The sequence below is a fragment of the Marinobacter sp. genome (genome assembly GCF_048259445.1).
Taxonomy (GTDB): domain Bacteria; phylum Pseudomonadota; class Gammaproteobacteria; order Pseudomonadales; family Oleiphilaceae; genus Marinobacter.
In genome coordinates this window covers 7400-64368 of the sequence record NZ_JBLXHQ010000018.1, presented here as the reverse complement: position 1 = coordinate 64368, position 56969 = coordinate 7400, and the positions used below count along the sequence as shown (strand labels likewise).

The 56969-nt window shown below is 55.1% G+C and carries 57 protein-coding genes (1 of these 57 cut by a window edge); 20 read left to right on the top strand and 37 right to left on the bottom strand.

From position 1 onward, the window contains the following. Together ampD and ACN0RL_RS13585 are read right to left on the bottom strand one after the other, a co-directional pair. Window positions 1-47 carry the 5' end (the start) of a 1,6-anhydro-N-acetylmuramyl-L-alanine amidase AmpD gene (gene ampD, locus ACN0RL_RS13590; RefSeq protein ID WP_417517653.1) on the bottom strand. Its footprint begins 580 nt before the window's first position, so the window shows 47 of its 627 coding nt (coding positions 1-47); its start codon is at window positions 45-47; the stop codon falls past the left edge of the window. Between the two features lie 72 nt (window positions 48-119). Next, window positions 120-2435 (bottom strand): DUF1631 domain-containing protein, encoded by a 2316-nt coding sequence (locus ACN0RL_RS13585; RefSeq protein WP_417517651.1) that lies wholly within the window; start codon window positions 2433-2435, stop codon window positions 120-122. A gap of 235 nt (window positions 2436-2670) precedes the next feature. On the opposite strand from ACN0RL_RS13585, the gene nadC reads away from it, so the two are divergent. Then, window positions 2671-3510: a carboxylating nicotinate-nucleotide diphosphorylase gene (gene nadC / locus ACN0RL_RS13580; RefSeq protein ID WP_417517649.1), complete on the top strand. Its 840-nt coding sequence runs from the start codon at window positions 2671-2673 to the stop codon at window positions 3508-3510. A gap of 1 nt (window position 3511) precedes the next feature. Here the strand turns inward: nadC and ACN0RL_RS13575 are convergent, their stop codons facing one another. The 5 genes from ACN0RL_RS13575 to ACN0RL_RS13555 form a co-directional block, all read right to left on the bottom strand. Further along, window positions 3512-3847: a YqcC family protein gene (locus ACN0RL_RS13575; RefSeq protein ID WP_417517647.1), complete on the bottom strand. Its 336-nt coding sequence runs from the start codon at window positions 3845-3847 to the stop codon at window positions 3512-3514. Between the two features lie 10 nt (window positions 3848-3857). Continuing rightward, window positions 3858-4655 carry a ParA family protein gene (locus ACN0RL_RS13570; RefSeq protein ID WP_417517645.1) on the bottom strand — a complete coding sequence of 266 codons (798 nt, stop codon included), beginning with the start codon at window positions 4653-4655 and terminating at the stop codon, window positions 3858-3860. A gap of 83 nt (window positions 4656-4738) precedes the next feature. Continuing rightward, complete coding sequence (gene hda, locus ACN0RL_RS13565) at window positions 4739-5437, bottom strand: DnaA regulatory inactivator Hda (RefSeq protein ID WP_417517643.1); 699 nt, start codon at window positions 5435-5437, stop codon at window positions 4739-4741. Continuing rightward, window positions 5434-5994: a CDP-alcohol phosphatidyltransferase family protein gene (locus tag ACN0RL_RS13560; protein WP_417517641.1), complete on the bottom strand. Its 561-nt coding sequence runs from the start codon at window positions 5992-5994 to the stop codon at window positions 5434-5436. Before ACN0RL_RS13560 ends, hda begins: the two co-directional genes overlap by 4 nt. 21 nt (window positions 5995-6015) lie before the next feature. Further along, on the bottom strand, window positions 6016-7338 hold the full coding sequence (locus ACN0RL_RS13555; protein ID WP_417517639.1) for a DUF2066 domain-containing protein: 1323 nt from the start codon (window positions 7336-7338) through the stop codon (window positions 6016-6018). Between the two features lie 211 nt (window positions 7339-7549). On the opposite strand from ACN0RL_RS13555, the gene purM reads away from it, so the two are divergent. The 3 genes from purM to ACN0RL_RS13540 all read left to right on the top strand — a co-directional run bounded on the left by purM (window position 7550) and on the right by ACN0RL_RS13540 (window position 10108). Continuing rightward, window positions 7550-8614, top strand: coding sequence for a phosphoribosylformylglycinamidine cyclo-ligase (purM, locus tag ACN0RL_RS13550; RefSeq protein WP_417517708.1), 1065 nt, complete (start codon window positions 7550-7552; stop codon window positions 8612-8614). Next, window positions 8611-9273: a phosphoribosylglycinamide formyltransferase gene (purN, locus tag ACN0RL_RS13545; RefSeq protein WP_417517637.1), complete on the top strand. Its 663-nt coding sequence runs from the start codon at window positions 8611-8613 to the stop codon at window positions 9271-9273. Before purM ends, purN begins: the two co-directional genes overlap by 4 nt. A 127-nt stretch (window positions 9274-9400) precedes the next feature. Then, entirely contained in the window at window positions 9401-10108 is a 708-nt protein-coding gene (locus ACN0RL_RS13540; RefSeq protein ID WP_417517635.1) for a DUF3108 domain-containing protein, read from the top strand. On the opposite strand, the gene ACN0RL_RS13535 is transcribed toward ACN0RL_RS13540, so the two are convergent. The 4 genes from ACN0RL_RS13535 to apbC form a co-directional block, all read right to left on the bottom strand. Then, window positions 10105-11385 (bottom strand): valine--pyruvate transaminase, encoded by a 1281-nt coding sequence (locus ACN0RL_RS13535; protein WP_417517633.1) that lies wholly within the window; start codon window positions 11383-11385, stop codon window positions 10105-10107. The genes ACN0RL_RS13540 and ACN0RL_RS13535 overlap by 4 nt on opposite strands. Window positions 11386-11414: 29 nt before the next feature. Beyond that, on the bottom strand, window positions 11415-12014 hold the full coding sequence (locus ACN0RL_RS13530; protein ID WP_417517632.1) for a YjaG family protein: 600 nt from the start codon (window positions 12012-12014) through the stop codon (window positions 11415-11417). Continuing rightward, window positions 12011-12577: a dCTP deaminase gene (gene dcd / locus ACN0RL_RS13525; protein WP_417517630.1), complete on the bottom strand. Its 567-nt coding sequence runs from the start codon at window positions 12575-12577 to the stop codon at window positions 12011-12013. The genes ACN0RL_RS13530 and dcd overlap by 4 nt, the downstream gene beginning before the upstream one ends. Before the next feature lie 288 nt (window positions 12578-12865). Continuing rightward, window positions 12866-13966 (bottom strand): iron-sulfur cluster carrier protein ApbC, encoded by a 1101-nt coding sequence (gene apbC, locus ACN0RL_RS13520; RefSeq protein ID WP_417517628.1) that lies wholly within the window; start codon window positions 13964-13966, stop codon window positions 12866-12868. Window positions 13967-14105: 139 nt separating this feature from the next. Between apbC and metG the strand changes: the two genes are divergently transcribed. The 8 genes from metG to nth all read left to right on the top strand — a co-directional run bounded on the left by metG (window position 14106) and on the right by nth (window position 22382). Further along, entirely contained in the window at window positions 14106-16148 is a 2043-nt protein-coding gene (gene metG / locus ACN0RL_RS13515; RefSeq protein ID WP_417517626.1) for a methionine--tRNA ligase, read from the top strand. Window positions 16149-16212: 64 nt separating this feature from the next. Further along, the gene (gene rsxA / locus ACN0RL_RS13510) at window positions 16213-16794 is read left to right on the top strand and encodes an electron transport complex subunit RsxA (RefSeq protein ID WP_417517706.1); all 582 of its coding nucleotides are present in this window, start codon (window positions 16213-16215) and stop codon (window positions 16792-16794) included. A 15-nt stretch (window positions 16795-16809) separates the two neighbouring features. Beyond that, the gene (gene rsxB / locus ACN0RL_RS13505; RefSeq protein WP_417517624.1) at window positions 16810-17382 is read left to right on the top strand and encodes an electron transport complex subunit RsxB; all 573 of its coding nucleotides are present in this window, start codon (window positions 16810-16812) and stop codon (window positions 17380-17382) included. An 8-nt stretch (window positions 17383-17390) separates the two neighbouring features. Then, window positions 17391-19220 carry an electron transport complex subunit RsxC gene (rsxC, locus tag ACN0RL_RS13500; RefSeq protein ID WP_417517704.1) on the top strand — a complete coding sequence of 610 codons (1830 nt, stop codon included), beginning with the start codon at window positions 17391-17393 and terminating at the stop codon, window positions 19218-19220. A gap of 21 nt (window positions 19221-19241) precedes the next feature. After that, window positions 19242-20294: an electron transport complex subunit RsxD gene (gene rsxD, locus ACN0RL_RS13495; protein WP_417517622.1), complete on the top strand. Its 1053-nt coding sequence runs from the start codon at window positions 19242-19244 to the stop codon at window positions 20292-20294. 3 nt (window positions 20295-20297) lie between these two features. Further along, the gene (gene rsxG, locus ACN0RL_RS13490) at window positions 20298-20999 is read left to right on the top strand and encodes an electron transport complex subunit RsxG (protein ID WP_417517620.1); all 702 of its coding nucleotides are present in this window, start codon (window positions 20298-20300) and stop codon (window positions 20997-20999) included. A 2-nt stretch (window positions 21000-21001) separates the two neighbouring features. Beyond that, window positions 21002-21715 carry an electron transport complex subunit E gene (locus ACN0RL_RS13485; protein ID WP_417517618.1) on the top strand — a complete coding sequence of 238 codons (714 nt, stop codon included), beginning with the start codon at window positions 21002-21004 and terminating at the stop codon, window positions 21713-21715. 28 nt (window positions 21716-21743) lie between these two features. Then, complete coding sequence (gene nth / locus ACN0RL_RS13480) at window positions 21744-22382, top strand: endonuclease III (protein WP_417517616.1); 639 nt, start codon at window positions 21744-21746, stop codon at window positions 22380-22382. Window positions 22383-22449: 67 nt separating this feature from the next. On the opposite strand, the gene ACN0RL_RS13475 is transcribed toward nth, so the two are convergent. From ACN0RL_RS13475 to ACN0RL_RS13395, 17 genes are all read right to left on the bottom strand, one after another. Continuing rightward, a complete protein-coding gene (locus tag ACN0RL_RS13475; protein WP_417517614.1) occupies window positions 22450-23025 on the bottom strand; it encodes a chalcone isomerase family protein in 576 nt (191 codons plus the stop codon). A 219-nt stretch (window positions 23026-23244) separates the two neighbouring features. Next, a complete protein-coding gene (gene rpoS, locus ACN0RL_RS13470; RefSeq protein WP_417517612.1) occupies window positions 23245-24255 on the bottom strand; it encodes an RNA polymerase sigma factor RpoS in 1011 nt (336 codons plus the stop codon). Window positions 24256-24410: 155 nt separating this feature from the next. Continuing rightward, the gene (locus ACN0RL_RS13465) at window positions 24411-25199 is read right to left on the bottom strand and encodes a peptidoglycan DD-metalloendopeptidase family protein (RefSeq protein WP_417517702.1); all 789 of its coding nucleotides are present in this window, start codon (window positions 25197-25199) and stop codon (window positions 24411-24413) included. Window positions 25200-25544: 345 nt separating this feature from the next. After that, window positions 25545-26465 (bottom strand): DUF368 domain-containing protein, encoded by a 921-nt coding sequence (locus tag ACN0RL_RS13460; RefSeq protein WP_417517700.1) that lies wholly within the window; start codon window positions 26463-26465, stop codon window positions 25545-25547. Between the two features lie 74 nt (window positions 26466-26539). Continuing rightward, the gene (locus tag ACN0RL_RS13455; RefSeq protein WP_417517610.1) at window positions 26540-27148 is read right to left on the bottom strand and encodes a protein-L-isoaspartate(D-aspartate) O-methyltransferase; all 609 of its coding nucleotides are present in this window, start codon (window positions 27146-27148) and stop codon (window positions 26540-26542) included. Window positions 27149-27192: 44 nt separating this feature from the next. Then, window positions 27193-27963, bottom strand: a complete 771-nt coding sequence (gene surE, locus ACN0RL_RS13450; protein ID WP_417517608.1) for a 5'/3'-nucleotidase SurE — start codon at window positions 27961-27963, stop codon at window positions 27193-27195. Window positions 27964-28020: 57 nt separating this feature from the next. Beyond that, window positions 28021-29118 (bottom strand): tRNA pseudouridine(13) synthase TruD, encoded by a 1098-nt coding sequence (truD, locus tag ACN0RL_RS13445; RefSeq protein ID WP_417517606.1) that lies wholly within the window; start codon window positions 29116-29118, stop codon window positions 28021-28023. After that, entirely contained in the window at window positions 29115-29594 is a 480-nt protein-coding gene (gene ispF, locus ACN0RL_RS13440; RefSeq protein WP_417517604.1) for a 2-C-methyl-D-erythritol 2,4-cyclodiphosphate synthase, read from the bottom strand. The genes truD and ispF overlap by 4 nt, the downstream gene beginning before the upstream one ends. 26 nt (window positions 29595-29620) lie before the next feature. Continuing rightward, complete coding sequence (ispD, locus tag ACN0RL_RS13435; protein WP_417517602.1) at window positions 29621-30322, bottom strand: 2-C-methyl-D-erythritol 4-phosphate cytidylyltransferase; 702 nt, start codon at window positions 30320-30322, stop codon at window positions 29621-29623. 150 nt (window positions 30323-30472) lie between these two features. Beyond that, window positions 30473-30745, bottom strand: a complete 273-nt coding sequence (locus ACN0RL_RS13430; RefSeq protein WP_417517600.1) for a septum formation initiator family protein — start codon at window positions 30743-30745, stop codon at window positions 30473-30475. A 205-nt stretch (window positions 30746-30950) separates the two neighbouring features. Beyond that, on the bottom strand, window positions 30951-32246 hold the full coding sequence (gene eno, locus ACN0RL_RS13425) for a phosphopyruvate hydratase (protein ID WP_417517598.1): 1296 nt from the start codon (window positions 32244-32246) through the stop codon (window positions 30951-30953). 198 nt (window positions 32247-32444) lie between these two features. After that, entirely contained in the window at window positions 32445-33290 is an 846-nt protein-coding gene (gene kdsA / locus ACN0RL_RS13420; protein WP_417517596.1) for a 3-deoxy-8-phosphooctulonate synthase, read from the bottom strand. Between the two features lie 2 nt (window positions 33291-33292). Beyond that, window positions 33293-34921, bottom strand: a complete 1629-nt coding sequence (locus ACN0RL_RS13415; RefSeq protein ID WP_417517594.1) for a CTP synthase — start codon at window positions 34919-34921, stop codon at window positions 33293-33295. 87 nt (window positions 34922-35008) lie between these two features. Continuing rightward, entirely contained in the window at window positions 35009-36349 is a 1341-nt protein-coding gene (tilS, locus tag ACN0RL_RS13410) for a tRNA lysidine(34) synthetase TilS (protein WP_417517592.1), read from the bottom strand. Continuing rightward, the gene (gene accA, locus ACN0RL_RS13405; protein WP_144780379.1) at window positions 36333-37286 is read right to left on the bottom strand and encodes an acetyl-CoA carboxylase carboxyl transferase subunit alpha; all 954 of its coding nucleotides are present in this window, start codon (window positions 37284-37286) and stop codon (window positions 36333-36335) included. Before accA ends, tilS begins: the two co-directional genes overlap by 17 nt. 156 nt (window positions 37287-37442) lie before the next feature. After that, window positions 37443-40925 (bottom strand): DNA polymerase III subunit alpha, encoded by a 3483-nt coding sequence (gene dnaE, locus ACN0RL_RS13400; RefSeq protein WP_417517589.1) that lies wholly within the window; start codon window positions 40923-40925, stop codon window positions 37443-37445. A gap of 48 nt (window positions 40926-40973) precedes the next feature. Then, complete coding sequence (locus ACN0RL_RS13395) at window positions 40974-41441, bottom strand: TlpA family protein disulfide reductase (RefSeq protein ID WP_417517587.1); 468 nt, start codon at window positions 41439-41441, stop codon at window positions 40974-40976. Between the two features lie 68 nt (window positions 41442-41509). Between ACN0RL_RS13395 and arsC the strand changes: the two genes are divergently transcribed. Genes arsC through ACN0RL_RS13375 form a run of 4 tightly spaced genes read left to right on the top strand, consistent with a single transcriptional unit; the run spans window position 41510 to window position 44755 of the window. Next, window positions 41510-41863 (top strand): arsenate reductase (glutaredoxin), encoded by a 354-nt coding sequence (gene arsC, locus ACN0RL_RS13390; RefSeq protein ID WP_417517585.1) that lies wholly within the window; start codon window positions 41510-41512, stop codon window positions 41861-41863. Window positions 41864-41894: 31 nt separating this feature from the next. Further along, on the top strand, window positions 41895-42500 hold the full coding sequence (gene wrbA, locus ACN0RL_RS13385) for an NAD(P)H:quinone oxidoreductase (RefSeq protein WP_417517583.1): 606 nt from the start codon (window positions 41895-41897) through the stop codon (window positions 42498-42500). 51 nt (window positions 42501-42551) lie between these two features. Beyond that, the gene (locus tag ACN0RL_RS13380) at window positions 42552-42911 is read left to right on the top strand and encodes a DUF2069 domain-containing protein (RefSeq protein ID WP_417517581.1); all 360 of its coding nucleotides are present in this window, start codon (window positions 42552-42554) and stop codon (window positions 42909-42911) included. A gap of 29 nt (window positions 42912-42940) precedes the next feature. Next, on the top strand, window positions 42941-44755 hold the full coding sequence (locus ACN0RL_RS13375; protein WP_417517579.1) for a GspE/PulE family protein: 1815 nt from the start codon (window positions 42941-42943) through the stop codon (window positions 44753-44755). A 17-nt stretch (window positions 44756-44772) separates the two neighbouring features. Here ACN0RL_RS13375 and ACN0RL_RS13370 read toward each other — a convergent pair whose 3' ends face one another. From ACN0RL_RS13370 to smrA, 9 genes are all read right to left on the bottom strand, one after another. Continuing rightward, window positions 44773-45828: a DUF3080 domain-containing protein gene (locus tag ACN0RL_RS13370; RefSeq protein ID WP_417517577.1), complete on the bottom strand. Its 1056-nt coding sequence runs from the start codon at window positions 45826-45828 to the stop codon at window positions 44773-44775. A gap of 20 nt (window positions 45829-45848) precedes the next feature. Further along, complete coding sequence (gene mtnC / locus ACN0RL_RS13365; protein ID WP_417517575.1) at window positions 45849-46538, bottom strand: acireductone synthase; 690 nt, start codon at window positions 46536-46538, stop codon at window positions 45849-45851. Next, window positions 46535-47095: a 1,2-dihydroxy-3-keto-5-methylthiopentene dioxygenase gene (locus ACN0RL_RS13360; protein ID WP_417517573.1), complete on the bottom strand. Its 561-nt coding sequence runs from the start codon at window positions 47093-47095 to the stop codon at window positions 46535-46537. The genes mtnC and ACN0RL_RS13360 overlap by 4 nt, the downstream gene beginning before the upstream one ends. Next, complete coding sequence (locus ACN0RL_RS13355; protein WP_417517698.1) at window positions 47092-47676, bottom strand: methylthioribulose 1-phosphate dehydratase; 585 nt, start codon at window positions 47674-47676, stop codon at window positions 47092-47094. Before ACN0RL_RS13355 ends, ACN0RL_RS13360 begins: the two co-directional genes overlap by 4 nt. Window positions 47677-47721: 45 nt before the next feature. Then, window positions 47722-48747: an XdhC family protein gene (locus ACN0RL_RS13350; protein WP_417517571.1), complete on the bottom strand. Its 1026-nt coding sequence runs from the start codon at window positions 48745-48747 to the stop codon at window positions 47722-47724. After that, a complete protein-coding gene (locus tag ACN0RL_RS13345; RefSeq protein WP_417517569.1) occupies window positions 48740-50944 on the bottom strand; it encodes a molybdopterin cofactor-binding domain-containing protein in 2205 nt (734 codons plus the stop codon). Before ACN0RL_RS13345 ends, ACN0RL_RS13350 begins: the two co-directional genes overlap by 8 nt. Before the next feature lies 1 nt (window position 50945). Further along, window positions 50946-51485, bottom strand: a complete 540-nt coding sequence (locus tag ACN0RL_RS13340) for a (2Fe-2S)-binding protein (protein ID WP_417517567.1) — start codon at window positions 51483-51485, stop codon at window positions 50946-50948. Window positions 51486-51577: 92 nt separating this feature from the next. After that, window positions 51578-51769: a lipoprotein gene (locus ACN0RL_RS13335; RefSeq protein ID WP_417517565.1), complete on the bottom strand. Its 192-nt coding sequence runs from the start codon at window positions 51767-51769 to the stop codon at window positions 51578-51580. Between the two features lie 61 nt (window positions 51770-51830). Further along, window positions 51831-52412, bottom strand: coding sequence for a DNA endonuclease SmrA (smrA, locus tag ACN0RL_RS13330; protein ID WP_417517563.1), 582 nt, complete (start codon window positions 52410-52412; stop codon window positions 51831-51833). A gap of 183 nt (window positions 52413-52595) precedes the next feature. Between smrA and ACN0RL_RS13325 the strand changes: the two genes are divergently transcribed. From ACN0RL_RS13325 to ACN0RL_RS13310, 4 genes are all read left to right on the top strand, one after another. Further along, the gene (locus ACN0RL_RS13325; protein WP_417517561.1) at window positions 52596-54512 is read left to right on the top strand and encodes a putative nucleotidyltransferase substrate binding domain-containing protein; all 1917 of its coding nucleotides are present in this window, start codon (window positions 52596-52598) and stop codon (window positions 54510-54512) included. A gap of 17 nt (window positions 54513-54529) precedes the next feature. After that, window positions 54530-55237 carry a PolC-type DNA polymerase III gene (locus tag ACN0RL_RS13320; protein ID WP_417517559.1) on the top strand — a complete coding sequence of 236 codons (708 nt, stop codon included), beginning with the start codon at window positions 54530-54532 and terminating at the stop codon, window positions 55235-55237. Between the two features lie 211 nt (window positions 55238-55448). Then, window positions 55449-55712, top strand: coding sequence for a DUF4212 domain-containing protein (locus ACN0RL_RS13315; RefSeq protein ID WP_417517557.1), 264 nt, complete (start codon window positions 55449-55451; stop codon window positions 55710-55712). A 4-nt stretch (window positions 55713-55716) separates the two neighbouring features. After that, the coding region (locus tag ACN0RL_RS13310; RefSeq protein WP_417517555.1) for a sodium:solute symporter family protein at window positions 55717-56969 on the top strand (1253 nt) is incomplete at its 3' end.

Here is a 56969-nt window from a genome sequence, read left to right as displayed (position 1 = left end):
TCGCCAGAAATGGTCGAATCAGAGTGATCTGAGGCTGAATGGGACAAGATGAATCCATAATTATCAGAGCATTACGTTGTGGCTTGATTGAATCACAAAGCAGGCCCTCTTGCCACGGATCAATCCTTGCGGCTGCTGCGCAGGTTATCGATGATCGATTCCAGCGCCCTGTCGAAGATAAGTCCATCATCCAGCATGGTGACGGCGCCTTTCGCCATGGCGGCAGCCAGTTCCTGACGACGATACTCAGCAACCTTCGCACCACTGCGATTAACAAAGATGTACTTGCCCGTGGCTCTTATAAAGGCAGCCAGCTTACACCGGAGCCTGGTTTCGTCACGGGTGAGCTCAACCCAGGCACCAACACTCAGGCGGTCTGCCTTATCCAGCCATTGCGCAGGGACCTCCTCGCTATCTTCCGGGGCAGGCGCCTCATCGACAGGCTTCGAAAGCACAGGCGGCGCTGCCTCTACCTCGTTTGATTCGGCCAACGGAGCCTCTGGCTCAGGGCGTGCCTCGGGCTGAGTCTGCGGTTCGGCGAAAGATTTGTCTTCGACCACCGAGGTGCCAGGTTGCGATGGCGCAGTAGCCAGGCGCTGAAATACGTCAACATGCGCGAGTTCCAGATCCCGAACCGCCGTATCGGTTGCAAACGGATCCCAGGAAATCTCCTGAAGGGCAACACGAAAATCGTCGACAATGGCCGGAATGGCTCTCAGAAGTTCGCTGCGGGTTGAGTCCTCAACGGGCTGTGGGTCAACACTCCAGACAATGTGCCCGGTCAGTTCACGTGCATCCGCCCAGCGTTCGCCGTCCTCACCTTCGCGCAACACCACCCACTGAAGATACTTTGTCCAGGCTTCGCTCAACATCCGGAAAACAGGCTCCGGAATATCTCTTCCAATAGTAAGATCGTTCACCAGTGATGCTGAGATCTGACATGCTCGCTCCTGACGCGCCCTGCCCTCTTCTGCATCTCGCAGGCGCTGCTCTACCAACTCCCTCCGGCGACGATCAAGATCCGTAAAGTGACTGAAATCTTTAAGGAGTTCGTCAAAAAGCGATACGTTATTTGTAAACTCGCTCAGCACGCGATCAACAACCGACTCTATTTTCTCACGCAGCGGATCGCGCTGACCTGCACGCTTCTCGCTCCAGCCAATCGCTGACAAAGCCAATTCATTCAGTAGCTTGCGAACAGGGTGACCACCCCGATTAAAGAAGTTCTTGTCACTCAATGCAACCTTCAGGACCGGTATCTGCAACCGTCCGATCAGCGCCTTCATCACCGGGTGCAGTTGCCGATCTTCCAGAATAAAATCGAAGAGCATCGACACCAGGTTGATAACATCGTTATCAACCTGGCCGACACTGGATTTCTGGCCATTGGCAGCCTGGAGAATTGACTTCAGCTGATGATCAAGAGAGACGACTTCATCAACCTCCCACTGGCCACAGGAAGCCTGCGCCTCACTGAGACGAGCCACCAGCCGGTCAGTATCGAGATAGGCTTCCCCTCCCACTCCCGACTCAGCCGTCGCGTGGGAATTCCCTCTCTGGTGCAGAAGCGCGCTCAATTCGGAAAATGTTGCATGGGAAACACCACCCTGTATCTGGTCATAACCATAGTTCTGGCGGCTGCTCAGCTCGCTCAGCTCTTCCACCGGCCCATGCCGGACAGAGCTTGCGGGTACCGGTGCTGAGGCCGCCGATCTTGCGCCGGAGGCACCCGCCGCCGAGCGTGCCGGTGCCCGTTTGACGTCTGGCAGTATGCCTTCCGAAACCAGAGTGCGATTAGCCTCCTGATAAAAATCACCAAGCGTGTCTGCCAGCAGGCGGTCAAACAGTTTCAGTACAACAAGTTTTGCGCGGATATCGATGTCGAGATCAGCACAGGCCTCCGCGAGACCGCCACAGATAACTTCCGGGCTGAGCGGCATCTGGTTGTCGGCCAACTCTACTTTGGGAACCAGGTGATTAATCCGCAACGACAAAAGCTGAATTGAGCCCTGATAACGATTTCGAAGCTTGTTGATCAGGTTATCGATAGCCACCTGCTGCTCAAGGTCGGAATGCTCGACAAGGCTCAATGAATCCTGGTCAACTTCATCCAGAGCTCCGCCGGATTGCCGTGGCCGGAACTGGCCGATATCGTTGAATGCCTGACTGACATATTGCAGCACTGAGACAGCCATGGCCTTGCGCCGCAATCTGAGCTCGCGCATGGCATCAAAATAGACAGTCTGGTCTTTATTGGAGCCCGCACGGTCTGCGAGTTCAAACAAGGCATCGTCTGCACGCTCGAAAAAGCGCCCAAGAACATCTTTGAGTGACTGGCCTGAGGTATCCCGAAGACGAACAAGGGCCGGCGGCAGATCAAACCGCGAAAACGGCTTCTGACCAGAAAAACTGACAACCTTGTTATCCTGCTTCATTGAAAAACTCCGGACCAGAATGAGTGAAGCGTCTGGCCATAGGTTTGAAACTATTCTGATTACACATCATACGAGTTAGCCGCGTCACCTTGTGTCAGAAATTGTCACCTTTTGTGTAGACCAGACCCAGGTCACAGTTCCCTCAGAATTTGGCGAAATCACTGGCGGGCGATAGAATCATGACCCCCGAATATTTCAGAACCCTTTAGCCCCTGACACAAGCGGATGCAACACCATGAACTTCACTGAACGCCTACGCCAGTCACGAATCGAGAGCGTCGCTCTGAGCTTGCGCGAGGATATCGGCGACGGCGATATCACGGCCCGCCTTATCCCCATGACAAAACAGGCGTCCGGTCATGTAATTACGCGGGAGCAGGCAACCATAGCGGGGCGCGAGTGGGTCGAGGAGGTATTTCGTCAGGTAGACAGATCGGTATCGTTAGAGTGGCTGGTTCAGGATGGACAGTCCGTTTCTCCGAACCAGGTGCTGTTCCGCATGCAAGGAACTGCCAGAAGCCTGCTGACGGCGGAAAGAGCAGCGCTGAACTGGCTTCAGACCCTTTCCGGAGTGGCAACAAACTGCTCCGGTTATGCGGCACGGGTTGCTCACACCGGCGTGCGCCTTCTGGATACCCGCAAAACCCTGCCCGGATTGCGGCTTGCCCAAAAATACGCCGTGACCTGCGGCGGCTGCCATAACCATCGAATAGGCCTGTGGGACGCCTTCCTCATCAAGGAAAACCACATTGCTGCTTGCGGATCCATCGCTGCCGCTATCGCTGAAGCCCACCGGATTGCTCCGGGCAAACCAGTAGAAGTGGAAACCGAAAACATGACAGAACTGGAGCAGGCACTCAGCGCGGGCGCAGACATCATCATGCTTGATGAATTTTCCATGGATGATTTGCACGCAGCAGTCGCAGTAAACGAAGGGCGGGCAAAACTGGAAGCCTCCGGGGGTATCAACGCAGAAACGCTCGTTCCCATTGCGGAAACCGGCGTCGACTATATTTCAATTGGTGCACTGACCAAGGACGTCAGAGCCGTAGACCTCTCCATGCGCCTCGACTGAATCAATCGACGGACAGCAACCGGTCAAACGCTTCGAGCTCCCGGATCAGGCTTTGGCCGGATTCGGGGCGACCACGAAAGTACTCCTCCGCCATGGGCGCAATGCCTGAAACTGTTGGCAAAGGGTGGGCACTTTCGATAATCAGCTTCATGCGTTCCAGAAACACGAACTGAAGCCATTGAGTAAATGTCAGCGTATCGAGGCAAAACGGCTCTGAGCTAACAAACGCATCCGCGGGCGGGCGCTCCGTCTCCCACATCCCGAGCTGGCGCAAAGCCATCTCGATACTCAGAAGACAATCCGCAACCTGCCCTGTTATGTCACCGGAACCTTTCATAAAAACCTTTTTAATCTGCCAGGGGCTCAAGCTCTACAGTTTCACCATGCAATACCTTATAAAGATCTTCAAACTGGCGGGTGAGCGGGTGTTTCGGAGCCATATGGATAAGCGGCTGACGGCACTGATGGGACTCTTTCATTTTCACCGAGCTGGACAGTCGCACTGGCAGTACCGGCAGGCCTTCCTCTATCAGTTCTTTAACCAGCTGTTTGGGCAGGCTGGCCCGGGGCTGAAACTGGTTGGCAACAATACCTTCCACAACCAGCTCATCGTTATGATCTTCCTGCAAATCGCGGATTTCGTTGAGGATGTTGTAAAGCGCCTGGCGGGAGAAATCATCACAGTCAAACGGAATCAGGCAACGCTGGGCCGCAATAAGCGCCGAGCGGGTATAAAAGTTCAGCGCAGGGGCCGTGTCAATGTAGATAGCATCAAATGATTCACCCAGTTTTTTCAGCGCTTCCCGGAGCTTGTAGATTTTGTGCTTTGCTTCGAGCTTGCGCTCAAGAAAGTCCAGTTCCGGGCTCGACGGCATAACGAAGAGATTCTTGAACGGCGTAGCGTGCACAAATTCCTCGGGGCGCCTGTTGAATACCTTGAACGCAACCGTCTGCTCCAGCATATCGGCAACGGTGTCCTTGAGTTCTCCGGCGGGCTTGCCCAGAAGATAATGGGTCGAGTTACCCTGGGGATCCAGGTCAACCACGAGCGTGCGCTTGCCTCGGGCAGCGCTGATCGCGGCCAGATTGCAGGTAATACTGGACTTCCCTACTCCACCTTTCTGGTTGAATACTACCCGTCTCATGTCGTCTCTCCATCTGGCGCCTTATTCAGCGCCTTATCGTTTGAATGCTGTATCTGTGTTTTGTGGCGGCTGGCTTTGTATCCCTACCACTGCATCACCGTTTTCACGAACGGAATGGTGAGGCGGCGCTGGGCCTGTAATGAATTTTCATCCAGAGTATCGAGAATACCCAATAACTCTCCAAGACGCCTTGGTGCACGTCGCATGATAAAGCCTGCGACATCCTCCGTCATTGTTAGCCCGCGTTGCTCAGCACGTGCCATAAGAATTTTCAGCCGATCATCATCACGGTATATTCCAAGCTGAACAGTAAACCCGTGATGTAAGCGGGAAACCAGATCCGGCAATAGAAAAGGCAAGGCCCCGGGAACTTCGGAGAGGCTTACAACCAGCATATGGCCGCCATCGTGCAGCCTGTTATACAGGTGAAACACGGCTTCTTCCCAGTCTGGCTTTCCCGCCACCCGATCAAGATCATCAAGCGCAACAACATCCATGGCATCCAGCCCGGCAAGTGCTTCCGGCCCAAAAGGCTCCAGCTCGGCAATGCTGATACAGACCGCCGTTTTTCCCCCAGCTTCTGCATGGTGGCAAGCTGCCTGAAGCAGGTGGCTTTTACCGGTATCCGAATCACCGCAGACAACCACCACCGGCAGGCCAGCAGGCTGTCTGAATACCGACAAAAGCCGCAGTGATGCATCCCTGTTACGATCACCATGGAAATTATCAAAGCGTGCATCGTCCCGAAGCCTTACACCAAGGACCAATTGGGAAGGATTCATGATTGCCGGGACCTCCATGCCCGCATACTCCAGACCAATACATAGTGAGAACCGCTGATAATAACCGAGACCGCAACCAGCCAGATTCCAACGTCCAGCCAAAACGGCTGTACTGGCAAACCCGCCAGAATAACAATGATGCCAAGAACCACGAGAACCTGAACCATCGTATTCAATTTACCGGGTATGCTGGGTTCCATATCAAAGCGGCCGATACAGTAGTGGTACAGAAGGGCGCCCCCGACAATCAGAAGGTCCCTGCCGAGCACCAGGGCAAAAAGCCATAGAGGAAGCACGGAGGTGTACGTAAGCACGAGATACGCGGTAATCAGTAAAGCCTTGTCCGCCAGCGGATCTGCCACGGCACCAAACCGTGATCGCCAGTTGAAGCGTCGTGCCAGAAAACCATCAAGGCCATCCGTAATCGACGCCACAGCAAAGATCACCAATGCAATACGGTATTCCTGTAAGAACAATGCCCTGGCGAAAGGTGCAATCATCAGAATACGCGCGAACGTCAATACGTTGGGAATCCACCGCCAGTCATATGACCTCACCGAACCGCCTCCGATGATGGCTTACTGCCCGCCATCATTCCCGATAACCGGCACGGGTTGCCACCGGTAATAGAGAAGCTGATAAAGCGATTCAAACGCCTGCTCTGCCTCTTCTTCATCCACCGGAGACGGCTGGTAGGTAAACCCAGGCTGACCGGACGAGTCAGCAACCTTCTCGACTTCCGGCGCGCCCTCTTGCTGGCCTGATGGGGCCTGCGCCTGAGCCGGCTTTGCCGAGGCATCAGATGCTTGCGCAGGGGTTGGCCGAGCATTCTGCGGTTCACCCTCAACAGGTACAAAACGAGAGTCCAGCGCAATGTACTCTTTGAGCTGATCCAGCTCGCCGGAAAATGAAACCCTGAGCGTTAGCTGCTCGCCTTTAACCCGGGACGCACCGACATTTACAACGGGTGTCAGCCCCTCAAGCACCTTGCTGGCGTTTCCATAGTCAGCAACCGACGTTACGCCGCGCAAAACTATATCAACCCGGGGCAAATCTCCAACTTCGCCGGCCGCAACAGCATAACGGTTGGCATACAGCTCCGCCCAACGATTTACCAGAGCCTCTGCCAGGGCTTCCCGGGTATCCGCACTGACCGATTCTTCACTGCCATTGAGGCTTGCTCCCTCAAACACCCAGCCGGCACGCCATTGGCCGCCGGAGCGGCTCACTCGCACCAGAGCAAGTACGTCGTGCTCGACACCCTCTGAAGCGTTACGCACCCGGCCTGTGAACTGGCCCCAGATATCAGAAAGCAACTCGCGGTTTTCGCTGAACTCCGTTGGCGGCAGCGTTACCGGCAAGCCCCGTTCCCGGGCGGCAAGGGCAAATGCCGAAGACCATACACCACTTTCACCCTGATCTGCCTGGCCGCTGGCATTTCCAGTAACAAGCTGGCGAACACCGCGATCTTCTACAGCCACCCACGCAAGAGTCAGTGGGCGATTGGCGCCCCAGACCGGCGCATCAACGGAAGCCAGGGCCCGATTCACGCCCACAGCGCCGAATGTCATGCTGAGCTGGCTGTTGCCGTTCGCGCCACGAAGTAGCTGATAGGAAAGCAGCAAGGATTCCGCGTTTTCGAGCAGCGCCTGCACTCCGTCCAGCGCAAGCACCTCACGGGTGCCCGAAATACGCACAAAGACCCGGGCCAGGCCATCCGCATATCCCTTGGCCAGATCGCTCTGTCCGGAACCGGATACCGGAACTTCCACAGAATAAAGGCCGGATACCGTCACAGCAGCGGCGGGAGCAGGCATCAAGGCCAGCATGAGCGCACAAAATACGGCAAGCCATATGGCTGGCATCGGCTTAACAACCGGAATCTGGTCTGGTACTGGCATGAAACACCCTGCAGTTCGCATTAATGGCGAACAGGATACACCATGCCCCGAAGCCTGAGTAGCCGACCCGGGTTTCAGAAATGCAATCTTGGGCAACTCAGGGCGCACCACCACACGAATCAGCAGCCGCTTACGGCGATTGCACTTGGAGCCCTACACCGCACCTGCTAAAATCCGCCGCCTGACCCACTGGCCAACGGTTAAGAACACCATGAGCGAACAGAAGCCTTCCCTGACCTACCGCGATGCCGGCGTTGATATTGATGCCGGTAATGAACTTGTCAGCCGTATCAAGGAAACCGCCGCGCGCACGCGGCGCCCCGAGGTTCTGGGAGGTCTTGGCGGTTTTGGCGCCATGGTGGCCATTCCGGCCGGTTACAAGGAACCTGTTCTGATATCGGGTACCGATGGCGTCGGCACCAAGCTGCGCCTGGCAATGCAGCTTGGCAAGCATGACAGCATTGGTATCGACCTCGTGGCCATGTGTGTTAACGACCTTATTGTCGGCGGCGCCGAACCTTTGTTTTTTCTCGACTACTACGCCACTGGCAAACTCAATGTGGATATAGCCGCAAACGTCGTTGCAGGTATTGGACAGGGCTGTGAGCTGGCTGGCTGCTCACTGGTAGGTGGTGAAACCGCAGAAATGCCCGGCATGTATGAAGGCGACGATTACGACCTGGCCGGTTTCTGCGTTGGCATCGCCGAGCGCAGCGAAATCATCGATGGTAGCAAGGTGCAAGCAGGCGATGTGCTGCTCGCCATTGAATCGTCGGGCCCGCACTCCAACGGCTACTCGCTGATCCGGAAGATCCTCGAAGTCAGCAAAGCCGATCTCGATCAGCAAGTCGGTGAGACTACTCTGGCAGGCGCTCTGATGGCGCCTACACGGATCTATGTCAAAAACCTGCTGCAACTGATCCGTGAGGTAGATGTACGCGCGCTCTCTCACATTACCGGTGGTGGCTTACCTGAAAACATTCCCAGAGTTCTGCCAACAGGCATGGTTGCAGCCATAGACACTGAAAGCTGGGAACTACCCCCGGTATTTCAGTGGCTGAAGGATGCTGGCGGCGTAGCCAGCGAGGAAATGTATCGCACGTTTAACTGCGGCATTGGCATGATTGTTTGCGTATCGGAAAGCCAGAAAGACCTGGCTCTGGATACTCTGAAAGCCCTCGGCGAAAAAGCCTGGCAGGTGGGCCTGATTGAACGAGCGGACGACTCCGGAAAAGATGCAGTCGTGCGTTACGCACCGGGTCTGCTCTCAGCATGAAAGCAGACCAACCGACTCTTCCCCGAATTCTGGTTCTGGCCTCGGGTAGCGGAACCAATCTTCAGGCTCTGATAGACGCGAGCCGGGAACGTGATTTTCCCGGCCAGATTGTTGCTTTGGGCTGCAACCAACCCAAAGCTTTTGCGCTGGAACGTGCTGCCCAGGCCAACATCGAGACGTTTGTCGTCAACCACAAGAATTTCGGCTCCCGCGAAGAGTTCGATGCCGCGCTATTGGCTCACATCCTTCGCCATAACCCGGATCTGATCGTACTTGCCGGGTTCATGAGAATCCTGACAACCGATTTCGTTCGGGCCTTTCGTGGCAAGCTGGTGAACATCCATCCCTCGTTACTGCCAAAATACACAGGGCTAAACACTCACCAGAGGGCTCTGGATGCCGGCGACCTCACTCATGGGGTTTCCATACACTTTGTTACCGAAGAGCTCGACGGCGGGCCGGTGATAGCTCAGGCCGAGGTTGCAGTGTCACCCGAGGACACAGCAGAATCGCTCGCAGAAAAAGTGCAGGCCAAAGAGCATTTGCTGTATCCGATTGTGGTGCGCTGGTTCTGTGAAGGCAGGATTCAGCTGGGCGGCGAACAGGTGTTATTCGATGGCCAGGCTTTGGCGGCGCCAATGCGCCTCCCGGACAATTAAACTGCCTTACCAGACTGTCACCCCGCAACGCCCGCTGACCCGCTAGACTTTCAGCATCGGTGAAGGATTGGAGGTCAACCAGATGTATTCAGCACGACAGGCAAAATTTGCCCCCGGAAAAAGCCGGATGATGTTACTGCCGCTCTTGGCGATAGTCGCGCTGCTCTTCGGTACGACTGCAAAAGCCGAAACGAACCCGGAGCTGTTTCCATTTGAAGTAAGTTTTGATGCTGAGCTGGACAAAGGCCTGTCCCTCAATGGCACCGCCAAACGCATCCTGACCTCTCAAAGCAATGATGTCTGGCTATATCGCACTGACGTAAATTCTCTCATTGCTGATATTGATGAATCCCTGATCTTCAAATGGGAAGACGGCCAGGTCATTCCGCTCAGATACCGCTATCGCCTATCGGGATTTCTTATTAAAGACAGGGAACAGTCCATCGATTTTGACTGGAAGAGTGGAATCGCCACAGGAGAGTACCGTGAAAAGCCTTTCCGGATCGAGCTGGCGGAGGGCAACCTCGATCCTCTTGGCTTCCAGCTCCAGTTACACCAGGACATCCGGAGCGGCGAACGGGAAATGGAATACCTGGTTCTGGACCGCGGCAGGGTGGATAGCGAGCGTTTCGCCGTCGTGACTGATGACGCCAGCCGCACTGATGGCAGCCAGTCCTCTTACCTCAAAGCCGAAAAGATTCGTGAAAATTCCCAGCGGGAAACGCTGATGTGGTTTGATCCGGACAACAGATACCTACTGGTTCGCCTGCTCCAGGTCGAACCCGATGGCAGCCGCTACGAACTCAAGCTCAAGGACGTGGACCTGGGAGGTTAAACCTCCCGATCCGCTTCCGCCCAGACAGCCTTGACCTCATCTGCAATAATTCGCAGCCCCTGCGCCACGCGCTCGTCGTCCTGGGAATAGGTTACGCGCAGGCATTCGTGGCGATGTCGCCAATCATCGTCCTCCGGCAGCCCCGGGAAGAAATAATGGCCCGACACCACCAGTACGCCCCGGGCTTTTAACCGCTGGTAAAGCTCAAGACTGGTAATGGGCAAATCCGGAAACCATAGCCACAGAAACATCGCGCCTTCTGGTTTGTGCACGTACCAACGGCAACTGTCCTCGCCCATCGCTTCCCGGAACGCCGCCACTGCCCGCTCCATCTTTCTCTTGTAGAATGGGCAGACGACATCCCGGCTCAGGGACAGAATCTCTCCAGAGCGTACCAGCGGCTCAGCTAGCATGGCGCCGAAACTGCCTGTTGCCAGGTTCATGATGGCATTAATGCCAGACAACGCCTTGATCACCGGCTCGGCAGCAATCACGATGCCTGTTCGGGCGGCCGGCAAGCCAAGCTTGGACAGACTCAGGCACAAAATAATCTGTTCGTTCCAGGTGGGCTTGGCATCCACAAACAGAAGACTTGGAAAAGGTGTACCGTAGGCTCCGTCGACGATCAGCGGCACGTCATGCAAGCGTGCCATCTCTTCCAGCCGAGCCATCTCTTCGTCGGTAACCACATTACCGGTCGGGTTGGTTGGCCGGGACACGCAAATGGCACCGGTCTCTCCGGTTACTTCTACCGCATCAAAATCCACTCGATACTTGAATTCGTGGGCATCGGTGAATGAAATATCCGGCTGCACAGCATGAAACAGTCCCGGCTCGATGCCGGCATCTGCATAGCCGATATACTCAGGTGCCAATGGCAACAGTATGTGCTTGCGCTGGCCTTCACCGTAATCGCCGCCGAACATGTTAAACAGCATGAAGAACGCTGCCTGGCTACCATTGGTGAGCGCAATGTTACCGGGCTTCAGGTCCCAGCCGTATTCGCGACTAAGCAGTTCCGCCAGCGAGGCAATGAACTGCTTTTCACCCTGGGGCGGATCGTAAATACCAACCAGCCGGCGAACGTCGCTTTCACTCCGGCTCATATCTCCAAGAATTTCCTGTACCCGCTTCTGTATCTCAGGGATGTGTCCCGGATTGCCCCCGCCCATCATGATCATGTCGTCGCCAGACGCCATGGCGTTACCCAGGTCATCCATTAACGAGGTTATACCGGCGTCGGCGGTAAATTTGCGACCAAAAGTAGAGAGTTTCATGGGGTTATATCCGTGTGATCAATGGGGCTTCAGTCTCCCAGCGAGATACCGAGGTTGCTGATTCCTTCGTTTGCGGCGTCTTCCCGGAGCTCTGTGATGAAAAGTTCCAGTGGCGTGCGCTGGCGCTTGAGAGCCAGTACCAGGTCGCGCTGGAAGGTTTTGTCTTCTTTCATCAGAGGATGAGAATCCAGCAGGCGCACCAGCTCATCTTCTTCGAGCCCTTCACCTTCAGACAACTCGATAAAGCTCATAACGGTGCCGGTCGCCAGCTGCGATGCTTCTGTGGCCCGGTGCTTCGAGGGGTTCAGTCGATTAAGCAGTGCCTGCTCCAGCAGTTGGCAAAAATCAAACGCCGGGTAGACACCATAAGCGTCATAGGCCTCTACATCTGGAGACAGAGCTTCCAGTTTTGCCAGCAGCTGCGGAATAGCGGTTTCTGTTACGTCTTCCTGGAGCGTGCCCCAGGCAAGATCCAGAATCTGGTGCATTTTGCCGCCGGTTTTCAGCCCTACCGCTTCAGCAAACAGGGCATAATTTGGAAATGAGCGCTCAGCGAGCGCCAGAAGGAAGGCGCATTCACGCCACCCCTGCAGCTGTGAAACAGCTTTGAGAAACTGGTTGGCGTTCATGTTTTTGGGAGGGTCACGCCGGTCTGACCAAAATATTTACCGCCCCGGTCTTTGTAGCTGGTTTCACAAACTTCGTCAGACTCGAAGAATAACATCTGGGCGATACCTTCATTGGCGTAGATTTTAGCCGGGAGGTTGGTTGTGTTGGAAAACTCCAGGGTTACATGGCCTTCCCACTCTGGCTCCAGCGGGGTGACGTTTACGATGATGCCGCAGCGTGCGTAGGTGGATTTGCCCAGACATACGGTGAGTATGCTGCGGGGTATGCGGAAGTATTCCACGGTGCGCGCAAGGGCGAAGGAGTTCGGCGGGATGATGCAGACGTCGCCGGTGAAGTCTACGAAGCTTTTTTCGTCAAAGTTTTTGGGGTCGACGGTGACGGAATGTACGTTGGTGAAGATTTTGAATTCGTTGCTGCAGCGCACGTCATAGCCGTAACTGGAAGTGCCGTAGGAGATGATTCGGCCTTTTTCAGTTTCACGAACCTGTCCGCTTTCGAAAGGTTCGATCATGCGGTGCTGTTCAGACATCCGGCGAATCCACTTATCGGCTTTGATGCTCATGGCGAAGTCTCGTATCCACTGGGAAAATTGGGGCGTAGTTTACCTGTTCGGTTTAGTTCTGTCGAAGCTTCGCTGTGTGGCCTGAGGTCTTTTAACTTCGGGGGCTGCAGTCACGGGAAAGGTGGTTCAAAAACCGCTTCAAGCACATCCCTGTGGGCTTGTCTCCGGCCATCCCTGGCCTCCGACATTTTTGAACCACCTTTCCCGCGCCTGCGATCAAATCAATGAGTTGCCTGCTGCGCCCATGGGTTAACCTAAGTGCGGCCCGCCGCGTAAGCTGAATCTGGCTTAGTGCGACTTTACGGACACGCTTGAGATAGAGCCGCTAAGGTTGCGCTCCCGTGTCGAAAGCTCTGCACCAACCCTGCGCGCAATATCCCGGTAACGGCGGGCAACTTCGGAATCAGGCTCTGCAATCACGGTGGGTTTTCCGCTGTCGGTCTGTTCGCGGATGGTCATGTGCAAGGGCAACTGGCCCAGCAGGGTTGTTTCGTATTCATCGGCAATGCGTTCACCGCCGCCTTCACCGAAGAGGTGTTCTTCGTGGCCGCAGTTGCTGCAGATGTGGACGCTCATGTTTTCCACAACGCCAAGCACAGGGATTTCGACTTTGCGGAACATTTCGATGCCGCGTTTGCCGTCAAGCAGGGCGATGTCCTGGGGGGTGGTGACGATAACGGCGCCGGTGACGGGGACTTTCTGGGCCAGGGTGAGCTGGATGTCGCCGGTGCCCGGCGGCATGTCGACGATGAGGTAATCGAGTTCGTCCCAGAGGGTTTGCTGCAACAGCTGCATCACTGCGCCGCTGACCATGGGGCCGCGCCAGACCATGGGGGTCTTGTCGGTGGTTACGAAGGCCATCGACATTGCCTGGAGACCGCGGGCTTCCATGGGCAGGAAGTATTTTTCTTCCCGCACACCCGGGCGTTTGTTTTCGGGGACACCGAGCATCATGCCGATGCTGGGCCCGTAGATGTCGGCGTCGAGCATGCCCACCCGGGCACCTTCTGCCTGTAACGCCAGGGCGAGATTAACGGCGGTGGTGGATTTGCCTACGCCGCCTTTGCCGGAGGCAACGGCTATGATGTTTTTGACGCCGGGAACGGACGGCAGGTCTTTCTGGACTTTGTAGGAATGGATTTTCTGGGCCACATGCACATCAGCGGACTTGACTCCGTCAACGTTTTCGAGCGCATTGGCAACCAACTGTTTCAGGCCGCCTGCGATGCCTTTTGACGGATACGGCAACTCAATCATCAGTATTACATGGCCGGCTTCGTCAGCCACAAGGGATTTTACGGCACCCAGGTCGTAAAGGTCCTTTTGCAGGTATGGGTCTCGGTATTCACGAACGGCCGCCTGCAGGGCCTGCTCTGAAATCTGTGTCATCTGGCTCTCCGTAATAGATTCATGCGGGTTTTCAGCATGAAAACAGGTGTTTCGGGTGAAAATTATCTGTTCAAAAGGTATCATCTGGGCCCGTTTCTGACCATACAACCCTTATCTGATGAAAGGTTCGGACAACACCATGACGCAAGCGAGTTCAAAGCAACAGCGCGATATTCTGGTTACCAGCGCCCTGCCCTATGCCAATGGCCCCATTCACCTGGGTCATCTGCTGGAATACATCCAGACAGATATCTGGGTGCGCTATCAGAACATGCGAGGCCAGAACTGCTACTACGTTTGCGCTGACGATGCCCATGGCACCGCCATTATGCTTCGTGCCGAGCGGGAGGGTATTACACCCGAGCAGTTGATCGACCGGATTCGTGAGGAGCACCAGCAGGATTTCAGCGGGTTTCACATCCGCTTTGATAACTACTACACCACCCATTCGGAAGAGAATCGCTATTTTTCCGAATACATCTACCGTCAGTTGCTGAAAAACGGGAAGATCGCGACCCGTATGATTACCCAATTCTTTGATCCCGAGAAGAACATGTTTCTTGCGGACCGGTTTATCAAAGGCACTTGCCCGAAGTGTAAAACCGACGATCAGTATGGCGACAATTGTGAGGCCTGTGGTGCAACATACACACCTGCCGAGCTGATCAATCCGCGCTCTGCTGTCTCCGGCGCCACGCCGATTGAGAAGGAGTCAGAGCACTACTTTTTCAAACTGCCGGAATTTACGGACTTCCTGACCAATTGGACGCGCAGCGGTGCGCTGCAGCCACAGGTAGCCAACAAACTGGCTGAGTGGCTCGACGCGGGCCTTCAGGAATGGGACATCAGCCGTGATGCGCCCTATTTCGGCTTTGAAATCCCCGATGCGCCCGGCAAGTTTTTCTATGTCTGGCTGGACGCACCCATTGGTTACCTGGCGAGCTTCAAAAACCTGTGTAATCGGGAAGATATTGATTTCGAGCACTTCTGGAAGGCAGATTCCCCCGCCGAGGTTTATCACTTTATCGGTAAGGACATTATTAACTTCCACGCGCTGTTCTGGCCCGCGATGCTGCACGAGGCGGGTTTCCGCACACCAACAGCAGTCTGGGCCCACGGGTTCGTAACGGTCAATGGCAAAAAGATGTCCAAGTCCCGGGGCACCTTCATCATGGCCCGTACCTATCTGGATCATCTGAATCCGGAATATCTGCGTTATTACTTTGCCGCCAAGCTTACCGGTGGCGTGGACGATATGGATCTGAACCTGGAAGACTTTGCGGCCAGAGTGAACTCGGATCTGGTGGGCAAGGTGGTCAACATTGCCAGTCGCAGTGCCGGTTTTATCACCAAGCGCTTTGATGGAAAGCTTGGCGAGGTGACTGAGCACGACAAACTGAAAGAGTTCATCGAAGCCGGTCAGGAGCTGGAAACTTTCTACGAGGCCCGGGAATTTGGCCGTGCCATGCGCCGCATCATGGAACTGGCAGACATCGCCAATCAGTACGTAAATGATGAGCAGCCCTGGGTCGTTGCCAAGCAGGAAGGTCAGGACGAAAAGCTCCAGGCCATCTGTACCAACGCCCTCAACATGTTCCACTTGTTGATGGCGTATCTCGCCCCGGTGTTGCCGGAAACGGCCAAGGCGTCAGAAGACTTCCTGAACGCGAAGCTGGATTGGAACAACCGCAGTGCGCGACTGGAAAACCACCTCATCAACAAGTTCACGCCTTTGATGAACCGGGTGGACATGGCCCAGATCGAAAAAATGCTGGATGCCTCAAAAGAAGAGATGCCTGCTGCGACTGGCAAACCGGCCGAGCCCGCCCAATCCGAAAAGAGCGAAGCGATTGCCGATGAAATAGAATTTGATGATTTCGCGAAAGTGGATCTTCGAGTCGTTAAAATAGTCAAAGCGGAACCTGTTGAAGGCGCAGACAAGCTTCTTCGCCTGACGCTTGATCTGGGGCATGGCGAGCGAAACGTGTTTGCTGGTATCAAGTCTGCTTACAACCCTGAGGATCTTGAAGGACGCCTCACGGTAATGGTCGCCAACCTCAAGCCCAGAAAAATGAAGTTCGGCATGTCTGAAGGCATGGTTCTGGCAGCGGGCCCGGGTGGCAAGGATATCTTTATCCTGTCTCCGGATTCGGGCGCGACCCCCGGTATGCGGGTGATGTAAACAGCGACCGGGACAGAGCGCACCGATGGCGAAATGACGACGATACGATGATAACGACGCGATGATGACAGAATATTTACTGATATTGGTCAGCACCATTCTGGTGAACAACTTCGTGTTGGTTCAGTTTCTTGGCCTGTGCCCCTTCATGGGTGTGTCCGGCAAGCTGGAAACCGCCATGGGCATGTCCCTGGCAACAACCTTTGTGCTGACACTGTCATCGGTGTGCAGCTATCTTGCCTACACCTACCTGCTGGAGCCTCTGGATCTGGCGTTTCTGAAAACCATCACCTTTATCCTCGTGATTGCGGTGGTGGTTCAGTTCACAGAGATGGTGGTTCGAAAAACCAGCCCTCTGCTTTATCGTGTGCTGGGAATTTTCCTGCCACTGATTACCACCAACTGCGCGGTACTTGGCGTAGCACTTCTTAACCTTAATAAAAACAACAACTTCGTTGAATCAGTACTCTATGGTTTTGGCGCTGCCGTCGGCTTCTCGCTGGTGCTGGTGCTGTTCGCTGCAATGCGCGAACGTATTGCCGTGGCCGATGTCCCCCTTTCCTTCCGGGGTGCAGCCATAGGCATGGTCACCGCAGGGTTGATGTCACTGGCGTTTCTGGGCTTTACCGGCCTGGTCAGCGTTTAACGGAGACACGTTTTTATGTGGACAGGCATCCTTATCGCCGTTCTGGTATTGCTTGGCCTCGCTCTGGTGTTTGGCGGCTTGCTGGGCTTTGCCTCCGAGCGGTTCCGGGTTGAGGGTAACCCGTTGGTGGAACAGATCGACGCCGTGCTGCCCCAGACCCAGTGTGGCCAGTGCGGGTTTCCCGGCTGTCGCCCCTATGCCGAATCTATTGCAGAGGGTGGCGCAATCAACAAATGCCCCCCTGGCGGAGAGTCCACAATCAAGGCACTGGCAGATCTGCTTGATGTAGAACCACAGCCGCTGGATGCCGAGCACGGCGTAGAACAGGCAAAGCGCGTTGCCGTGATACGGGAAGATGAGTGTATCGGCTGCACCAAGTGCATCCAGGCCTGCCCGGTGGACGCTATTCTGGGCGCCGCAAAACATATGCACACAGTTATCGCAAGCGAATGCACAGGCTGTGATCTTTGCGTAGAACCCTGCCCTGTTGACTGTATCGACATGATTACCATTGAACCCGATATCAGGGGCTGGGCTCAGCCAGCACCAGAGATTATTGCAACAGACCGGCAGGAGGCCAACGCCTGATGCTCCCGATCACCAAGCTTTGGGATTTCAGTGGCGGCGTTCACCCCGCGGAGCGCAAGGAGCTTTCAACCGCCCGAGCCATTCAGCCTGCAGGCATTCCCGGGCAGTTGGTGCTTCCGCTGCAACAACACATTGGCGAACCCGCAGACCCCGTTGTTGCGGTTGGTGACACAGTACTGAAAGGCCAGAAAATAGCCGATGTCAGCCATGGTATGGGCGTTCCGGTGCATGCTCCGACATCGGGAGTCATTGAAAGCATCGGTAACCACCCGGTGCCACATCCTTCCGGCATGGCGGATAAATGCATCGTCATGAAACCGGACGGCAAGGATGAGTGGTGCGAGCGTTATCCGCTCAGCGACTATCGCAAACTCGACCGGGACCAGGTTCTGGATACCATTCACTCAGCCGGTATCTCCGGCATGGGTGGCGCGGGTTTTCCCACCTACATCAAACTGAAACCGCGCCAGAATCGGAAAATCGACACACTGATTCTGAATGGCGCTGAGTGCGAGCCCTACATTACCGCCGACGACATGACCATGCGCGAGCGAGCCGACGAGGTTATTGCCGGGCTGAAAGTAATGGCCTGGCTCCTGCGCCCTGAGCGGTGCGTGATTGGAATTGAAGACAACAAACCGGAAGCTGCGGCAGCACTGCGTGAAGCCATACAGGGCACAAAAATTGAAATCGCTGTTATCCCGACCAAATACCCTTCCGGTGGCGAAAAGCAGTTGATCCAGATTCTGACCGGGATGGAAGTACCCAGTGGTGGTATCCCGGCCGATATCGGCGTTATGTGCCAGAACATCGGAACTGCCGTCGCGGTTTCCCGGGCCATCTTTGAAGGCACACCTCTGATAGAACGCATTGTCACACTCACCGGTGAGGCGCTTCAAAAGCCAGGCAATTTTGATGTTTTACTGGGTACGCCTGTGGATTATCTTCTCGCGCAGGCCGGGCTAGAAAAAGACCGTGTCAGCCGCCTGGTTCTCGGCGGCCCGATGATGGGCTACACGCTGACGACCACAGCGGTGCCAATTATCAAGACCAGTAACTGCATTATTGCGGCAACTTCAAGCGAGCTACCCGCGCCGCCGCCCGAGCAGGCCTGCATCCGCTGCGGACAGTGCGCCGAAGTTTGCCCCATGGAATTGCTGCCGCAACAGCTGTTCTGGCATGCAAAGGCCGCCGAGTTTGAAAAAGCAGAACACCTGAACCTGTTCGACTGCATTGAATGTGGTGCCTGTTCGTATGTGTGCCCGAGCTCGATTCCGCTCGTGCAATACTACCGCTATGCGAAAGGCGAGATTCGCATTCAGCGTGCAGAACAGCTTAAAGCGAACCGGGCCAGAGAGCGGTTTGAGGCCCGTCAGGAAAGGCTTGAACGAGAGCAGCTGGATAAAGAATTGCGGCGCAAGGAACGTGCGAAAGCCGCTGCGGAAGCCCAGGCCAAAAAGAAGGCGGAAGCTGAGCGGGTTGCCGCCAGCGGAGGAGCTGTCGACGAGCGGGCGGCAGGCTCTGCACTGGTTGAACAGGCTTTGGCGCGTAAAAAAGCCAGTAGTGAAGCTGCAAAGGCGCAGGTAGCTGTATCAGCAGGCGCAGCGTCGGAAAAGCCCGACGTTGAAGCACTGGAGAAACAGTTGGGGCAGGCACAGTCCAAACTGGACACCATGCAGACCATGCTTGAAGACGCGAAAGCGCAGCAAGCAGACAACATAGAAAAACTCGAACGTGCTGTCACCAAGAATCACGACAGGGTAAAACGGGCAGAAGAAGCTCTGGCGGACGCTCGCAAAACGCCGGCAACCCGAACCGAATCCCAGTCCATCGAATAACCCGAATCAGGCCCGATCTAAATGGCGTTTGTTCAACAGTCCTCACCCCATGCTCACAATGCGCGCCCGACATCGAAGGTGATGCTATGGGTCATACTCGCAGCATTACCTGGCCTGCTTGCACAGACCCTGTTTTTCGGGTGGGGCAACCTGATCAACGTTGTATGGTGCATTGCCATTGCTCTGGCATCGGAAGCTACCATTCTCAAGCTGCGCAGCAAGCCAATAGCGTTTGTACTCAAAGACAACACCGCTGCGGTAACCGGGCTATTGCTCGGGCTTTCCTTACCCCAGTTTGCGCCCTGGTGGGTATCGGCAGTGGCGGTCATTTCAGCGATAGTGATAGCCAAACAGCTCTATGGCGGACTGGGCTCCAATCCGTTCAATCCTGCCATGGTGGGCTACGCTCTGGTGCTGATTTCATTCCCGGTTGCCATGACCACCAACTGGGCAGAGCCTGCACTGATCTGGGACAAGGCTCCCGGGTTTGGAGACACCCTGGCAGCCATCGCATCAGGGCAGCAAACAGCCATTGATGGCTGGACGATGGCAACGCCGTTGGACGAATACAAACACAAGATTGCCACCCATACCGCGGAAGAGGTTCTGGTGCACCCCACGTTCGGCGAGGGCATTGCCAGAGGGTGGGAGTGGGTCAACGCGGCCTTTCTGGCCGGAGGGCTTGTACTCATCGGCCTGAAGATCATCACCTGGCACATTCCGGCCGCTTTTCTGGGCGCACTGGTCGCCATGAGCCTGGCATTTGGCAGCAATGCGGATCAGTATGCTCCGTTATCACTGCACCTCCTGGCCGGAGGCACTATGCTCGGAGCATTTTTTATCGCAACTGACCCGGTCTCCGCAGCCACCAGTCATCAGGGTAAACTGATTTACGGAGCGGGAATCGGCGTGCTCATTTATCTGATCCGAAGCTGGGGGAACTATCCGGATGCCGTGGCGTTCAGCGTGTTGCTCATGAACTTTGCCGTACCCTTTATTGACCACTACACGCCGCCGAGAACCTACGGCCACCACAAAGCCCGACGAGGACTGCCCGGCCGGGGCAGGAGCTGAGCCATGGCGACCATGATTCAATCCATTCGCCGTAGTGCCATCGGGCTGGGGCTATTTGCTGTTATTACCGGTGGCACCATTGCGGTTACCCAGGCGCTGACCGACGAGCGCATCGCAGAGCAGGCCGCCAGAGCAGAAGCCAAAGCGCTCTTTGAAATCATCCCGGAAAGCGCGCATGACAACGACATGCTCAGGGATACGTTGATTCTCCCGGCCAGCGATCGGCTGGCAGTAGAGGGAAAGGTGACAGTCTGGGTCGCGCGTCAGAACGGGCAACCGGTTGGTATGATCATGCCCGCCGTTGCGCCTGACGGGTATTCAGGCGCTATAAAGCTGCTTGTAGGTATTGACCTTGAAGGTACGGTTCTCGGTGTCAGGGTTATTGGCCACAAGGAAACTCCGGGGCTAGGCGACCGGATTGAAACCCGAAAGTCCGACTGGGTAAAAGACTTCGAGGGGCGCTCTCTGGGCAATCCGGCGCCACGGGAGTGGAATGTCAAAAAGAACGGCGGGGTATTTGATCAGTTTACCGGCGCCACCATTACTCCTCGGGCTGTGGTAAAAGCCGTACAGAAATCGCTGATTTATTTCCGGAAGAACCAGCAGGTTATCCGGGCCCAACTGAACAAAACCCCGTTGGGGCAAGGCCCTGAAGTCACCCCCGGGGATCTGACAGACGAATCCCTGAACCTGGAGCAATCCTGATCATGGCGACAAAAACTTCCGGTGAAATCATCCGTGACGGTCTCTGGAACAACAACCCGGCGCTGGTTCAGGTACTGGGTTTGTGCCCTCTTCTTGCCGTCACCAGCACAGTAGTCAACGCCATCGGCCTGGGCCTGGCAACCCTGATGGTTTTGATGGGCTCCAATCTGGCGGTTTCCCTGATCCGGAACTTTGTTGGCGAATCCGTGCGCCTGCCGGCGTTTGTAATGATTATTGCTTCCTTCGTTACCTGTGCCGAGTTGCTGATGCAGGCATACACTTACGAGCTTTACCAGATTCTCGGTATTTTCATCCCTCTGATCGTTACCAACTGCGCCATTCTTGGCCGTGCCGATGCATTTGCCTCACGCAACGCTCCCGGCCCTGCACTGCTTGATGGCGCAATGATGGGCGCCGGCTTTCTGATAGTACTGGTGATTCTCGGTGGCATGCGGGAACTCATTGGCCAGGGCACCCTGTTCGTTGATATGCACCTGCTGCTCGGCCCCATGGCTGCCGATTGGGTAATAGAGCCGTTTGCCAACTACCCGGATATGCTGTTCATGGTGCTGCCACCCGGCGCTTTCGTTGGTCTTGGTTTGCTGATCGCCCTGAAAAACGGCATCGACAATCATTTAAAGGAACGCCAGAAAGTAGCTGAGCCAGTGACAATGCCCGGCAGCAAACGCGTGCGTGTTACCGGGAACGTCTCATGACCTGCGGCCGGAGTCGTAACAAAACACTATGAACAGAGCCAAGCGTATTGAAATATTCTCCCGCTTCAGGGAGGCCAACCCTCATCCGGAAACCGAGCTGAACTACAGCAGCCCGTTTGAACTGCTCATCGCGGTTATCCTCTCTGCGCAGGCTACAGATGTAGGCGTCAACAAGGCGACTGACAAGCTCTATCCTGTCGCTAACACGCCGGAGGCCATACTTGCGCTCGGATTGGACGGTCTGAAGAGTTACATAAAGACCATCGGGTTATTCAACAGCAAGGCAGAGAACGTTATCAAGACCTGCCGGATACTGATTGAAAAACACAACAGCATTGTGCCGGACAACCGTGAGGACCTTGAAGCCCTTCCGGGGGTCGGCCGAAAAACCGCCAATGTGGTTCTGAACACAGCGTTCGGCCAGATCGCCATGGCGGTAGACACTCATATTTTCCGTGTATCCAACCGCACCGGCATTGCTCCGGGCAAGAATGTTGTGGAAGTGGAAAAACGCCTGATGCGGCTGGTGCCGAAAGAGTTTCTTCAGGATGCCCATCACTGGCTTATCCTGCACGGGCGTTACACCTGCGTAGCGCGCAAACCCCGCTGCGGCGCCTGTACTATTGAGGATCTTTGCGAGTTCAAACATAAAAGTGATTATCAATAAAAGATCCGTTCCAGCCACGAAAAAGCCGGCGTTTGCCGGCTTTTCTGACACAAGCAATAAATCCCTGTCAGCTCTGACCCAGCATTTTTTTCTTCAAACTCTTCTGAGCCGGCTCAGCAGAAAGCCAGATACCAAATAAGGCTTTCTTGAACTCAAGGCCGCCAACAATGTCTTTTTGCTCACCGTTCTTCAACACCTTGACGCCCTCACCTGGCACGTAGACCAGATCAAATACGTCACCTTCTTTAATTTCTTCTTTGAATACCGACATGAACTGATCAATTTCCGCCTGAACGGAAGCCATATCACCACCCGTAGAAGCCTCGAAGCCCTCCATGGTTGCTTCTGTCATACGGTCACTGGTGATCATGCCGGAAATAATATGCAGTGTAATTGCCTGAGGTTCATCGGCTTCAATAACCGCATTGCCATCCTGTTGTGCCTGAGGCACATAAAGGCTGCCTATATAAAGATCCATGAAAAACTTGGAGCGAGTGCCCGCACCGTTCAAGGCAAGCTCGGTGCTGTCTGCCTTGTAGGTCTCAGGGACATCAACACCTTCAACGGTCAACGCGAAAGCAGGAGCCGATAGTGTGGTGGCCAGCATCAAGGATGCCAAACCCTTCAAAAAAGCCTTTTTCATCGTCCTTTCCTTTTTAGTCATTATTATGAGAGTTCATTCGTCACCAGGTAAAAGTCCGCAGCCCCCGGCGCCGCTATTCTAACAATGACCAAAAGGGGCGAGTCGCAACCTGGTTCTCATTTGCACGGTTACTTTTCGGAGATACTTTTGCAGAACCACTAAAACACAAAACGCCAGCCATGAAACATGGCCGGCGTTCAGGGTGTTATGTCAGGAAGGCTATTTGAACAGCAGGTTTCCAGTCAGGCCTTCTTTTTCGAGGATTTCACGCAAACGTCGCAGCGCCTCTACCTGAATCTGTCGAACCCGCTCACGGGTCAGACCTATTTCCTGTCCGACTTCTTCCAGCGTACTGACAGGATAGCCCCTCAGACCAAACCGCCGGGACAGCACTTCCTGCTGTTTGTCGCTCAGCTGGTCTATCCATTTCCCAAGGCAGGCACACATGTTGTTGTCCTGCAATACATCTGCAGGGTCAGAGGCGCCTTCGTCAGCCACCGTATCCAGCAAAGACTTCTCACCTCCGGCGCCGATCGGCGTATCCATGGAGGCAACGCGCTCGTTAAGGCCCAGCATACGCTTGACGTCATTAACCGGCTTGTCGACACTCCTTGCGATTTCTTCCGCCGAAGGCTCATGATCAAGCTTTTGTGTAAGTTCGCGAGCTGCCCGCAAGTAAAGGTTCAGCTCTTTTACTACGTGAATGGGCAAACGGATAGTACGGGTCTGGTTCATGATCGCCCGCTCTATCGTCTGGCGGATCCACCATGTTGCATACGTGGAGAAGCGGAAGCCCCGCTCCGGATCAAATTTTTCAACCGCACGGATCAGCCCGAGGTTTCCCTCTTCGATCAGATCAAGCAACGTCAACCCACGGTTCACATAGCGGCGGGCAATTTTTACAACCAGCCGCAGGTTACTCTCAATCATCCGTTTACGGCCGGAGTCCTCACCTTTGCGCGCCAGACGTGCAAAATAGACTTCCTCTTCCGCGGTCAGAAGTGGTGAGAAACCAATTTCGTTGAGATAAAGCTGAGTGGCGTCCAGCTGCTTCGAACTGCTGTAATAACGCCTTTGGGAAGGAAACCCTTCATCGACTTCGGCAGCCTCAGGGGCGCTCTTATCGGTTTTTTCTTCTGCGAGTAACTGATCCTCAGATTCATCAACGTTCGTAATGCCATCGACGTCTGTAATACGATCAACAATAATATCTTCTTGTTCTGCTGACATATCTCTTGCCCCGCCTTTCAACAATCCTGGATTTTCGCCCGATACTTCTTTTTGTTGCGGGCATTGGTTACTTCTTTTCTCTTCAGGACTTCTTCAATGGCCAGCTTATGCGCTGTTGCCATCATTTCTTCTTGTTTTAAGCCCGGCATCCATCATTAGCGTGGTGGCAGATAATGAGTTGGATCAACCGGGTTACCATTTTTTCGAATCTCGAAATGTAACATCGGACGCTCCGCACCACTGCCGCCGAGTTCTGCTATGACCTGTCCGGCCTTTACTCCCTCCCCTTCACTAACCAGAATCTTCCGGTTATGAGCGTATGCACTCAGATAATGCTCGTTATGATTCACAATAATCAAATTGCCATAACCCAGCAAACCGTTGCCGGCGTAGACCACACTTCCGTCTGCAGCAGCCCTTACAGCATCCCCGGCTTTTCCGGCAATATCAACGCCTTTATTGACTTTTCCGGATGCAGAGTATCCTGCAATTACGGTGCCAGAGTGTGGCCAGCGCCACGGAATGCTGGCTACCGTCTGCGTGCGTGAAGCCAGCGGAGCAGACTTATCCGGCCCCCGGGTGACCGCGGGTTTCCGGGCAGTTGTCGCTGAGCCAGGGGATCTGGCGGCCGGTGCCCGGGCAGATGTGTTCTGAGGTGGCCTGGAGGCCTTTGCCGAAACGCGACTGCTACTGGACGAAACGCTGCCGCGACGGTCCAGCCGGAGTACCTGCCCGGCGCGGATCGTCCAGGGAGGGCCGATTCCATTAGCACTGCCCAGCTCCTGATAATCGCGACCGTAGGTCCAGGCAATGCCGTACAGGGTCTCGCCCTGGCGGACGACATGGCGCCCCCAGTAAACCGGCGGGTTGTAAATATCATCCTGATGAAGCGCCTGAGTGTTACAACCACTCAACGCACCGGACAGAAAAAAGAAAGCCGTCAGAAAGAACCAGAACTTGCCAGTTACAGGTGCACAGGCAGACGGGTGGGCACCAAAGCGGAACCGCGGGGAGGCCGACAATGCGGCATGAGCTGACCCACGTAGTAATCTCACTGGAATAACACCGGCCCGGTTAGGAGTAATCTGTATAAGCCCTGAATCGGTTCAAAGAAAATCCTGAAGTTTTAAAAGTAACTCGCTAATTTATTGCACATTTTGGATTCAAATCCAAGTTACTCTGAACCCATTCCTGTTACCCGCCGTCATCTTTGTTACGGGCGGGAACAACAGTTTGCCCATAAAGGTAACACGGAGTTCCTGATGGGTTGCCGAGGAGGTGTTGAAGCGTCACCCGACATTATCGGATACCGGCTGCGCAGCTTTCTGGTTGCGTCCACCAACCCACTCGACCAGCAATACAAGAGCAAAACCGGCAATAGCCATTATAACTGCTGTTGAAATCTGGGGGTCCAGACCAGTAATGTCCGCAAATGCCCCGGGGCTGATACTGACTTCATTCAACGGCACTTGTTCGCCAGAGCTGTTGGTTCGCCAGCTGAGAGCCTCTTTCCAGGGCCATACTTTATTCAGTGCACCAATCATGAAACCGGTAAGCAGAGCCAACACAGGATCATGATATTTGTGAAAAGCCCACGTAATCAGCCTTGCTACCGACAGCAGGCCAACCAGACAACCTGCCATAAACAACAGTAACACCATGACATCAAAAGATTTAATAGCCGCTAGAACCGGAGCATACATACCCACGATGACCAGAATAAAACTACCGGAAATACCGGGTAAGATCATCGCGCATATTGCCAAAGCTCCGGCGCCGAAAAAGGTCAGAGCGGAAGGCTCAATATCGCCACCAGACAGTGTTGTAATCCACCACGCGACGACAACGCCAGCAACAAGAGGAACAAGCAGAGGTGCACGGTAGTGTCTTGCCTGGCGGCCGACATGAAGGACAGACGCAATAATCAGGCCGAAAAAAAAGCTCCAGATCAGAATCGGATATTCGTCCAGCAGGAAACTGATGGCAGATGCCAGGGTAACAACACTGAGGAGAATGCCCGCGAGCAGTAAGCTGAGAAATGTGCCGTCACAGGCCTGCCAGAAAGCCTTCAGCCTGCCCTGGAACAGTTCTCTGAACACGGCTCCCGGCACAGCATTGATCGCCTCAAGTAACCTGAAATAAATACCTGTTATAAATGCAATGGTACCGCCGGAAACACCCGGAACTATATCTGCTGCGCCCATCGCCATGCCTCGTAAGAACACCGAGGCGGGGTGGTGTTCGCGGCCACTGATTTGCGTGCTGGTTTTCTTTGCCTGGTTGATCAACGGACAACTCCGCCCAATAAAGGCACAAAGCGAACCGGCTCCAACTCACGACGCTCAAACCGATCACCGTTGCGAATCACCTCCACAAGCACCTGATGCTCTTCACCAACCGGTGCCACGAGCACGCCACCATCAGCTAGCTGATCCAGCAACTCGGTTGGAATCTCCATCGGAGCGGCAGTAACAATAATGCCATCAAACGGGCCCCTTTCCGGCCACCCCATGCCTCCGTCCGCATGCTTGAGCATAACGTTACGGATATTGAGCTGCCGTAGCCGCTCGCGGGCACGATCCTGAAGGGGCTTGATCCGCTCTACACTGTAAATCTGCTCAAAAAGCTGTGACAACACAGCGGTCTGGTAGCCTGACCCTGTGCCCAGCTCCAGCACTCTGGCGGGCTCATGCCTGAGCAACAGTTCGGTCATTCGAGCGACGATATAGGGCTGGGACAGCGTCTGACCATAGCCAATAGGTAGCGACGTGTCCTCGTAGGCCCGGTGCGACAGGGCTTCATCCAGAAAAATGTGGCGCGGCACCTGCCCCATGACATCCAGAACGCGATCTGACTCGATGCCGGATTCTTTGAGGCGTTGCACCAGGCGCATGCGTGTTCTCCGGGATGTCATCCCGATACCCTGAAGCTCACCACTCACGCACTGTCCCCCATGGAGGCCTGCAGGGAGTCGGCCCAGTTTCTGAGAGAAACAAGCGCTTCGTGACGAGTCATATCTATGTGAACAGGCGTAAGTGAAACGTACCCTTGCGAGACAGCATGGAAGTCGGTTCCCGGACCGGCATCACCGCCTTTCCCTGCTGCACCGATCCAGTAGCGCTCCTTACCCCGCGGACACGTCATCGGAACAGCGCCCTCGGCGCGCTCCCGGTCACCAAGCCGGGTAACGCGAAACCCGGCAAGTTCTTTCCAGGGCACATCGGGCACATTCACATTCAATATAGAACGAGGCCCCAGAACAAAAGGCTGCGGAGTCTCCAGAAGCATGCGCACGACTCTGGCAGCTGTGTCGAAATGATTACGTCCCTCACTTACCAAAGAGACTGCAATGGCTGGCAACCCGAGATGACGACCTTCAGTTGCAGCCGCTACCGTGCCGGAATAGATGATGTCATCACCCAGATTGGCATGGGTATTGATACCTGAGACTACACGGTCGAACGGCTCACGAAAAAGGCCGTTAACAGCAAGGTGCACACAGTCTGTGGGCGTACCGTCGACAGACCGGAAACCGCCGGGATGCTGTTCAACCGTAAGGGGGCGGTTGAGCGTCAGAGCGTTGCTTGCGCCGCTGTGATCCCTGTCGGGTGCTACAACTTCAAGATGACCCAGGCCTTTGAGACCTTCGTAAAGGGCTACAAGCCCCGGTGAATGAACACCGTCATCGTTCGATAACAGAATGCGCACAGTACTCTCCAAAACATGCTATCCAGTAAACCACTGGCCAAAACGTCGCTGGCCGTATTATTTTTTATGATGGCCGAGGCTGACGTCCTCTAGCTCAAAAATATCACTCAAAATCGTAGTGGCGTATTGACCGGGCTTCAGAAAAAAATCGAGCTCCAGAGCACCATCATCCAGCCAGGACCAGCTTAGGCCTTCTGCCACAGCAACCAGAGGGCGCCGCTCAGGCTTCATTCGAGTCGTCATGAACAGCGAAGCCAGTTTTGGCGACTGTGCCACTATCTCATGTTCACGTTGCCCAGCCTCGCCACTGGCACTCGTGCCTCCATCGCCCCACAAAGGCCCCGTTGCAGCCTCAGTTGGCTCGCCAGGAAGCGGAGCCTGCCAACTTCCTTCAGCCACCCGCGACGCAAGAACCTCATTGAAAAGCCAGGAGCGGGCAGCCGAAAAATACAATACGTTTTTCCGGTCATCTCTGCCACCGCCAGACCTGCTGCCACCCCGGCCTCGCCCCCGGCCCTTGCCCTGTCCGCCACGACGATTCAGCGCCGCAGGATCAATATGAACAGCACGGTCCAGATTCGCGCCGCCAAAACCGAAACGCTGAGGGCCGAAGTAATTGGGTGCACCCTGTATTTTCAGTCGTTCCAGCGCGCTTTCGACAACATCACGATCAGCGCTGATCTGCCGAAGCCTTATCGTAAACTGGTTTCCCTGATGATCCCCGCGACGAAGTTTTCGCACACTGCGACAGGCTGACTTTACCGGCCAGCGCGCCGAGATCTGCCCGATTAATGCGGCATCGTCCTCCATCATACCGGGCCTGTAGAGGCTGAACCATTGGCTGGTCACCGCGTGGCGATCCTTCAACCCGCAAAACCCCACATCAAAAGATCGACAGCCAGCCAGGGTAGCGAGCTCTCCAGCGACAAACTCCGTGTTGTCACCGGTTTTCTCCAGGCGCAAACACAAATGCTCGCCTTCACCGGCAACGCCGGCAACAAGGGACTGGTCCGTATGTTCGGGAAACGCCTCCAGCACTTCACAAACCCGGAAGTCTTCCGGCACGGTTTTCAGCTGAGCGCTGCCTACACGCGCTCCTGCTGACACGGGCCAGTCCAGGCGCCAGCCTGCTGCGCCTGCTTCCGCCTCACTCACGGTGCCACCTGCTCAAGCAGGCACATTGCCTGACACGCTATACCCTCACCACGCCCAGTAAACCCGAGTTTTTCGCTTGTGGTCGCCTTTACGCTTACACAGCTGGCCGGGATACCAAGGTCCTCAGCGATATTCAAACGCATGCGCTCGATATAGGGCGCCATTTTGGGTGCCTGGGCGATGATCGTAGTATCAACATTCACGACAGCAAAGCCCTCCTCTGATACCCGGGCCACAACCCGGCGCAGCAGATCACGGCTATCCGCACCAGCCCATTCCGCGCTGGTATCCGGAAAAAAATGGCCAATATCACCCAGGGCAACCGCGCCCAAAAGGGCATCTGCCAGCGCATGTAAAAGCACATCGCCATCAGAATGGGCTTTCAGCCCCTGACTGTAAGGTATGGAGACGCCGCCAAGAATAACGGCATCGCCTTCGCCGAAGGCATGAACATCAAAGCCCTGACCAATTCGCATAATTTACTCCGGGAAAACCAGAAAAGTCAGAACCGGCTGAGAATAAAACCAGCAAGGTCCAGATCAGCAGGTACGGTAATCTTGATATTGTCCGACCGCCCTTCTACCAGAACGGGCATGTTACCGGAAAACTCCATGGCAGAGGACTCATCCGTAATCGGTTGCTTCTCGCCCAGAGCCTTCTCCAGCGCCTCGACCAACATCGAATAACGGAACATCTGAGGCGTGAGCGCCCGCCAAAGCTGGCTGCGATCCACGGTTCCAATAACCTCCACCGGCTGACCTGACCCCGCTTTTTTCAGCGTGTCCGCAACCGGCGCAGCCAACAAACCACCCACAGGGTGATCCACTAAAGTTGAGACAAGGTTCTCAAGGTCAGCCGGATGCACACAAGGTCGAGCCGCATCATGAACCAATACCCAGTCATCGGCTGCGACCTGCTCCTCCAGTGCGTGTAATGCGGAGAGAACAGAATCCGCCCGTTCCGCGCCACCCGTGCAGGTCTGAATGCGGTCATCGCTGCTGGCATCCGTATCCGGCCACCAATGATCCGCTGAATTAAGCGGGACCATACAACCAGCAAAAAGGCCGGAACCCAGTAACCGGGAAAGGGTGACATCCAGAATAAAACGGTTATTGATATGGAGGTACTGCTTGGGACATTCAGCCTGCATGCGCTGACCAATGCCTGCGGCGGGAACAATCAACCAGAATCGTGGAGAAGTCATAGGGTTTCCGCACAAGGCCTGGAGAGCGGCGGGTAGATCTTTTCCGGGAATGTCGGTGGCCAAGGATGGCCACCGTCAAGCGCACATGGATGTGCTCGTAGCGTTTCCCGGGAAAGGTCTACCCGGCGCTCAGAGCTCCGAACCCGGAAGTCACTGCTCAACAACAAGAAAAAACGTCTCATCGTTGCGAATCAACCCAAGATTCATCCGGGCCCGCTCTTCCACCGCACCCTGCTCATTGCGAAGATTACGCACCTCCGCATACAAGCGCTCATTACGAGTAGCCAGTTCGGCATTTTCCTCGCGCTGCTCGGCAATCGACTTTTCCAGCGTCCAGACCTGCGCAAAGCTGCCCTCCCCAATCCACAGGCGCACCTGAAGAAGGAGAATGAGAACAACCATGAAAGCCCAGAGCAACTTCATTAATACCGATTCCGTTCACGAGTTAAACGATCAAAAACCATACACCGGACGCTAAGTATAGACCTTAGAGTAGATTAGCAACAAATTCTTCTAACTAATTGGACAAAAAGGCCATCGTGACTGAAATTTCATTCAGAACACGACGGCCTTAATGCTCCATTCCCTGAACCCCGGACTTCAGGGGCAAAGGTGAAGGCTACTGATTTCAGCCCTGGCCTTTAATCTCGACCAGACCACGGTATGGCGCCTTACCTTGCAACGCCTCTTCAATACGCAGCAGCTGGTTGTACTTGGCAACACGATCAGAGCGGCAAAGAGAACCGGTCTTGATCTGGCCAGCACAGGTAGCAACGGCAAGATCAGCAATGGTTGTATCTTCAGTTTCACCTGAACGGTGAGAAATAACCGCCGTAAATCCTGCATCCTGAGCCATTTTGATAGCGTCCAGGGTTTCACTCAGGCTTCCGATCTGGTTGAACTTGATCAGAATGGAATTGCCCACGCCGGTATCGATACCGCGCTTGAGGATTTTGGTGTTGGTAACAAACAGATCGTCGCCAACCAACTGTACTTTTTCGCCGATCTTGTCGGTCAGTACTTTCCATCCGTCCCAGTCGCTTTCGTCCATGCCATCCTCAATGGACACAATCGGAAAACGCTCCGCCAGTCCAGCCAGATAATCGGCAAAACCAGCAGAATCAAAACTCTTGCCTTCACCAGCCAATACGTACTGGCCGTCTTTGTAGAATTCAGACGCTGCGCAATCCAGAGCCAGAGTAATATCGGTACCAAGCTTGTACCCGGCTTTTTCAACCGCTTCTTTGATAACTGCCAGAGCCGCCTCGTTAGACGGAAGGTTTGGCGCAAAGCCACCCTCGTCGCCTACCGCAGTGTTCAGGCCCTGAGCCTGCAGCACTTTTTTCAGACTGTGGAAAATCTCGGCACCAATGCGCAGAGCTTCTGAAAAGCTCTTGGCGGCAACCGGCTGCACCATGAACTCCTGGATATCAACGTTGTTATCCGCGTGCTCGCCACCGTTCAGAATATTCATCATCGGCACCGGCATGCTGAATTTGCCGGAGGTGCCGTTGATGTCAGCGATATGCTCGTAAAGTGGTTTACCCAGAGACTCCGCTGCAGCTTTAGCCGCTGCCAGGGATACCGCCAGAATGGCATTAGCGCCCAGATTGGCTTTATTCTCAGTGCCATCCAGCTCCAGCATGATATTATCCAGACCACGCTGGTCTGCAGCATCTTTACCTTTCAGTGCATCCTTGATCTTGCCGTTAATGGCTTCGACTGCCTTCAGCACACCCTTACCCAGGTAACGGGACGCATCGCCATCGCGCAGCTCCAGCGCTTCACGAGAGCCTGTAGAGGCTCCGGACGGTGCACAGGCACGACCAAGCGTTCCATCTTCAAGGATCACGTCTGCTTCTACCGTGGGATTACCACGGGAATCCAGGACCTCACGGGCTTTAATGTCGGCAATCTTGGTCATTCTAGGGAGTCTCCAGGTTCTCAATTTCAAAGGGCATTAATAAAATCTGGTGCAAGAGAGAGCGGGGCACGGCTTTACGAAAACCGCTACAAGCACATCCATGTGGGCTTGGCTCCGCCATCCATGGCTCCGCACATTTTCGTAAAGCCGTGCCCCGCTCTCTCCCATAATTTGTACCTATAACGCGAAAACCGCCAATCAGGCGGTATCGATAGGTTTAAAACTCTTCACAAGGTCATCAACAGCCTTAACTCGCTGCAAAAATGGCTCGAGTTGGCTCAGGCGCAAGGCACAAGGACCATCGCATTTGGCTTCATCCGGATCAGGGTGAGCTTCCAGGAACAGGCCCGCCAAACCCTGAGACATACCCGCCAGCGCCAGATCAGTCACCTGAGCGCGGCGACCACCGGCAGAATCTGAACGACCGCCAGGCATCTGCAACGAATGGGTCACGTCAAACATAACCGGCACATTCATGGCCTTCATTATGCCAAAACCGAGCATGTCGACCACAAGGTTGTTGTACCCGAAACTGCTACCGCGCTCGCACAATATAACCCTGTCATTTCCAGCTTCTGCGCACTTGGTGATGATGTGCTTCATTTCCTGCGGCGCAAGAAACTGGGCCTTCTTGATGTTGATCGCCGCGCCGGTTTTCGCCATGGCAACCACCAGATCGGTCTGGCGGCTCAAAAATGCGGGCAGCTGAATGATGTCACACACTTCAGCGGCAGGCGCCGCTTGTGTCATTTCATGAACATCAGAAATAATCGGAACACCGTACTTGCTCTTGATATCAGCCAGTATCTGCAAGCCTTTATCGAGCCCGGGCCCACGGAAAGAGTTAACCGACGAACGGTTCGCTTTATCGAAAGAGGCCTTGAATACGTAAGGAATACCAAGCTTGCGGCAAACCTCAACGTAACTCTCAGCGACCTCAAACGCCAGATCCCGGGACTCCAGAACGTTCATGCCACCAAACAGTACGAACGGTTTGTGGTTGGCGATGTCGATATCAGCAACAGTAACGGTGTTCTGAGCCATTCTCAGGATTCCTTACGGTTCGCCAGCGCTGCTTCCACAAAACCCTTGAACAACGGATGGCCATCGCGGGGTGTGGAGGTAAATTCAGGGTGGAACTGGCACGCTACAAACCAGGGGTGATCGGCAACCTCCACCACTTCCACCAGTTTTCCATCGGTAGAGCGACCGGAAATCAGCAGGCCTGCGGCTTCCAGCTGTGGCAGAAAATGATTATTCACTTCATAACGGTGGCGATGACGTTCACGAATGGTTTTCCTGCCGTAGCAATTGGCAATATTCGAGCCTTCGGTCAGGACACAGTCCTGAGCACCAAGACGCATGGTACCGCCAAGATCAGAGTCATCTGAACGCTCTTCGCGTTCACCAGTTGCATCCAGCCACTCGGTAATCAAACCAATAACAGGTTCCGGGGTATGCTCACGGAATTCAGTGCTGTGTGCATCCACCAGGCCGGCTTTGTTGCGGGCGTATTCTATGACGGCTACCTGCATACCCAGGCAAATTCCCAGATAAGGAACCTTGTTCTCCCGAGCGTATTGAACCGTGCGAATTTTACCCTCTACACCACGCTCGCCAAAACCGCCAGGAACCAGGATTGCATCTGCGCTTTCAAGTACCTGAGTGCCATCACGTTCGATGTCTTCAGAGTCGATATAGTTGATGTTCACCTTGGTGCGGGTCTTTATACCCGCATGCAGCAAGGATTCAATCAACGACTTGTAGGCTTCGAGCAGTTCCATGTACTTGCCAACCATGGCAATCGTCACTTCCTGCTCGGGGTTCATCAGCGATTCAACAACATTATCCCATTCGCTCAGATCTGCTTCGCGAGCGTCGAGATTAAAGCGTTCAATCACCAGCTGGTCCAGGCCGTGCTCGTGCAACATCCGGGGAATGGCGTAAATGGACTTGGCGTCGCGCATCGGAATAACAGCACGCTCTTCCACATTCGTGAACAGCGCAATTTTACGACGCGAGCTGATATCCACTTCATGTTCGGAGCGGCACAGCAGGATGTCCGGCTGCAAACCGATAGAACGCATTTCTTTCACGGAATGCTGGGTCGGTTTGGTTTTGATTTCGCCGGCAGTCGCGATGTAGGGCACCAGTGTAAGGTGCATGAACAGCGCACGCGCAGAGCCCACTTCAACCTTCAGCTGGCGACAGGCTTCAAGGAACGGCAAGGATTCAATGTCACCAACGGTACCACCCACCTCAACCAGAGCTACATCGGCACCGGCTGCACCTTCAACAACGCGACGCTTGATCTCATCGGTGATATGGGGAATGACCTGCACGGTCCCGCCGAGATAATCGCCGCGGCGCTCTTTGCGGATAACCTCTTCGTAAACACGGCCGGCCGTGAAATTATTACGGCGGCTCATCGGCGTACGGATGAAGCGCTCGTAATGACCAAGATCAAGATCGGTTTCAGCGCCATCTTCGGTGACATAAACCTCACCGTGCTGGAACGGGCTCATGGTGCCTGGGTCCACGTTTATGTACGGATCCAGCTTGAGGATAGTGACCTTCAGGCCGCGCGCCTCAAGGATCGCAGCCAGAGAGGCCGATGCGATTCCTTTCCCCAGTGAGGACACAACACCGCCGGTGACGAAAATATAACGCGTCATGCAGATTCCATGATTGTCAGGTTCTGTGAAGGAGGGAGATTGTCATCTCAAGATGGGACGCCAGACTACCAGAAAGCCCTAAACGACTCAATCACAATCCCGTTCCACAATCAGCCGCCAGCCTGCCGCAGGGGCGTTTCCGCAGTATTGTTCAGAACACCATAAATCGCCAATAGCAACAAGCTCATTATCGTCTCCCATACCCACGAAAATCAGCGGCAGACGGCCTCTTTGCCAGGGTGGAACGGCCTTCTCCTGAAGCCATTTCTTCAGGGATTTTGACGGGCCCTTCGGGTGAAAACGGATGCGCTCCCCGCCCTGCCTCGTACATATTCGTATTGGCGGCACATCGGTTTTCGCAGTAGCCACAGGCTCCAGGCAAACCCTCCAATCACCCCAAACTACCGGATGACCCGGCTCGACCGGCACAGCCTGTACCGGCACCGCAGGCGCTTCAGAAACCAGATAGAGCTCACTCTGAAAACGCCGCAGGCTATAACCATCTGCCCGCAACTCCGGCGCCCTGTCTTCCGCCGCCTGCAACAGATCATGCAGCACCTGAGACCAGTCGCTTATTGACGGAGGCTGATACCCGGCTCGTCGGACCCACCAGCGCAGGAGATTTTTCTGTTCTGCGAGAGCAAGTTTGCTGAGCGCCGGAACCGGCAGACGGTCTCGACGCCCTCCCAGCATTTGCCAATGCAATTCCGCCAGGCGTTGATTCAGGAAGTCACTTTCCGAACAAGCAGCAGCAGTATGGCGAAGACGCTGATTAAAGCCCTGCCAGCGTCTTTTGAGTAAAGGGAGAATGCTGAGGCGCAAGAAGTTGCGATCGAACTTCTGGTCTGTGTTGCTGGGATCATCTACCCACAAAATGCCGGCCCGACGCGCATGATCCTCAAGTTCCGATCGCTCGAAGCCCAGAAGCGGCCGGACGAGCTGCCCGGCTCCCAACGGGCGACTGCCGGGCATACCGGCAAGTCCAGTCACACCGCTGCCACGAAACATGCGAAAAAGAATGGTTTCGGCCTGATCATCACCGTGATGGGCCATCAACAGAATATCGCCAGACTCAAGGAGCGCTTCGAAGGCCTCATAACGAGCCTTGCGGGCAGCTTCTTCAAGGCCCTCGCCAGGGCCGCTACCGGGATTGACTGTCACCGGTATAACCGTCAGAGGCACCGCCAGCCCGGCACACAGATCGCGACAAAAGTCTTCAGTTTCGCCGGCATTGACCTGAAGCTGATGGTTGATGTGCACCGCCCTCACTCCAGGATGGCAGAGCGAGGCGAGATGCAGAAGGAGGGTAGAATCCAGGCCACCGCTCAGGGCAACCCAAAGTCGCCGGTAGCCAGAGACGGCCTTTACCGGCGCACTCAAAGTTTCAGAAAAGGCAAACCCTGGCTCGGGCTTAGCGCCCGGTGTCATAGCGGGTCAACCGCTCATACCGCCGGGATACCAACTCATCAAGAGGCAAACGGCTGAGCTCAGCCATACCCTTGGCAAGCGTTTCCCGCAGGGCTTCAGCCATTTTTTCAGGATTGCGATGCGCGCCCCCTAAGGGCTCCGTGATGACATTGTCTGCCAGACCAAGATCTTTCAAACGATCCGCGGTCACGCCCATGGCCTCAGCCGCCAGGGAGGCATACTCGGCACTTTTCCAGAGAATGGAAGCGCAGCCTTCAGGTGATATAACGGCATAAGTCGAATACTGCAGCATATTCAGCTGGTCGCATACGCCGATAGCCAGGGCACCGCCAGAGCCACCCTCACCGATCACCGTAGAAATGATCGGCGTTTTCAGCCGCGACATGACTGCAAGATTGAAGGCGATGGCTTCACTCTGGCCGCGTTCCTCAGCACCGATGCCAGGGTAAGCGCCCGGAGTGTCAATAAACGTGAGAATGGGCATTCTGAAGCGCTCGGCCATTTCCATCAGGCGCAAAGCCTTGCGATAGCCCTCGGGGCGCGGCATGCCAAAATTACGCTTGACCTTGTCCCGCACTTCCCGGCCCTTCTGATGGCCGATCACCATCACAGGCTTATCGTTCAGCCGCGCAGTGCCGCCCACAATGGCCTGGTCATCCGCATAACGCCTGTCGCCGTGCAGCTCATCGAAATCATCAAAGATCATTTCGACATAATCCAGGGTATAGGGTCGACGCGGATGCCGCGCAAGACGGGCAACATCCCACGGGTGCAGGTCCGAGAATATGTTCTCGGTAAGGCTGACACTTTTTTTCTTCAGGCGCGTAATTTCATCAGAAATGTTGATGTCGGTGTCGTTGCCCACCATGCGAAGCTCTTCAATCTTGGCTTCAAGGTCGGCAATCGGCTGTTCGAAATCGAGATAATTAGGGTTCATGATGTTCCATCATTTTTTGCCAGGCGGGGCAAAGCTCCGCCAACACAGAATTTGTTACAAAGATAGCAGCGCCCGGTTCACGTCTAAAGCGGACATTGGTATGAGTCCGCAATCTGACAAATGTTTAATCTTCGGACAGCATTCCTCTTTGTTCACTCAATCATAGACCAGTTCTACGCACTGGTCGCCCATCAGGTATTTCAGCTCCAGCAGCAGGTTGTCGTCCGGCTGCACCCGCCAGGCTTCCCCCAGTTCAATCCGGGTACTGGCGTCCGGGCTGCTGTATTCAATCCAGACCGGGCTCCCATCACAGCGAAAGGGTCTGAGCGCCGTGTCGATTTTATCAAGCAGGCCATTCTGGAGCTGGTCCGCATGCAGGTTCAGCTTCAGCCCCTTACTGAACTGCTTCCGGGCACTGGGCACGTCCATGACCGAACTGACGCGCATTTTCATCTGGCCGGAATAATCATCGTGGCTCACCTGCCCCTCAACCACAATCACCTGATCCGATTGCAGCAGCTCCCTGTTTTCGAAGAATGCTTCAGAAAACAGCGTGGCTTCAATCCGGGCGCTCCGATCATCCAGCGTGATAAAGCACATGGTAGAACCCGTGCGGGTTTTCATGGTTCGCTGCGCAACCACAAGCCCTGCAACTCGTTGCGGTGATTTGTTCGGCTTGAGATCAGAAATGGATGAGCGCACAAAACGCCGGACTTCCTGTTCGTATTCATCAAAGGGATGTCCGGTCAGATACAGGCCTAGCGTATCTTTTTCACCTTTCAGGCGTTGCTTTTGCGGCCATTCCCGCAAGCCGGCGACGTCTGCGTATGGGTCACCGCCGTCAGAGGCTTCCAGCATTTCACCGAACATGTCCATCATGCCCACGGATTCATTGCGCGACTGCTGGTCTGCCTGCTGCACCGCCTTCGGAATACTGGCCATCAGCTGAGCCCGGCTGGCGCCAAGTTTATCCATGGCGCCGGACCGGATCAGGGCTTCCATGGCCCGTTTATTGATTTTTTTGAGATCAACCTTGCGGCAGAAGTCGAACAGGTCCTGATAGGGCTCACCGCCGGCACGGCCTTCCACAATGGCCTGAATCGGGCCTTCGCCCAAGCCCTTGATAGCACCAAGCCCATATACGACCTGGCCGTCATCATTCACAGTAAAGGTGTATTCCGAGCGGCTCACATCCGGCAGCACCAGGTCCAGTTTGAGGTTACGGCATTCCTCCACCAGCGTGACCACTTTGTCCGTGTTCTGCATATCTGCGGTCAATACCGCAGCCATGAATTCGGCGGTGTAGTGGGCCTTCAGCCACAATGTCTGATAGGACACCAATGCATAAGCCGCAGAGTGGGATTTGTTGAAGCCGTAGCCGGCGAACTTCTCCACCAGATCGAAAATATTTTCCGCAAGGGTTTTGTTGATGCCATTATTTTCGCAGCCATCCAGGAAGAACTGCTTTTGCTTGGCCATCTCCTCGGGTTTTTTCTTACCCATTGCCCGCCGGAGCATGTCCGCATTACCCAGGGAGTAGCCGCCCATCACCTGAGCAATCTGCATTACCTGCTCCTGGTACAGGATGACTCCGTAGGTGGGCTCCAGAACCGGCTTCAAACCTTCGTACTGATAATCCGGATGCGGGAACGACATCGGCTGCTTGCCGTGCTTCCGGTCGATAAAGTCATCAACCATGCCCGACTGCAGTGGGCCGGGGCGGAACAAGGCCACCAGGGCAATCATGTCTTCCAGCGAATCCGGCTGCAGGCGGCGGATAAGATCCTTCATGCCGCGGGATTCCAGCTGGAACACGGCGGTCGTCTCGGCCTTTTTCAGCATCACGAACGACGCCGGATCATCCAGCGGAATCTCGTTGATATCCAGCGGTGCCAGCCCACGACCCGCTCGCCGTGGGTTAATCATCTTGAGCGCCCAGTCGATGATCGTCAGCGTTCGAAGGCCAAGAAAGTCGAACTTCACCAGCCCGGCTTCTTCCACGTCATTTTTGTCAAACTGGGTAACCAGACTACCGCCTTCATCATCACAATACAGAGGCGAGAAGTCGGTAATCTTGGTGGGTGCAATAACAACGCCGCCGGCGTGCTTACCAGCATTTCGGCAGACGCCTTCAAGCTTGAGGGCCATTTCCCAGATTTCCTGAGCTTCTTCATCCTGCTCAAGGAACTCTTTCAGCGATGGCTCTTGCTCTATGGCCTTTTCCAAAGTCATCCCGACTTCAAAGGGAATCATTTTGGACAGTTTATCTGCCAGACCGTAGGACTTGCCCTGTACCCGGGCAACATCACGAACCACCGCCTTGGCGGCCATGGTTCCGAAGGTGATGATCTGGGAAACCGCTTCCCTGCCGTACTTCTCAGCAACGTAGGCAATGACGCGATCCCGCCCTTCCATGCAGAAGTCAACGTCGAAGTCGGGCATGGATACCCGTTCAGGGTTAAGAAAGCGCTCGAACAGCAAATCGTATTCCAGCGGATCCAGATCGGTAATCAGCTGGGCATAAGCCACCAGCGAGCCGGCACCTGAACCACGGCCCGGCCCCACCGGCACGCCATTATTCTTGGCCCACTTGATGAAGTCCATTACGATCAGGAAGTAGCCGGGGAACCCCATCTGGATAATGATATCCAGCTCGAAATTCAGCCGTTTGTAATAAGCTTCGCGCTTGCTGTCGTAATCGGGATCGTCCTTGGGAAGGGTTTTGGCCAGGCGATCTTCCAACCCTTCCTCCGATACCTGACGAAAGTAGTCGTCCATGGTCATGCCTTCCGGCACAGGATAGTTGGGCAGGAAGTACTCGCCCATTCGCACGGTCACCGAGCATCGGCGCGCTATCTCCAAAGTGTTCTCTACGGCTTCAGGAATATCACTGAACAGCTCAATCATTTCTTCCGAGCTGCGGAGGTATTGCTGATCGCTGAAGCGGCGATCACGGCGCGGGTCATCCAGAGCCCGGCTTTCACCAATGCAGACCCGGGCTTCATGGGCCTCAAAATCGTCGGCCTCCAAAAAGTGCACGTCGTTCGTTGCAACGACAGGAAGCCCGAGTTTTTCGGCCAGCTCAACGCTCATGTGCAGGCAGTCTTCATCACCGGGCCGGCCAGTTCGCTGCAGTTCCAGGTAATAAGAGCCCGGATACAGGTTCATCCAGTACTCAGCCCGGGCTTTTGCCAGTTCGGGCTTGTCAGACAGCAAAGCCTTGCACACATCGCCCATTTTTGCGCCAGACATAGCAATCAGGCCTTCGGCTCTGCTCTCCAGCCATTTGCGCTGAATGATTGGCTTGCCATAACGCTGCCCTTCGGTATACCCAAGGGAAATGATTTCTGTAAGGTTGAGATAGCCCTTATTATCCCGGGCCAGCAGCGTCAGGCGGAACGGAGTTTCCGGCTCATCCGGGTTCTCCAGCCACAAATCCGCGCCAATAACGGGCTTCACACCAGCCCCGGTTGTCGCCTTGTAAAACCGGACCAGCGAGCACATGTTGGACTGTTCTGTAAGGCCCACGGCCGGCATACCCAGTTCCACAACGCGCTTGACCAGCGGTTTAACGCGAACAAGGCCGTCCACCATGGAGTGTTCGGAGTGCACGCGAAGATGTACAAATGTCTGCGACATAACGTCAGGTAGTTCCTGCATGTAAATTCGTTAAAAAACCTGCGGTATTCAGCCGCCGATCAATGCCCGGATATCTTTTTCCGTCTGCGGTCCAAAACGGGCTTCCAGAAGATTTCCGTCAGGATTCACAATAAAGGTAGCCGGCAAAGCAACCGGAAGTTTCCAGTCAAATTCCGGCCCCGGATCCTGTGCCAGCATGGTGAACTCAATACCCATGCGCTTACCGAGATCCACCAGAGCTTCGTCCTTTACACCATCAAAATTGACCCCGAGCACGGTAATATCCGGTGCTTTGTCGAGCTCGTTCAGCTCCGGGATTTCCTCAAGACAGGGTTTGCACCATTCTGCCCAATAGTTAACCAACACCCATTGGCCGCGGAGGTCGTCCCACGCAAATTTCGAGCCCTCAGCACGCTCCAGGTCAACCTTTTGGCAACCCACCAGCAAAGCCGAAAGAATCAGCGCGCCTGCAAAGGCTGCTCGCCGTGATAAGCGGTGGATGACAGGGTTCTGCAAGGGAATACCTCCTGTTAGACTGCTCGCCACACATAACTGCGGCACCGTTTCAACAAACAGGCACGAACATGACAGAACCCACCCGGATTTTCCACAACCCACGCTGTTCAAAATCTCGCGAGGCTCTGGAGCTGCTTACAGAGCGAGGCATCGAGCCAGAGATTATACGCTACCTGGAAACGCCGCCAACAGTGCAGGAGCTCTCTGATATTCTTGAGGCACTTGGCTGCCAGCCCCGCGAACTGATGCGCACCGGCGAAAGCGAGTACAAGGAACTTGGTCTGAACAACCCGGATCTAAGCCGCGACCAGCTCATTGCTGCTATGGTAACAACCCCTAAACTGATTGAGCGGCCAATTGTTCTCGCTAACGGCAAAGCCGCCGTGGGCCGGCCACCGGAAAATATTCTAACGATTATTTGATTTTACGACTGTCGACCTGGAGGACGCTAAAATGCCCGAGTCACTGCCCTATGTTCTGATTCTCTATTACAGCCGCAATGGGCAGACCGCAGAACTGGCCAGCCAGATAGGCCGGGGGGTCGCAAGAGTGAATGGAATCGAAGCCAGGTTGCGTTCCGTTCCAATGGTTTCGCCAGATACAGAAGCCTCGCTGCCTTCGGTTCCCGATGCGGGCGCACCCTACGCCAGCAAGTCAGACCTGGCCAATTGCGCCGGCCTGGCTATCGGTAGCCCTACAAGATTTGGCAATATGGCAGCGCCTCTGAAGCACTTTCTGGACAGCACCGGTGATCTTTGGCTTGGCGGAGCATTGGTCGGCAAACCGGCAGGTGCATTTACCTCAACCGGAAGCCTGCACGGAGGCCAGGAAACCACACTACTGACCATGATGATGCCGTTGCTTCACCATGGCATGCTGTTATGCGGCCTGCCTTACACAGATAAAAATCTGAGCGAAACGACAACCGGAGGCACGCCCTACGGCCCTTCGCACTGGGCCGGAACTGCCGAGCAGCAACCCCTGAGCAAACATGAAAAAGCGCTCTGCCAGCTCTTTGGCGAACGCCTGGCGAATCTGGCGCTCAAACTGGCAGATTGACACAAATACAGCGGCGCCACGTAAATCTCTCTATACCTTTTGGAATCTCAAATGCTGCATAATCCCAAAGCCCGGCACACCGCTCGAGCAACCCAGTTTCTTTATCTGGCTGTTCTCGCCGCCCTGGTAATTACAACCTTTTACCCGGCACCGATCGAAGGCGTTTCTATCGCTCTGATACTGTCAGTCAAACTGGTTCCCATGCTCGCACTGGCAATACCGGTTTTCAGAGGCAACAATCGCGGTTATATCTGGCTGGCCTTCGTGGTGATCTTTTATTTCACGCAGGCCGTGGTTTCATCCTGGCTCAGCCAGGGTGCTCCAGGACCGGTTACTCTGATGCTTCTTACCATGCTGTTGTTTATCGTGGCCATGGTTCATCTTAAAGTGAATCGGCCAGTGGCAGGCTGAAATACTCCGGCACCGGAAAGCGATACACTATGGCCGAGCTCAACAAAACAACGCACCCTTCGCGACCACCTGCGCCGCTCCGAAGCACACTGGAACTGCGGGATATCTGCACAGCATTGGTCAGCGACGGCGAGATCAGTCAGGAAAATGCCGAGCGGGTGCTCTCTGCCAATCTCGGAGCCGCCAGCAGTCTTGCTGCAAAACGACACCCACTGGAACTTGTCGCAATCGCGGCACTGACCAGCGAGAAAAGCGGCAAGACTCTGGACCTCGACCGGCTGACAAAGTGGCTGGCAGAATGGGCCGGCCAGCCCCACTACCACATTGACCCTTTGAAAATAGACACCCCGGCAATTGCCCGGGTCATGTCTTATGCGTTTGCCCAACGCCACGGCATTCTGGCTGTAGAGATCGGGCAGGACGAAATCCTGGTAGCCAGCGCAGAGCCCTTCAAGATCGACTGGGAGGGTAACCTTCGCCAGGCCGTGCGCAAAGACATCCGCCGTGTGGTAGCGAACCCTGAAGATATCCGGCGTTATTCCGTGGAGTTTTACCAGCTTGCAAACTCCGTCAATAAGGCAAGTGGCGGCCAGGCGCCGGGTAATAGCACCGGCCACCAGAATCTGGAGCAACTTCTGGATCTGGGCGCCAGCGACAGCCCGGATGCCAACGACCAGCATGTTGTTCGTATTGTTGACTGGCTTTTACAGTACGCGTTTGACCAGCGCGCATCTGATATTCACATTGAACCACGCCGCACCCTGACCCTCATCCGCTTCCGGATTGACGGCGTGTTGCACAGTGTTTATGAATTTCCCGAGCATGTTGGCATGGCCATCACCAGCCGGCTCAAGATTCTGGGGCGATTGAATGTCGCTGAAAAGCGCCGGCCACAAGATGGCCGACTGAAAACCCGCAAACCCGACAACAGCGAAGTAGAGTTGCGCCTCGCAACCATGCCGACCGCGTTCGGGGAAAAAATGGTGATGCGGATATTCGACCCGGACGTCTTGCTGAAATCCTATGAACAACTGGGGTTCAGCCGCGAAGACCGCGAGCGCTGGCAGGAGGCAACCTCAAAGCCCCATGGAATTGTCCTGGTAACCGGTCCCACGGGCTCAGGTAAAACCACAACCCTCTATTCCACGCTGAAACAAATCGCTTCAGCCGAGGTGAACGTTTGCACCATCGAAGACCCTATCGAGATGGTTGAGCCCGCGTTCAACCAGATGCAGGTTCAGACAAACATTGAGCTGACTTTTGCAGCCGGTGTCCGGGCCCTGCTGAGGCAGGATCCGGATATCATCATGATTGGCGAAATCCGCGACAGGGAAACCGCCGAAATGGCTGTGCAGGCTGCACTGACCGGGCACCTTGTGCTCTCGACACTGCACACCAACGATGCGCCCAGTGCTCTGACCCGAATGATGGAACTGGGCATCCCACCCTATCTGATTCGCGCAACTGTGCTGGCGGTGATGGCTCAACGCCTCGTTCGTACACTTTGCCCACACTGTAAGATACCAGCTCCTGTCGATATCCAGGCCTGGCAGATCTTGACCAAGCCCTGGAAAGCCACGCCGCCAAAACAGTTTCACCAACCGGTGGGCTGCCTGGAGTGCCGCAATACTGGCTACATGGGCCGAGCAGGAGTGTATGAAATCATGACCCTTTCAGGCGCGCTAACGAGTCAAATCACCGACCAGTGCGAACTGGAACAGCTGCGGCTGGATGCGTACCGGGAGGGAATGAAATCACTGCGATTGAGCGGCGCACAGAAAGTAGCCAGCGGACTGACCACAGTCGAAGAGATTCTCAGGGTTACGCCGGAAAGCCAGCGCTGACACCTGCAGGTTGAGGCCTATGCGCCAGGCCTTAGCCCACACTGTTCCAGTAACGCCTGCCAGCCTTTGGTATGACTCTCCACGGCCCGATCCAGTGCCGCCCACACGCTTTTGTCTCCTTCCAGGGTCAGCGCCGACTGATACCACTCCTGGAAGTGCTCGGGCATTACATCGGTCTGCATGGCCGCCAACCCGGATAAAGGCTCGATCAGATCTGTGCGGGCACGCCGCACATCCGCCAGATAGGGCTGGATTTTTTCAATGTAGATGCTGAAAAACATACTCTGGACGATGTCAGACTGATTATTAGGTTTGCCGTTGAAGCATAACGGGCGGCTATCTAGCCTCTGGCGAATAAGGCGTGTGGCGTCCCCGAGGCGCGTCGTAACCAGCCGGGCGCTGTTAATCAGTTGCCCTGCCCGGTATTCTGCCTGCCAGCGCTGATGCACCTCACCCCAAAAGCCCAGATCCACTTCAAGGTTCTGCTCAAGAAGTGCCGCCACCGAGCTGTTTAATTGACGGGCGTCCCGGGCAAGATCCGAAAGCGGATCTTTAGCCGCCACCGGGTATTCGTTCTTGGCGAGCGTGAACAGTGCCTCCACTTCTTCCACGCCCCAGGTAGCGTTCCAGATGGCAATTGGAAGGGATTCGCGCTTGCTGGCGATCGCTTCCTGCAATACATCCTGAAGCTTCTCATTGTCTTCCGTTTCCAGACACTCGCCGGCAGTGCGAATAAAGCGCACCTCATAGCGCAGGCGATTAAGGGGCTGCATTACCTTGCCCATGACGGAGTTTTTCTCGCCAACCACGTATTGCAATTCACAACCGTATAGTGAGAGAAAATCCAGCATGCCCAGCTCCAGTTCGGGCATAGGCAGCACACGATTGCGGCGCCTCGGCATCTGATCGGCAGGAGGAACCCGGGAAAGCTCAGGTTCTGTATCCAGCACACGCCCAACCCTCTCCACGTATTCGTCCATCATCGGACGGGCATCTGAAAAGGGGTTGCAACCCGCCAGCAGGAACATAATCACGCAGGTGACAAGCAGTCTGGCAGATCGGATTCCGGGCATGGTTACCTCACAGCTATTGACTATCGCTTTTGCAGCAAGGCGTCTACGTCGGAAAAGCTTCGGGCAACGAATCGCTCTGTTTCGGGCAACTCCCCGTCCCGGATCAACCAGGCCGTTTCCATGCCGGCAGCCTCTGCGGCCTCGAGCTCAGCTTCAACATCCGACAGGAACAGGACGGTTCTGGCTTCTACGCCAAGTTCACTGAGAATATTTCGATAGGCTTCCGGTTCTTTTTTGCCGCCGATCCGCGTATCGAAATATCCGGAGAAAAACGGGGTGAAATCGCCAGCGGTGGTGAATCCAAAAATCAGTTTCTGTGCTTTTACCGAACCCGAGGAGTAAACGTACAAACGAAGGCCACGATCGTGCCAATGCTGCAGATACTGTGCGGCGTCGTCATAGATATGGCCATTCAGCTCACCTTGCTGATAACCCCGCTCCCAGATCATGCCCTGCAGCGCCTTGAGCGGCGTCGCCTTCCGGTCTTCACGAATCCAGGCCTGAAGCGTCTCTATCAACGCCCCGACATCTCCTCGGTCCGTGCCGGACGCCTCTGCTAACAGGTCAAGCTGCTCTGACACTTCAGAATTATCTTGCTGTTCGCGAATAAACCCCGGCAGGTGCTCAGCTGCGAAGGGAAACAACACATCGTGTACGAAAGAGATCGAACTGGTGGTGCCTTCAATATCTGTGAGAATTACGCGTATCATACGGCTACGCCCTCCAGCGCTTCAAAACGCGGCAGGCGCCCGGCGATATCCTCTCCGGTAAACTCTGCAACCCAGCCTTCGGGATTGGTAAACAGCCGAATGCAGGTAAACTCCGGCTCCGGCCCCATATCAAACCAGTGCCGGGTGCCTTCAGGTACGCTGATCAAATCGTTTTTCTGGCACTGAACAGCAAACACCTGGTCGCCAAGGTGCAAATAGAATATGCCCTGCCCGCGCACGAAAAAGCGCACCTCATCTTCACTGTGCGTGTGTTCATCCAGAAACTTCTGCCGGAAAGCCTCTTTCTGCGGATTATCCGGGTTGAGACTCACCACATCGGCAGTCTGAAAGCCGCTTTCTGCCTTCAGCTTCGTAATCTCCTTGCTGTAGGCCTCCAGGATCTGCTCCGGGGGCGCATCTGCCGGAAGATCCTGCGTTTGCCAGCGCTCAAAGCGGATACCTTTATTGTTCAGCAGTTGAGTGATTTCTCCTGCATCACTGGTCACTGTTCCAGCTGTGTCAGGATTCTGTGTGTCAAAAATACTCAGAGTTGTCATGGGCGAACCCTCATGGTCGCAAGTTCACATTCGAAAAGAAATTCAAAGGCTTCCACGTGCCGAAGGCAATCCGCCATGGTCTTACCCCAGGTGTATAGACCGTGCCCCCGGATCAGATAACCGGGCTGTTCCGGATTTGCCCGAAACCATTCCCGGGTTTCCCTCGCGAGCGCTTCAATGTCCTGGGTGTTCTCGAAAACCGGAACGGTCACCGGTGACTCATGGGACTCCACCCCGTCGAAGGCCTTTTGCAGTTCGTAGCCTTCAAACACAAGAAGTTCCCCCGCATGCACGAGCCGGCTCAACACCGTTGCGTTTACAGAGTGTGTATGGAGAACAGCGCCCACATCCGGAAAAACCTGATACAGCGCCGTGTGCAACAAGGTCTCTGCTGAGGCTCGGCTCCTGCTCTGAACCGGCCTGCCCTCAAGGTCGATTACCATGACATCACCCGCTCCCAATTCTCCTTTGTGGCGGCCCGAGACTGTGATGGCAATGTGTTCGTTGTCTATGCGGGCAGAATAGTTGCTGCTCGTAGCCGGAGACCAGCCCCGCCCGAACAGGAAGCGACCGGCATCCATTATGGACTGGGCAACGATGGCAAAACGGTTTGTATCAAACACGGATTATTTTCCCGACATTGAGGAGTAGGGTTCGAGAGCTGTTCGCAAATGATGCCGCTCCTTGATCAGATCAGCAACAACGGAAACGGCGATTTCTGCAGGGGTTTTGCTGGGAATATCAATACCAATCGGCGCCCGTAATCGGCTCAAGGCATTTCCATCAGCGCCGAGCGACGCCAGGCGCGCTCGGCGCATCTCAGACGTTCGAACGGAACCCATTGCACCGATATAGAAGGCTCTGGACTGAAGCGCTGCCAGCAAACCCATGTCGTCAATTCGCGGATCGTGGGCCAATGCAAGCACGCCGCAACATGGGTCGTGAAAAGACTCTGCTATCAAATCGTCCGGCAAGCGCCGATCAAGCGGCAGGTGGTCGTGCCCCCAACCGGAGGCAAAGGCTTCCCGCGGCTCACACAGGGTTACTGCAAAGTCGGCAGCGGTAGCAAACTCAGCGACATACCGGGCCACCTCACCGGCTCCGATCAGCAACAGCCGGCACTCTGGCTGCAGCGTATGGAGCAGTTCCTCCCCATTGAAAACAACTCCCGGGCGGGCGCCAGGCGCAGCAAGCTCCAGAGCAATTCCGCCCTGCAGGCTAACGCGGCGCACGACTGAGGCCCTGTCTTTCAGAGACTCCGCCAACTGTCGCACATGCTCAATTGCTACGCTGTTTGTACCTGATGCATTGCCCAGCGGCTCCACCAGTAACCGGATGCTGCCCCCGCACGGCAAACGGAAATCATCACGGTCGTTATCAGTGATACCGTAATCGACGACAACCGGGTAGTCCGTGCCCTCCTCGGCGGTGCGGCGCAGGAGATCCTCTTCCAGACAGCCGCCGGACACCGAACCACTCCATTGACCCGAGTCACTGACCGCCAGCCACGAACCTGCCGGGCGCGGCGATGAACCCCAGGTTTTTACAATGGTGCACAACCATACCCGCCGACCCTGCTCAAGCCATAACAACACATCTTTAATTACTGACTCATGGCCTCCAGCCATCGGAGCGACTGAGGTGTCAGGCATCAGCTTTCAAAGGCAAGCTGCGTTGACGTTTGCCGGTCAAAGCAAACAGCGCGTTACCCAGAGCCGGTATAACCGGGGGCACGCCTGGCTCGCCAACGCCTGTTGGAGCTTCACTGCTCGGTACAATATCTACCGTCACTTCGGGCAACTCATACTGCCGCATCAGCTGGTAATCGTGGAAGTTGCTTTGTTGCACCTGACCGTCTTCGAGGGTTATCTCGCCGTAAAGCGCAGCGGTCAGACCAAAGATGATCCCGCCTTCAATCTGATCTTCTACAATGCGCGGGTTGACGACCTGGCCGCAATCCACCGCACAAACCACTTTATAAACCTTGATGATTCCGTTCTCCACACCGGCTTCCACCACCTGCGCCACAAAGGTTCCAAAGCTCTTGAAGAGCGCTATGCCGCGCCCGCGAGCTTCCGCAACAGGTGTATCCCAGCCGGCTATTCGCGCAGCTCTGTCGAGCACTTCCAGGTGCCGGGGCTGGCCCGCCAACAGTTTACGGCGGAACTGATAGGGGTCCTCTCCGGTTTCGTAAGCCAGTTCGTCCATAAAGGTTTCAACGGCAAAACCATTATGCGAGTAACCCACCGAGCGCCAGAATGTCACGGGTACGCCGGGGTCGGTATGGGTATGGCGGATGTCTATATTGGCTACGTTGTAGGGATACTCTATAGCCCCTTCAATAGCCGACATATCCTTTGGCGTAGCTATGCCTTCGGCGAGCAAGCCCACTTTACCCAGGGTGTCGTACATGAACTTGGGCGCCCATGGGTACTGAGCGGGTGCAGCGTTGCGCACGTACCAGTCGAGGAGCTGCGGGCCGACGATCTGGTGATGCCAGCCGGTCAGTTGGTTGTCCTCAAGGCCGGCCTGCATCCTGTGCAGCATGGCCGGGCGATACAAATCGTGCTGCGTGTCTTCTTCCCGCGACCAGATCAACTTCACCGGCTTCTTGACCCGGTATGCGACCGCCGCCGCTTCTTCGATGTAATCCTGGGTAAGGCGACGGCCAAATCCGCCGCCGAGAAAGGTGGTGTTAATAGTGACATCGCTCGGAAAAAGATCGGTTACCCGGGCAGCAGCAATACGACCGAGATCCGGAGCCTGGGTCGGAGCCCAGACCTCGATGCTGTCACCGCGGTACCACGCCGTGGCGTTCATGGGTTCCAGGGTTGAATGAGCCAGGTAGGGCTGACTGTATTCTGCCTCGAATACCTTCCCTGCTTTGCCAACAGCAGCTTCATAGTCGCCTTCGCTTCGCTCAGACTCACCGCGATCTTCATCCGCGGCATTTCGGTAGGACACAAACACCTCGTCAGTTGAAAGCGACACCGCATCTGCGTTATTCCATTCTGCTTTCAGCGCATCCTGAGCTTTTCTGGCACGCCAATACTTGTCTGCGACAATAGCCACGCCGCGCTCGATTTCGAACACATCGAGAACGCCGGGCATGGCGCGCAGTTCGTTCTCATTAAAAGCCTTGATTCTGGCACCGTATCGGGGTGGGCGGCTTACCACGCTGTAAACCATGCCGGGAAGCTCAACATCTATGCCGTAAACCGCTGTGCCAGTAGATTTGGCGCGGGCGTCAAGCTTACCCGCCTGCTTGCCGATGTACTTCCACTCGCTGGCCGGTTTCAATGCGATATCACCGCGGATGACTTCTTTCGACGCCAGCTCCACCAACTGCCCGTAGCGCATCGAATCCAGACCATTGGGGTGAACCACCCGGCCCTGGCCCGCAGAACATTCAGCAGCATCCACCTGCCATACTCTCGCTGCTGCCATAACGAGCATTTGCCGCGCCGACGCTCCTGCCGTGCGCAACGGCTCCCAGCTCGTCGCGATACTGGTACTGCCGCCGGTTAGCTGTAATTTGTACAAAGGATTGCGGTATTCCGGCGCCACGGGCGCAAATCTGGGAGTGATTGCCTCCGGATCAACTTCCAGCTCTTCTGCAATCAGCGTGGTAAGCCCGGTATAGGTACCCTGCCCCATCTCGACCCGGGCCAGCGTAAAGTGAATCTCGTCGTTATTCGTTATTTCAAGCCACGCATCCGGCTTCCACTCACCGGTATCCTGTTTGTAACCAGTCGGCATACCGGAGCAGCCAGGGAGCGAGAGAGACAACATCAGAGAGCCGGATGTTCCAACACTTACCTTTAGAAAGTCACGTCGGTTCATCGTCATATCAGCTTACCTCGCCGGCCGCTGCCGCATCGTAAGCAAGAGAGCTATCTACCGGAGAGCTATCCACCGGAGAGTTTCCCACTGACGAGCTTCCAGCCACCGATTCAACCGCGGCAATAATTCGCGAGTAGGTGCCGCAACGGCAAAGATTGCCGGTCATGGCCGCCACAATATCGTCCCGGGCGGGCGCCGGATTGTTTGCCAGGAGGTGAGCCGCACTCATGATCTGGCCAGACTGGCAGTAGCCACATTGCGGCACACCCTCTGCAATCCACGCTCTTTGCAGGGCGTGCAGCTTGCCGTCTTCTGCCAGGCCTTCAATGGTAGTCACTTCACCGCCAGCGGCGGCTTCGACCAATGTTGAGCAGGAACGCACCGGCTGCCCATTCAGGTGCACCGTGCAAGCGCCGCAAAGGCCAGCACCACAACCAAACTTGGTGCCCTTAAGCCCCAGTTCGTCACGCAATACCCATAACAAAGGGGTGTCACCCTCAATATCCAGCGAGCGCTGCTCGCCGTTAACTGTAAGGCTCAGCGCCATTCCCACTCTCTCCCGCTGTCGTCCCGACTGTGTACGCCGGGCTCTTTGTATTATCTATGCCAAAACCTTTCTGTCAGGCTTTCTGCAAACGTTTACTCAACAACTTTTTCGCCGTCTTTGTTAGTCCAGATTTCGCGTTCACCGGTTTTCATTTTTCCCTTGGAATCCCAGATCTCCCGATTCTCTGTCGCACTTTCAACCTTACCTTTATCATCCCAGATGACCCGATCCTGACAGCCGGCCAGAACCAGAACAGAAAACACTACCAATAAAGTTTTTTTCATATTAAATTCCAGTTTAACAATGAGTTAAATACCTATTTATGATTTCCGGCGTCGTATCATTCTAGCGTGTTCCATGGGCCTCGCGGTTATGCTGCTTTTCCCGCTCACTCTTCCGCACCATGACATAGACTGCACCGGTTCCACCATGGTGTTTTTGGGCCGAATGAAACGCCAGCACATCGGCAAGTTCTGGCAGCCATTTCGCGAGGTAGCTCTTGAGCTGGGCCACTCCATCAGGATTGCGCTCGCCCTTTCCGTGAAGAATGATGACTGACCGCAAGCCATAACGGACACAGTCACCAATAAATCTGAATACGTCCCTCCGTGCCTGCTCTACCGTCATCCGGTGCAAGTCCAGCCTGGCTTCGATGGGGTATTGTCCCAGTCTGAACTTGCGAAAAACCCCATGCTGAATACCGGGTCGTTGCCAGCACAATATGTCGTGCGCTGTCAGAGGATCGACAATGTCGGACGTAAGCGGGTTGGCGTCGCTGAACGGTTTTTCAACAGCAGCCCGCTGACGCTCCAGGTGGCCGGGCGTCAGTTCACGGGGCGTGGTTATCTCGGCGCGATTAGGTTTTCGGATGCGCCGGACATCCTTCATTTCCTCAAGAAAACTGAGGCGATCATTTTTGGTAGTCATGGCCGTGCTTTAAATAACCTTTTGAATAGGAGAACTTTACCACCCGCCGCCTTCCCCATAAAGAAAGCGGGAAGCCCCTGCGGTGCTATGATCACCACATTGCGACCAAAATCGTAGAGTGAACACCCTCACCTGTGAACTACACTGTTAGTTGACAATAATAACGAGCAAGCGGAACCGGCTATGGCAGCAGCAAATCAGGACACCACACGCCCCCAGAACACCCGCTCTATTATGGGCTTCCTGCAGGCGCACGCGCCCTTCTCCAATATGGACGACGACCACCTCGCCCACTTTGCTGAACATGCCACTCTACGCTTCTATGCAGACGGGGATGTAGTCCTCTCCGCTGAAGACGGTATCGTTCACAGATTTTACGTTGTTAAACAGGGACGGATCCGTGGCGAACGGCATAACGAGAAAGCCGAGAAAACAGAAACCACGTTTGAAATCAGCCAGGGAGAGTGTTTTCCGCTAGCTGCCATCATAGGCGAACGCCCAACTCGAACGCTGCATCGTGCCGCCGGAGACACCTTCTGCCTGAGCATAGAACAGAACACCTTTGTTACCCTGATCTCCGAAAGCGAGTCATTCCGGGATTTTTGCCTGCGCGGTGTCAGCAGCCTGCTTGACCAGGTTAACCAGCGCATACAGACCGGCGCCATGGCGTCCATGGGGTCCAGTATTTCTCTGAGCACGCCTCTCGAACGCTACGCCCTTCGCAACCCCATTGTCTGCTCTCCGGATTTGCCGATACGTAAGGCCGTTGCCCGAATGCACGAAAATAATGTTGGCAGCATTGTCATCACCGATGACAGCCGGCACCCAACAGGTATTTTTACCCTGCGCGACCTGCGTACCATGATTGCGGAGGAGACCTGTACCCTCGACTCACCGGTTCGCCAGATAATGACGAAAGATCCTTGCTGCCTGACCGCGCAGGCGGATGCTTTCGATGCAGCCATGCTGATGGCCGAGCATCACTTCGCGCACCTTTGCGTAGTCGATGAGGACAACCGTCTGATAGGAATGGTGTCGGAGCGGGACCTGTTCTCTCTGCAGCGAGTCGATCTGGTTAATCTCGCCCGGACCATCGGTACCGCCACGCATTTACGAACTCTGGTCAGCCTGCGCACCGACGTCTCCAGGCTGGTAGATGCCATGATGGCTCACGGCGCAGACTCCGGCCAGGTTGTAAAAATCATTACCACGCTCAATGACGTTACTGTACGGCGGGTACTTGAGCTGAATATCAAGAAAAACGATCCGGGAATCCCCTTTACCTGGCTCACGTTTGGCAGTGAGGGGCGACAGGAACAAACACTTCTGACGGACCAGGACAACGGCATACTTTTCCAGACACCGGAGGGCATGACTGAAGACCAGGTTCGGGAAAAACTGCTACCGTTCGCCCGTGTCGTCAACGATGAACTTGCAGAGTGCGGTTTTACTCTCTGCAAGGGAAACATTATGGCCAGCAATCCGAAGCTGTGCCTGAGTGATCGGGAATGGGATGACTGGTTTATCCGCTTCATCGACGCATCCACTCCGCAAAATCTTGTCTACTCCTCAATTTTCCTGGATATGCGCGCGGTGTTCGGGCCAAAGGAGCACTTGGACGAACTGCTGGACAAGGTGTCGACAAGGGTTCGCAAAAACGCCCTGTTTCAGAAGATGCTGGCTGGAAACGCGTTCCAGAGGAAACCGGCACTGACTATGTTCCGGAATTTTCGCTTTGTGTCTGAGGGTAAGAAACACGGCCTCGACCTGAAACGCCAGGGTCTGGCACCTTTCGTTGAGGCAGTGCGAGTCTTCGCGCTGGCCAACGGCGTGAAAAGCGCAAACACGCTTGAGAGAATGGACGAACTCGTTCAAAAAAATGTATTCGACGAAAAGGATGCCTCTGCCTGGAAAGATGCTTACAGTCTGATTCAGGCCATTCGCATGCGGTCACACCAGGAAATGCTTGAGCGGGGCGAAGAGCTCTCAAACTACATAGATCCGGATGACCTGAACCAGCTGGACAGGCGCATTCTCCGGGAGTCTTTCCGGCAGGCTCAGCGCCTGCAGCAGAAACTCGAAGTTACCTACCAACTCTGAATCCAGGCTGCCGCCCCATGTTGGAACAGATCAGACAGTGGATTGAACGTCGCCGTTCTGGCCGGACCGGCAACACCGCGCCAGAGAACACGCCTAACCCCAAAATCCCGGGCGATCAGCTGCTTTCCGAATGCCGCCTGATTGTTCTGGATCTGGAAACTACGGGATTGCATCCGAACAAGGATGAAGTCATTGCCGTTGGTGCAGTAGCGATCAACGGGGGCGCAATTGACCTGAGCGATCAGTTTGATCTGATCCTGCGGCGCCCTGAGCTGGATATCACCAAAACTGTGCTGATTCACGGTATAGGACCGGAAGCACTTACCCAGGGCCATGAAACCGAAGATGCGCTGCTTTTTCTCCTGGAATGGATGAATGGTGACCCGGTACTGGCTTATCACTCGGCATTCGACCAGAAGTTTCTGGAGAAAACCCTGAAAGCCGAACTTGGCTATACCCAGAACCATACCTGGATGGACGTAGCAGACGTTCTGCCTGCATTTTTTCCGGACGCCCTTACCAATGGCAAAGGTCTGGACAACTGGGCAGACCATTTTGGCCTGGAAGTCAGCGCAAGACACCACGCAGCTTCGGACGCGCTTGCTACCGCCGAACTGACCCTCATTGCCCTGAACAAAGCTCACAAGAACGGCCTGAAGACCCTCAGGGAACTGCACGACAAACTGCGGTACCACCGTCGCCTGAAAGATATACACCGCATGTAGTCCAAGTACCTGAAACCACCTGAAAACAGACACCTGTCACAGCAAACTTCCCAGAATTAGACTTTTTGCCAATATCTATATATCGATTGACAGGTAGAGTCATAGAGGAGAACAAGTAGGGGAAGTACTAATATGAATAATAAACTCTCTGGCTCGCTCAGCTCACCGAAAAACCACCATAGATCAACAACAACAAGACAGGAGTAATCCTATGTCAGGTCATAGCTACGATGCTGAAAAGTACTGGAAGGCGAATCTTCGCCTTATATTCGGGAGCCTGATTGTCTGGGCTCTGGTTTCTTACGGCTTTGCAATCCTTTTGCGCCCTATGCTTTCGGGCATTCCCATCGGCGGCACAGATCTGGGCTTCTGGTTCGCCCAGCAAGGCTCCATCCTCACGTTCATTGGACTGATTTTCCACTACGCGTGGCGCATGAACAAAATCGATGAACAATTCGGCGTGAGCGAGGAGTAAGCGTATGAGCCAATTTACAATTAACATCCTATTTGTAGGTGGGTCATTCCTGCTCTACATCATGATTGCTGTCTGGGCCAAGGCCGGAAGCACAAAAGACTTCTACGTCGCCGGCGGCGGTGTTCACCCTATCACCAACGGCATGGCAATTGGTGCCGACTGGATGTCTGCGGCATCGTTCATCTCCATGGCAGGCCTTATCGCTGCCAGTGGCTATGGGGCCTCAACTTACCTCATGGGGTGGACTGGCGGCTACGTTCTGCTGGCCATGCTTCTGGCGCCTTACCTGCGTAAATTCGGCAAGTTTACGGTTCCGGAGTTTATCGGTGACCGTTTCTACAGCCAGAATGCCCGCCTCGTTGCGGTTATCTGCCTGATTGTTGCCTCTTTGACTTACGTTATCGGCCAGATGGCTGGTGCCGGTGTAGCTTTCTCCCGCTTCCTGGAAGTTGACTCCACCACAGGCCTGATGATCGCCGCTGTCGTCATCTTCATCTACTCTGTGCTTGGCGGCATGAAAGGCATCACCTATACACAGGTTGCCCAGTACTGCGTGCTGATCGTTGCCTATACCATTCCCGCTGTGTTTATCTCAATGCAGCTGACCGGCAACCCGATTCCGGCAATGGGTTTGTTCTCCACTCATATCGATTCCGGAATGCCGATTCTCGATAAGCTGAACCAGATAATTACTGACGTTGGCTTTAACGAGTATACCGCGGACATTGATAACAAGCTGAACATGATGCTGTTCACTCTGACGCTTATGATCGGTACCGCTGGTTTGCCCCACGTTATCATTCGCTTCTTCACGGTTCCAAAGGTTGCTGATGCTCGCTGGTCAGCTGGCTGGGCCCTCGTGTTCATCGCGCTGTTGTACCTTACAGCCCCGGCTGTTGCGTCCATGGCCCGACTGAATCTGATGACAACTATTTATCCTGAAGGCACTGCAGCCGAGCCGATTGAATATGACGCTCGCCCTCAGTGGGTCAAAGAATGGGAAGTTACGGGTCTGATCCAGTTCGTTGACAAAAACGAAGACGGTCGCATCCAGCTTTACAACGATGTTCCCTCTTTCCAGGCTGAAGCCGATGCTCGCGGCTGGAAAGGCAATGAGCTGGACGTAAACCGTGACATCCTGGTACTGGCCAACCCGGAAATTGCCAATCTGCCGGGCTGGGTTATCGGGCTGATAGCCGCAGGTGGTCTGGCGGCTGCACTATCGACCGCAGCAGGCCTGTTGCTGGCTATATCCTC

What these genes read in the sequence shown, in the direction of transcription:
- ACN0RL_RS13585 (WP_417517651.1), bottom strand. Translation starts at nt 2,435, where the DNA reads ATGAAGCAGGATAACAAGGTTGTCAGTTTTTCTGGTCAGAAGCCGTTT.
- nadC (WP_417517649.1), top strand. Translation starts at nt 2,671, where the DNA reads ATGAACTTCACTGAACGCCTACGCCAGTCACGAATCGAGAGCGTCGCT.
- ACN0RL_RS13575 (WP_417517647.1), bottom strand. Translation starts at nt 3,847, where the DNA reads ATGAAAGGTTCCGGTGACATAACAGGGCAGGTTGCGGATTGTCTTCTG.
- ACN0RL_RS13570 (WP_417517645.1), bottom strand. Translation starts at nt 4,655, where the DNA reads ATGAGACGGGTAGTATTCAACCAGAAAGGTGGAGTAGGGAAGTCCAGT.
- hda (WP_417517643.1), bottom strand. Translation starts at nt 5,437, where the DNA reads ATGAATCCTTCCCAATTGGTCCTTGGTGTAAGGCTTCGGGACGATGCA.
- ACN0RL_RS13555 (WP_417517639.1), bottom strand. Translation starts at nt 7,338, where the DNA reads ATGCCAGTACCAGACCAGATTCCGGTTGTTAAGCCGATGCCAGCCATA.
- purM (WP_417517708.1), top strand. Translation starts at nt 7,550, where the DNA reads ATGAGCGAACAGAAGCCTTCCCTGACCTACCGCGATGCCGGCGTTGAT.
- purN (WP_417517637.1), top strand. Translation starts at nt 8,611, where the DNA reads ATGAAAGCAGACCAACCGACTCTTCCCCGAATTCTGGTTCTGGCCTCG.
- ACN0RL_RS13540 (WP_417517635.1), top strand. Translation starts at nt 9,401, where the DNA reads ATGATGTTACTGCCGCTCTTGGCGATAGTCGCGCTGCTCTTCGGTACG.
- ACN0RL_RS13535 (WP_417517633.1), bottom strand. Translation starts at nt 11,385, where the DNA reads ATGAAACTCTCTACTTTTGGTCGCAAATTTACCGCCGACGCCGGTATA.
- ACN0RL_RS13530 (WP_417517632.1), bottom strand. Translation starts at nt 12,014, where the DNA reads ATGAACGCCAACCAGTTTCTCAAAGCTGTTTCACAGCTGCAGGGGTGG.
- dcd (WP_417517630.1), bottom strand. Translation starts at nt 12,577, where the DNA reads ATGAGCATCAAAGCCGATAAGTGGATTCGCCGGATGTCTGAACAGCAC.
- apbC (WP_417517628.1), bottom strand. Translation starts at nt 13,966, where the DNA reads ATGACACAGATTTCAGAGCAGGCCCTGCAGGCGGCCGTTCGTGAATAC.
- metG (WP_417517626.1), top strand. Translation starts at nt 14,106, where the DNA reads ATGACGCAAGCGAGTTCAAAGCAACAGCGCGATATTCTGGTTACCAGC.
- rsxA (WP_417517706.1), top strand. Translation starts at nt 16,213, where the DNA reads ATGACAGAATATTTACTGATATTGGTCAGCACCATTCTGGTGAACAAC.
- rsxB (WP_417517624.1), top strand. Translation starts at nt 16,810, where the DNA reads ATGTGGACAGGCATCCTTATCGCCGTTCTGGTATTGCTTGGCCTCGCT.
- rsxD (WP_417517622.1), top strand. Translation starts at nt 19,242, where the DNA reads ATGGCGTTTGTTCAACAGTCCTCACCCCATGCTCACAATGCGCGCCCG.
- rsxG (WP_417517620.1), top strand. Translation starts at nt 20,298, where the DNA reads ATGGCGACCATGATTCAATCCATTCGCCGTAGTGCCATCGGGCTGGGG.
- ACN0RL_RS13485 (WP_417517618.1), top strand. Translation starts at nt 21,002, where the DNA reads ATGGCGACAAAAACTTCCGGTGAAATCATCCGTGACGGTCTCTGGAAC.
- nth (WP_417517616.1), top strand. Translation starts at nt 21,744, where the DNA reads ATGAACAGAGCCAAGCGTATTGAAATATTCTCCCGCTTCAGGGAGGCC.
- ACN0RL_RS13475 (WP_417517614.1), bottom strand. Translation starts at nt 23,025, where the DNA reads ATGAAAAAGGCTTTTTTGAAGGGTTTGGCATCCTTGATGCTGGCCACC.
- rpoS (WP_417517612.1), bottom strand. Translation starts at nt 24,255, where the DNA reads ATGTCAGCAGAACAAGAAGATATTATTGTTGATCGTATTACAGACGTC.
- ACN0RL_RS13460 (WP_417517700.1), bottom strand. Translation starts at nt 26,465, where the DNA reads ATGGCGATGGGCGCAGCAGATATAGTTCCGGGTGTTTCCGGCGGTACC.
- ACN0RL_RS13455 (WP_417517610.1), bottom strand. Translation starts at nt 27,148, where the DNA reads ATGCGCCTGGTGCAACGCCTCAAAGAATCCGGCATCGAGTCAGATCGC.
- ispF (WP_417517604.1), bottom strand. Translation starts at nt 29,594, where the DNA reads ATGCGAATTGGTCAGGGCTTTGATGTTCATGCCTTCGGCGAAGGCGAT.
- ispD (WP_417517602.1), bottom strand. Translation starts at nt 30,322, where the DNA reads ATGACTTCTCCACGATTCTGGTTGATTGTTCCCGCCGCAGGCATTGGT.
- ACN0RL_RS13430 (WP_417517600.1), bottom strand. Translation starts at nt 30,745, where the DNA reads ATGAAGTTGCTCTGGGCTTTCATGGTTGTTCTCATTCTCCTTCTTCAG.
- eno (WP_417517598.1), bottom strand. Translation starts at nt 32,246, where the DNA reads ATGACCAAGATTGCCGACATTAAAGCCCGTGAGGTCCTGGATTCCCGT.
- kdsA (WP_417517596.1), bottom strand. Translation starts at nt 33,290, where the DNA reads ATGGCTCAGAACACCGTTACTGTTGCTGATATCGACATCGCCAACCAC.
- ACN0RL_RS13415 (WP_417517594.1), bottom strand. Translation starts at nt 34,921, where the DNA reads ATGACGCGTTATATTTTCGTCACCGGCGGTGTTGTGTCCTCACTGGGG.
- tilS (WP_417517592.1), bottom strand. Translation starts at nt 36,349, where the DNA reads ATGACACCGGGCGCTAAGCCCGAGCCAGGGTTTGCCTTTTCTGAAACT.
- accA (WP_144780379.1), bottom strand. Translation starts at nt 37,286, where the DNA reads ATGAACCCTAATTATCTCGATTTCGAACAGCCGATTGCCGACCTTGAA.
- dnaE (WP_417517589.1), bottom strand. Translation starts at nt 40,925, where the DNA reads ATGTCGCAGACATTTGTACATCTTCGCGTGCACTCCGAACACTCCATG.
- arsC (WP_417517585.1), top strand. Translation starts at nt 41,510, where the DNA reads ATGACAGAACCCACCCGGATTTTCCACAACCCACGCTGTTCAAAATCT.
- wrbA (WP_417517583.1), top strand. Translation starts at nt 41,895, where the DNA reads ATGCCCGAGTCACTGCCCTATGTTCTGATTCTCTATTACAGCCGCAAT.
- ACN0RL_RS13380 (WP_417517581.1), top strand. Translation starts at nt 42,552, where the DNA reads ATGCTGCATAATCCCAAAGCCCGGCACACCGCTCGAGCAACCCAGTTT.
- ACN0RL_RS13375 (WP_417517579.1), top strand. Translation starts at nt 42,941, where the DNA reads ATGGCCGAGCTCAACAAAACAACGCACCCTTCGCGACCACCTGCGCCG.
- ACN0RL_RS13370 (WP_417517577.1), bottom strand. Translation starts at nt 45,828, where the DNA reads ATGCCCGGAATCCGATCTGCCAGACTGCTTGTCACCTGCGTGATTATG.
- mtnC (WP_417517575.1), bottom strand. Translation starts at nt 46,538, where the DNA reads ATGATACGCGTAATTCTCACAGATATTGAAGGCACCACCAGTTCGATC.
- ACN0RL_RS13360 (WP_417517573.1), bottom strand. Translation starts at nt 47,095, where the DNA reads ATGACAACTCTGAGTATTTTTGACACACAGAATCCTGACACAGCTGGA.
- ACN0RL_RS13355 (WP_417517698.1), bottom strand. Translation starts at nt 47,676, where the DNA reads ATGGATGCCGGTCGCTTCCTGTTCGGGCGGGGCTGGTCTCCGGCTACG.
- ACN0RL_RS13350 (WP_417517571.1), bottom strand. Translation starts at nt 48,747, where the DNA reads ATGCCTGACACCTCAGTCGCTCCGATGGCTGGAGGCCATGAGTCAGTA.
- ACN0RL_RS13345 (WP_417517569.1), bottom strand. Translation starts at nt 50,944, where the DNA reads ATGACGATGAACCGACGTGACTTTCTAAAGGTAAGTGTTGGAACATCC.
- ACN0RL_RS13340 (WP_417517567.1), bottom strand. Translation starts at nt 51,485, where the DNA reads ATGGCGCTGAGCCTTACAGTTAACGGCGAGCAGCGCTCGCTGGATATT.
- ACN0RL_RS13335 (WP_417517565.1), bottom strand. Translation starts at nt 51,769, where the DNA reads ATGAAAAAAACTTTATTGGTAGTGTTTTCTGTTCTGGTTCTGGCCGGC.
- smrA (WP_417517563.1), bottom strand. Translation starts at nt 52,412, where the DNA reads ATGACTACCAAAAATGATCGCCTCAGTTTTCTTGAGGAAATGAAGGAT.
- ACN0RL_RS13325 (WP_417517561.1), top strand. Translation starts at nt 52,596, where the DNA reads ATGGCAGCAGCAAATCAGGACACCACACGCCCCCAGAACACCCGCTCT.
- ACN0RL_RS13320 (WP_417517559.1), top strand. Translation starts at nt 54,530, where the DNA reads ATGTTGGAACAGATCAGACAGTGGATTGAACGTCGCCGTTCTGGCCGG.
- ACN0RL_RS13315 (WP_417517557.1), top strand. Translation starts at nt 55,449, where the DNA reads ATGTCAGGTCATAGCTACGATGCTGAAAAGTACTGGAAGGCGAATCTT.